General features: G+C 57.4%; 52 protein-coding genes and 1 other RNA gene. 17 read left to right on the top strand and 36 right to left on the bottom strand.

Translation table 11 applies throughout. The features are described 5' to 3' along the window. A partial coding sequence (locus AKL27_RS16455; protein WP_198155988.1) for a dihydroxy-acid dehydratase domain-containing protein occupies positions 1-1018 on the bottom strand: 1018 nt, incomplete at its 3' end. A 197-nt stretch (positions 1019-1215) separates the two neighbouring features. On the opposite strand from AKL27_RS16455, the gene AKL27_RS16450 reads away from it, so the two are divergent. Then, complete coding sequence (locus AKL27_RS16450) at positions 1216-2160, top strand: LysR substrate-binding domain-containing protein (RefSeq protein WP_083439098.1); 945 nt, start codon at positions 1216-1218, stop codon at positions 2158-2160. 33 nt (positions 2161-2193) lie between these two features. After that, the gene (lgt, locus tag AKL27_RS16445) at positions 2194-3003 is read left to right on the top strand and encodes a prolipoprotein diacylglyceryl transferase (RefSeq protein WP_050463929.1); all 810 of its coding nucleotides are present in this window, start codon (positions 2194-2196) and stop codon (positions 3001-3003) included. Between the two features lie 22 nt (positions 3004-3025). Here the strand turns inward: lgt and eda are convergent, their stop codons facing one another. Together eda and edd are read right to left on the bottom strand one after the other, a co-directional pair. Next, positions 3026-3655 (bottom strand): bifunctional 4-hydroxy-2-oxoglutarate aldolase/2-dehydro-3-deoxy-phosphogluconate aldolase, encoded by a 630-nt coding sequence (eda, locus tag AKL27_RS16440; protein WP_050463928.1) that lies wholly within the window; start codon positions 3653-3655, stop codon positions 3026-3028. Further along, the gene (gene edd / locus AKL27_RS16435) at positions 3652-5502 is read right to left on the bottom strand and encodes a phosphogluconate dehydratase (RefSeq protein WP_050463927.1); all 1851 of its coding nucleotides are present in this window, start codon (positions 5500-5502) and stop codon (positions 3652-3654) included. Before edd ends, eda begins: the two co-directional genes overlap by 4 nt. Before the next feature lie 273 nt (positions 5503-5775). On the opposite strand from edd, the gene pgi reads away from it, so the two are divergent. The 4 genes from pgi (at position 5776) to tal (ending at position 10895) form a co-directional block, all read left to right on the top strand. Continuing rightward, entirely contained in the window at positions 5776-7422 is a 1647-nt protein-coding gene (gene pgi / locus AKL27_RS16430) for a glucose-6-phosphate isomerase (protein ID WP_050463944.1), read from the top strand. 60 nt (positions 7423-7482) lie between these two features. Continuing rightward, positions 7483-8955: a glucose-6-phosphate dehydrogenase gene (gene zwf, locus AKL27_RS16425; RefSeq protein WP_050463926.1), complete on the top strand. Its 1473-nt coding sequence runs from the start codon at positions 7483-7485 to the stop codon at positions 8953-8955. Between the two features lie 60 nt (positions 8956-9015). Then, entirely contained in the window at positions 9016-9870 is an 855-nt protein-coding gene (locus tag AKL27_RS16420; protein ID WP_050463943.1) for an SIS domain-containing protein, read from the top strand. An 89-nt stretch (positions 9871-9959) separates the two neighbouring features. Continuing rightward, on the top strand, positions 9960-10895 hold the full coding sequence (gene tal, locus AKL27_RS16415) for a transaldolase (RefSeq protein WP_050463925.1): 936 nt from the start codon (positions 9960-9962) through the stop codon (positions 10893-10895). 93 nt (positions 10896-10988) lie between these two features. On the opposite strand, the gene AKL27_RS16410 is transcribed toward tal, so the two are convergent. The 25 genes from AKL27_RS16410 to gyrA form a co-directional block, all read right to left on the bottom strand. Then, positions 10989-11840 (bottom strand): ABC transporter permease, encoded by an 852-nt coding sequence (locus AKL27_RS16410; protein WP_050463924.1) that lies wholly within the window; start codon positions 11838-11840, stop codon positions 10989-10991. Between the two features lie 5 nt (positions 11841-11845). After that, positions 11846-12655 (bottom strand): ABC transporter ATP-binding protein, encoded by an 810-nt coding sequence (locus AKL27_RS16405; RefSeq protein WP_050463923.1) that lies wholly within the window; start codon positions 12653-12655, stop codon positions 11846-11848. A 117-nt stretch (positions 12656-12772) separates the two neighbouring features. Then, positions 12773-13810, bottom strand: coding sequence for an ABC transporter substrate-binding protein (locus AKL27_RS16400; protein ID WP_050463922.1), 1038 nt, complete (start codon positions 13808-13810; stop codon positions 12773-12775). An 87-nt stretch (positions 13811-13897) separates the two neighbouring features. Continuing rightward, positions 13898-15145, bottom strand: a complete 1248-nt coding sequence (locus tag AKL27_RS16395; RefSeq protein ID WP_050463921.1) for a CaiB/BaiF CoA transferase family protein — start codon at positions 15143-15145, stop codon at positions 13898-13900. A 6-nt stretch (positions 15146-15151) separates the two neighbouring features. Next, complete coding sequence (locus AKL27_RS16390; protein WP_050463920.1) at positions 15152-16207, bottom strand: alpha/beta fold hydrolase; 1056 nt, start codon at positions 16205-16207, stop codon at positions 15152-15154. 98 nt (positions 16208-16305) lie between these two features. Next, a complete protein-coding gene (gene recR, locus AKL27_RS16385) occupies positions 16306-16902 on the bottom strand; it encodes a recombination mediator RecR (protein ID WP_050463919.1) in 597 nt (198 codons plus the stop codon). Then, positions 16899-17201 carry a YciI family protein gene (locus AKL27_RS16380; protein ID WP_050463918.1) on the bottom strand — a complete coding sequence of 101 codons (303 nt, stop codon included), beginning with the start codon at positions 17199-17201 and terminating at the stop codon, positions 16899-16901. The genes recR and AKL27_RS16380 overlap by 4 nt, the downstream gene beginning before the upstream one ends. 44 nt (positions 17202-17245) lie before the next feature. Continuing rightward, entirely contained in the window at positions 17246-17572 is a 327-nt protein-coding gene (locus tag AKL27_RS16375; RefSeq protein ID WP_050463917.1) for a YbaB/EbfC family nucleoid-associated protein, read from the bottom strand. A 76-nt stretch (positions 17573-17648) separates the two neighbouring features. Next, entirely contained in the window at positions 17649-19631 is a 1983-nt protein-coding gene (gene dnaX, locus AKL27_RS16370; RefSeq protein WP_050463916.1) for a DNA polymerase III subunit gamma/tau, read from the bottom strand. Between the two features lie 106 nt (positions 19632-19737). Next, positions 19738-21183, bottom strand: coding sequence for a mannose-1-phosphate guanylyltransferase/mannose-6-phosphate isomerase (locus tag AKL27_RS16365; RefSeq protein WP_198155987.1), 1446 nt, complete (start codon positions 21181-21183; stop codon positions 19738-19740). Between the two features lie 56 nt (positions 21184-21239). Continuing rightward, complete coding sequence (locus tag AKL27_RS16360) at positions 21240-22220, bottom strand: GGDEF domain-containing protein (protein ID WP_050463915.1); 981 nt, start codon at positions 22218-22220, stop codon at positions 21240-21242. A 231-nt stretch (positions 22221-22451) separates the two neighbouring features. Next, positions 22452-22772 carry a ComEA family DNA-binding protein gene (locus tag AKL27_RS16355; protein ID WP_050463914.1) on the bottom strand — a complete coding sequence of 107 codons (321 nt, stop codon included), beginning with the start codon at positions 22770-22772 and terminating at the stop codon, positions 22452-22454. A 153-nt stretch (positions 22773-22925) separates the two neighbouring features. After that, on the bottom strand, positions 22926-23861 hold the full coding sequence (gene rfaE1 / locus AKL27_RS16350; RefSeq protein WP_050463913.1) for a D-glycero-beta-D-manno-heptose-7-phosphate kinase: 936 nt from the start codon (positions 23859-23861) through the stop codon (positions 22926-22928). A gap of 3 nt (positions 23862-23864) precedes the next feature. Further along, positions 23865-25241: a UDP-glucose dehydrogenase family protein gene (locus AKL27_RS16345; protein WP_050463912.1), complete on the bottom strand. Its 1377-nt coding sequence runs from the start codon at positions 25239-25241 to the stop codon at positions 23865-23867. 32 nt (positions 25242-25273) lie between these two features. Continuing rightward, positions 25274-26449, bottom strand: coding sequence for a lipopolysaccharide assembly protein LapB (lapB, locus tag AKL27_RS16340; protein WP_050463911.1), 1176 nt, complete (start codon positions 26447-26449; stop codon positions 25274-25276). A 9-nt stretch (positions 26450-26458) separates the two neighbouring features. Then, positions 26459-26785 carry a LapA family protein gene (locus AKL27_RS16335; RefSeq protein WP_050463910.1) on the bottom strand — a complete coding sequence of 109 codons (327 nt, stop codon included), beginning with the start codon at positions 26783-26785 and terminating at the stop codon, positions 26459-26461. Between the two features lie 203 nt (positions 26786-26988). Beyond that, positions 26989-27294 carry an integration host factor subunit beta gene (locus AKL27_RS16330; protein ID WP_008114399.1) on the bottom strand — a complete coding sequence of 102 codons (306 nt, stop codon included), beginning with the start codon at positions 27292-27294 and terminating at the stop codon, positions 26989-26991. Positions 27295-27307: 13 nt separating this feature from the next. Continuing rightward, on the bottom strand, positions 27308-29023 hold the full coding sequence (gene rpsA, locus AKL27_RS16325; protein ID WP_083439097.1) for a 30S ribosomal protein S1: 1716 nt from the start codon (positions 29021-29023) through the stop codon (positions 27308-27310). A 155-nt stretch (positions 29024-29178) separates the two neighbouring features. Next, positions 29179-29841, bottom strand: coding sequence for a (d)CMP kinase (gene cmk / locus AKL27_RS16320; protein WP_050463909.1), 663 nt, complete (start codon positions 29839-29841; stop codon positions 29179-29181). Positions 29842-29886: 45 nt separating this feature from the next. Beyond that, complete coding sequence (gene aroA / locus AKL27_RS16315) at positions 29887-31218, bottom strand: 3-phosphoshikimate 1-carboxyvinyltransferase (protein ID WP_050463908.1); 1332 nt, start codon at positions 31216-31218, stop codon at positions 29887-29889. An 86-nt stretch (positions 31219-31304) separates the two neighbouring features. After that, positions 31305-32204, bottom strand: coding sequence for a prephenate dehydrogenase (locus tag AKL27_RS16310; RefSeq protein ID WP_050463907.1), 900 nt, complete (start codon positions 32202-32204; stop codon positions 31305-31307). Between the two features lie 57 nt (positions 32205-32261). After that, positions 32262-33368 (bottom strand): histidinol-phosphate transaminase, encoded by a 1107-nt coding sequence (gene hisC / locus AKL27_RS16305; protein WP_050463906.1) that lies wholly within the window; start codon positions 33366-33368, stop codon positions 32262-32264. A gap of 20 nt (positions 33369-33388) precedes the next feature. Further along, a complete protein-coding gene (gene pheA / locus AKL27_RS16300) occupies positions 33389-34462 on the bottom strand; it encodes a prephenate dehydratase (RefSeq protein ID WP_050463905.1) in 1074 nt (357 codons plus the stop codon). Between the two features lie 182 nt (positions 34463-34644). Next, positions 34645-35742, bottom strand: coding sequence for a 3-phosphoserine/phosphohydroxythreonine transaminase (serC, locus tag AKL27_RS16295; protein WP_050463940.1), 1098 nt, complete (start codon positions 35740-35742; stop codon positions 34645-34647). A 50-nt stretch (positions 35743-35792) separates the two neighbouring features. After that, positions 35793-38450: a DNA gyrase subunit A gene (gene gyrA / locus AKL27_RS16290; RefSeq protein ID WP_050463904.1), complete on the bottom strand. Its 2658-nt coding sequence runs from the start codon at positions 38448-38450 to the stop codon at positions 35793-35795. Positions 38451-38769: 319 nt separating this feature from the next. Between gyrA and AKL27_RS16285 the strand changes: the two genes are divergently transcribed. From AKL27_RS16285 to AKL27_RS16255, 8 genes are all read left to right on the top strand, one after another. Then, a complete protein-coding gene (locus AKL27_RS16285; protein WP_050463903.1) occupies positions 38770-39468 on the top strand; it encodes an OmpA family protein in 699 nt (232 codons plus the stop codon). Positions 39469-39750: 282 nt separating this feature from the next. After that, positions 39751-40371, top strand: a complete 621-nt coding sequence (gene ompA, locus AKL27_RS16280) for an outer membrane protein OmpA (RefSeq protein WP_050463902.1) — start codon at positions 39751-39753, stop codon at positions 40369-40371. 95 nt (positions 40372-40466) lie between these two features. Further along, positions 40467-41162, top strand: a complete 696-nt coding sequence (ubiG, locus tag AKL27_RS16275; protein WP_050463901.1) for a bifunctional 2-polyprenyl-6-hydroxyphenol methylase/3-demethylubiquinol 3-O-methyltransferase UbiG — start codon at positions 40467-40469, stop codon at positions 41160-41162. A gap of 35 nt (positions 41163-41197) precedes the next feature. Continuing rightward, positions 41198-41857 carry a phosphoglycolate phosphatase gene (gene gph / locus AKL27_RS16270; RefSeq protein WP_050463900.1) on the top strand — a complete coding sequence of 220 codons (660 nt, stop codon included), beginning with the start codon at positions 41198-41200 and terminating at the stop codon, positions 41855-41857. A 98-nt stretch (positions 41858-41955) separates the two neighbouring features. Next, positions 41956-45657 carry a DUF748 domain-containing protein gene (locus AKL27_RS16265; RefSeq protein WP_050463939.1) on the top strand — a complete coding sequence of 1234 codons (3702 nt, stop codon included), beginning with the start codon at positions 41956-41958 and terminating at the stop codon, positions 45655-45657. A 27-nt stretch (positions 45658-45684) separates the two neighbouring features. Beyond that, positions 45685-46047, top strand: a transfer-messenger RNA (tmRNA) gene (ssrA, locus tag AKL27_RS27230). Positions 46048-46729: 682 nt separating this feature from the next. Next, on the top strand, positions 46730-46912 hold the full coding sequence (locus tag AKL27_RS16260; protein ID WP_050463938.1) for a type II toxin-antitoxin system HicA family toxin: 183 nt from the start codon (positions 46730-46732) through the stop codon (positions 46910-46912). An 8-nt stretch (positions 46913-46920) separates the two neighbouring features. Further along, a complete protein-coding gene (locus AKL27_RS16255; RefSeq protein WP_050463899.1) occupies positions 46921-47307 on the top strand; it encodes a type II toxin-antitoxin system HicB family antitoxin in 387 nt (128 codons plus the stop codon). Between the two features lie 32 nt (positions 47308-47339). On the opposite strand, the gene AKL27_RS16250 is transcribed toward AKL27_RS16255, so the two are convergent. The 3 genes from AKL27_RS16250 to AKL27_RS16240 are packed head-to-tail and all read right to left on the bottom strand — an operon-like array spanning position 47340 to position 49057. After that, entirely contained in the window at positions 47340-47714 is a 375-nt protein-coding gene (locus tag AKL27_RS16250; protein ID WP_232311009.1) for a cupredoxin domain-containing protein, read from the bottom strand. Positions 47715-47716: 2 nt separating this feature from the next. Next, positions 47717-48664: a metallophosphoesterase family protein gene (locus AKL27_RS16245; RefSeq protein WP_083439101.1), complete on the bottom strand. Its 948-nt coding sequence runs from the start codon at positions 48662-48664 to the stop codon at positions 47717-47719. 45 nt (positions 48665-48709) lie between these two features. Further along, positions 48710-49057: a c-type cytochrome gene (locus tag AKL27_RS16240; protein ID WP_198155989.1), complete on the bottom strand. Its 348-nt coding sequence runs from the start codon at positions 49055-49057 to the stop codon at positions 48710-48712. A gap of 192 nt (positions 49058-49249) precedes the next feature. Here AKL27_RS16240 and AKL27_RS16235 point away from each other — a divergent pair, with 192 nt between their 5' ends. Next, positions 49250-49828: a sigma-70 family RNA polymerase sigma factor gene (locus tag AKL27_RS16235; protein ID WP_050463897.1), complete on the top strand. Its 579-nt coding sequence runs from the start codon at positions 49250-49252 to the stop codon at positions 49826-49828. Next, positions 49815-50663 carry an anti-sigma factor family protein gene (locus tag AKL27_RS16230; RefSeq protein ID WP_050463896.1) on the top strand — a complete coding sequence of 283 codons (849 nt, stop codon included), beginning with the start codon at positions 49815-49817 and terminating at the stop codon, positions 50661-50663. The genes AKL27_RS16235 and AKL27_RS16230 overlap by 14 nt, the downstream gene beginning before the upstream one ends. Here the strand turns inward: AKL27_RS16230 and AKL27_RS16225 are convergent. Genes AKL27_RS16225 through AKL27_RS16210 form a run of 4 tightly spaced genes read right to left on the bottom strand, consistent with a single transcriptional unit; the run spans position 50649 to position 54727 of the window. After that, positions 50649-51971 (bottom strand): amidase, encoded by a 1323-nt coding sequence (locus tag AKL27_RS16225; RefSeq protein ID WP_050463895.1) that lies wholly within the window; start codon positions 51969-51971, stop codon positions 50649-50651. The two genes, AKL27_RS16230 and AKL27_RS16225, sit on opposite strands and share 15 nt — an antisense overlap. Continuing rightward, on the bottom strand, positions 51968-52888 hold the full coding sequence (locus AKL27_RS16220; RefSeq protein WP_050463894.1) for an allantoinase PuuE: 921 nt from the start codon (positions 52886-52888) through the stop codon (positions 51968-51970). The genes AKL27_RS16225 and AKL27_RS16220 overlap by 4 nt, the downstream gene beginning before the upstream one ends. Further along, positions 52881-53372: an ureidoglycolate lyase gene (locus tag AKL27_RS16215; protein ID WP_050463893.1), complete on the bottom strand. Its 492-nt coding sequence runs from the start codon at positions 53370-53372 to the stop codon at positions 52881-52883. Before AKL27_RS16215 ends, AKL27_RS16220 begins: the two co-directional genes overlap by 8 nt. Positions 53373-53374: 2 nt before the next feature. Then, positions 53375-54727, bottom strand: a complete 1353-nt coding sequence (locus AKL27_RS16210) for an MFS transporter (protein WP_050463892.1) — start codon at positions 54725-54727, stop codon at positions 53375-53377. Positions 54728-54890: 163 nt separating this feature from the next. Between AKL27_RS16210 and AKL27_RS16205 the strand changes: the two genes are divergently transcribed. After that, positions 54891-55829, top strand: coding sequence for a LysR family transcriptional regulator (locus AKL27_RS16205; RefSeq protein WP_050463891.1), 939 nt, complete (start codon positions 54891-54893; stop codon positions 55827-55829). Between the two features lie 18 nt (positions 55830-55847). Here AKL27_RS16205 and AKL27_RS16200 read toward each other — a convergent pair whose 3' ends face one another. Continuing rightward, complete coding sequence (locus tag AKL27_RS16200) at positions 55848-56402, bottom strand: hypothetical protein (protein WP_050463890.1); 555 nt, start codon at positions 56400-56402, stop codon at positions 55848-55850. Between the last annotated feature and the right edge of the window lie 269 nt (positions 56403-56671).

Raw genomic sequence — 56671 nt, 5'->3', positions numbered from 1 at the left:
CACCGTGCAGCAAACCGGCTTGCAACAATACTTTCAGTACCGCAGGAATGCCGCCGGCCTTGTGCAGATCGGTGGCAACGTATTTACCCGATGGCTTGAGATCACAGAACACCGGTACTTTTTGACGCACGCGTTCGAAGTCATCGATGGTCCATTCCACTTCGGCGGCGTGGGCAATGGCCAGATAATGCAGCACGGCATTGGTGGATCCGCCGGTCGCCATGATCAGCGTAACGGCATTTTCAATCGACTTGCGGTTGATGATGTCGCGTGGCTTGAGGTCGCGCTTGACGGCTTCCACCAGGACCTTCGCCGATTGTGCCGCGGAGCCGGTTTTTTCTTCGTCCGGATTGGCCATGGTCGACGAATAGAACAAGGCCATGCCGAGCGCTTCGAACGACGATGACATGGTATTGGCGGTGTACATGCCGCCGCAGGAACCGGACGACGGGCAGGCATTTTTTTCAATGCCGTCGAAGTCTTCCTGCGACATGCGGCCGGCCGAGAACTCGCCCACGGCTTCGAATGCCGAGACGATGGTCAGGTCCTTGCCCTTCCACTTGCCCGGCTTGATGGTGCCGCCGTAGACGTAGATGCCCGGCACATTGGTGCGCGCCAGTGCGATCATGCCGCCCGGCATATTCTTGTCACAACCACCGATGACCACCACCCCATCCATCCACTGGCCGTTGACGGCGGTCTCGATACAGTCGGCAATCACTTCGCGCGAAATCAGCGAATACTTCATGCCTTCAGTGCCCATCGACATGCCGTCGGAAATGGTCGGCGTACCGAACACTTGCGGATTGGCACCGGCGTCTTTGATCGAGGAAATCGCGATATCTGCCAGTTTCTGCAAACCGGAATTGCACGGGGTGATGGTGGAATGACCGTTGGCGACACCGATCATCGGCTTGTCGAAGTCTTCCTTTTCGTAGCCCAGTGCGTAATACATGGAACGGTTCGGACTACGCGAAATACCTTGCGTAATGTTCTTGGAACGACGATTGAATGACATGTGTGTCTCCTGGTTGATCAATGAGAAGCGGTTCCCGTCCTGACCAGAAGCGACACTGGCTGGAACGCCGTCGGGCGACGGACAAGGATGGCGAGAGTGTGCCGTCCTGTCGTACTGGTTCTGGCTGTGCGCTAGAGTGCCTTGCACAAAGCCACCTGTCAAATATATGATTCACTGCTGAATAATACGGATTGCATATGAGAACCGAATCACGTCTTGAGCTGCGCCAGTTGCGTTACTTTGTTGCCGTGGCCGAAGAAAAGCATTTCGGCCGCGCCGCCTTGCGCCTGCACATGACCCAGCCGCCGCTGTCACAAACCATTCAGGCGCTGGAAGACATGCTGGGCACGGCCCTGTTTACCCGCACCAAGCGCAATGTCAGCCTGACTCCGGCCGGACTAGCGCTGTTGCCGGAAGCACAACGTCTGCTGCAACAGGCGGCGGCTTTGCCGGATCTGGCCCGGCGTGCTGCCAGTGGCGCCTCCGGCGTGCTGTCATTGTCGTTCATTTCGAGCGCTGATTACAGCATCCTGCCACCGCTGCTGCAACGCTTCCGCGCCCACTATCCGCAAGTGCGCATCGAATTGCGCGAAGCCACCACTGATATCCAGCTGGATGACCTGACCCAGGGCAAGATCGACGCCGGCGTCCTGTTGCCGCCATTGCCGGACAAGGCCGGGCAGATTCTCGATTATCTGCCCTTGTTGTCGGAACCGCTGATTGCCGCACTGCCGAGTGGCACCATCCGCGGCAAGAACCCGGTATCGCTGAATGCGCTCAAGGATTTGCCGCTGATCATTTTTCCGCGCCGCCTGTCACCCGGATTTCATGACAGCATTCTCGGCTGCTTCCGCGATGCCGGCCTGACGCCGCATATCGGTCAGGAAGCGATCCAGATGCAAACCATCGTCGGCCTGGTGTCGGCTGGCATGGGTATGGCACTTGTGCCACAATCCGTATCTAACCTGAAGCGCCCCGGCGTCGATTACCGCACGCTGACCGACAAGGTGCCGCTGATCGAAACCGGGCTGGCCTGGCGGCGCGACAGCAGTTCGCCGGTATTGCGCGCATTTCTGGCGCTGGCGGCCAACCCGGAACGTCCGAACAAACCGGCCAAAACCCTGTCGAAAAGCGCTGACTGACATCTTGCGACAACGATCTGAAAGAACGGACTCATGCTGATTCACCCTATGCCCGACCCCATTGCCTTTACTATCGGCCCGCTTGCGGTGCACTGGTATGGCCTGATGTATCTGCTGGCATTTGCCCAGTTCATCGCGCTTGGCCGCCTGCGCATCCGCCAGCCGCATATCGCCGCCGTCGGCTGGAAAAAGGAAGATCTGGACGACATGCTGTTTTATGGTGTGCTCGGGGTGGTCATCGGCGGCCGCCTCGGTGAAGTGCTGTTTTACAATCCGGCGTATTATTTTTCGCATCCGGCCGACATCATCGCCGTCTGGAAAGGCGGCATGTCATTCCATGGCGGCTTCCTCGGCGTGCTGATCGCGATGGCGATCTGGGGCCGCAAGCGCGGCCGCAATCTGATGGATATCATGGATTTCATCGCACCGATGGTGCCGCTCGGCTATGCCGCCGGTCGTCTCGGCAACTTCATCAATGCCGAATTGCCGGGCCGCGTCGCCGATGCGTCGCTGCCGTGGGCCATGATCTGGCCCAACGTCGACAACCTGCCGCGCCATCCGTCACCGATCTACCAGATGCTGGTAGACGGCGTGCTGCTGTTCATCATCTTGTGGATTTTTGCCCGCAAGCCGCGTCCGCGCATGGCGGTTGCCGGCATGTTTTCATTGCTGTACGGCTGTGCCCGCTTCTTCACGGAATACTTCCGCATTCCCGATTACAACGTCACATTTGGCGGCATCACGATTTCGGCCGGACAGATGCTGTCGGTACCGATGATTGTGTTGGGGATTATCTTGCTGGTGATTGCCTACCGTGGCGGCAGCAGCAACAAACCGGCCTGAGCCGGTTTGCGCCAACACACCGTTAATTCAGCTTGAGTGCGCTGGCAGCAGTTGCCAGCGCCGTGATCCTGGCCCAGTCGCCAATCTCGATCGCGTTCTTGGGCGTGAGCCACGAACCGCCAACACAAGCCACATTCTTGCAGGCCAGAAATTGCGCCGCCGTTTCTTGCGAAATGCCGCCGGTCGGACAAAAGGTAATGTCGCCCAGCGGACCGGCGATAGCATTGAGCATGCCGATGCCACCGGCCTGCATGGCCGGGAACAACTTCAACTGACGGAATCCGGCTTCGCGCGCTGCCATCACTTCGGATGGCGTCATCACGCCGGGCAGCAGTGGCAAGCCGCTCGATTTGGCCGCCGCAATCAATGCCGCCGTCAGGCCCGGCGAGACACCGAACACCGCACCGGCGTCACGCGCCGCAACGAATTCTTCCGGGCTCGTCAGCGTACCGACGCCGACAATGGCGCCCGGCACTTGCTCGGCAATAGCACGGATTGCAGGCAGACCATGTTCGGTCCGCAATGTCACTTCCAGCACCCGGATGCCGCCGGCGACCAGGGCCCTGGCCAGCGGCACCGCGTGTTCCAGCTTATCGATGGCGATCACCGGAATCACCGGTGAAGTACGCATGATGTCCAAGATATTTTTCATACTGTCACTTTCTCTTTTTCAATAACCGGCGGCAAACCGAAACTTGTTCCGCCCTCTTCTGCGGCGCTCAGCGAAGCGCGGAATACGTCGAACAATTCGCGTCCCATGCCCACCTGATTGTCATACATATCAATTTTTTCCGTCTGGCGTGCAGCCCAGATTTCCTGCGGCACCAAGGCTTCCAGAATACCGGCCTCGGCATCCAGACGAATCATATCGCCTGTGCGCACAAAACCCAATGGGCCGCCGGCCAATACTTCCGGCGTCACATGGATTGCCGCCGGTACCTTGCCCGATGCACCCGACATGCGGCCGTCGGTCACCAGCGCCACATGACGGCCCTTGTCTTGCAGAATGCCCAAGGCCGGCGTCAGCGCATGCAATTCCGGCATGCCGTTGGCGCGGGGTCCCTGGAAGGTCAGTACGGCAATGAAATCCTTGTCCAGTTCTCCAGCCTTGAAGGCGTGCATGAATGCTTCTTGTGAATGAAACACGATGGCCGGTGCCTGCACCGCACGGTGTTCGTGCTTGACTGCCGAGACCTTGATCACCGAGCGCCCCAGATTGCCCTGCAACAATTTCAAGCCGCCATCGGCTGAAAATGGATTGCCGGCGTGACGCAGTACGTTTTCGTCTCCGCTTTCGGCCGGCGAGTCCTTCCACACCGGACGCGCGCCATCGAGCAATGGTTCGCGGCAATGCGCACGCAAACCCTGGCCGAGAATGGTCATGACATCGTCATGCATGAGACCGGCATCGAGCAACTCGCGGATGACGAAACCGGTACCGCCGGCGGCGTGGAAGTGATTGACGTCCGCCGTGCCGTTCGGATAAATGCGGGTAATCAATGGCACCACGGCGGACAGTTTGGAAAAATCATCCCAGTCCACGATCAGGCCCGCGGCCTTGGCAATGGCCACCAGATGCAAGGTGTGGTTGGTGGAACCGCCGGTTGCCAGCAACGCCACGATGGCATTGACGATCGATTTTTCATCCACCAGCCGGCCGACCGGCGTGTATTGATTGCCGAGCGCGGTAATCTTCAAGGCCTGACGTCCGGCTTCGGCAGTCAGTGCGTCACGCATCGGCGTATTCGGTGTGACGAACGCCGCGCCGGGCAAATGCAGGCCCATCGCTTCCATCAGCATCTGGTTACTGTTGGCAGTACCGTAAAACGTGCAAGTGCCGGCATCGTGATACGACTTGGCTTCCGCTTCCAGCAATTCGGTACGACCGATCTTGCCTTCGGCATACAACTGGCGCACCTTGACCTTGTCGCTGTTGCTCATGCCGCTGGTCATTGGCCCGGCCGGAACAAACACTGCCGGCAAATGTCCGAAATGCAAGGCGCCGATCAGCAGTCCCGGCACGATCTTGTCGCACACACCGAGATACAACACGGCATCGAACATATTGTGCGACAACGCAATCGCCGTACTCATGGCAATGGTATCGCGCGAAAACAGCGATAATTCCATGCCGGTCTGACCTTGGGTAATGCCGTCGCACATGGCTGGCACGCCGCCGGCAAATTGCGCTACCCCGCCTTCGGCACGGATGGCTTCTTTGAGAATCTGGGGAAAGCGCTCAAAAGGTTGATGCGCCGACAACATGTCGTTATACGACGAGACAATTGCGATCGAAGCGGCACGATCTTGTTTGAGCTTGAGTTTGTCGTTGGCGGGAAAGGCGGCGAAGCCGTGCGCCAGATTGGTACAGGAAAGAGCGCCGCGCTGAACCCCCTGATGACGCGCTGCATCGAGACGCGCGAGATAGGCTGAGCGGTAAGGCTGACTACGTTCGGCGATGCGTCGGGTGACACTGGCTAAGGTAGCGTGAAGAGGCATGTGGGATCCCTGATAGCGTTAACAAATGTAATTTTACTACAAACCTTCAATCAAAATCCATATCCCGGAGTCGAATGCGTCGCATACAGTTGACTGGAATTGAAAATTCGATTCATGAAAAACTCAACACCAGCAGCAACAAGGTTAAAAAAGCAGAAAAAACGGTTTTATTCCGCACTGAAATCAGTCATCATATTGTAGTGAAATTACCATCACGTGACTAAATGATGTATAGTAAGTCGACCACAAACCACGCAGCCACGAATGCAAAACATGCCGTCTACCGCACTAACTGCGACCGCCGCCTTTCAGGCCCTGACCACACATCATCGCGAAGCCCTGAGCTGGCACATGCGCGATCTGTTTGCGACGCAGCAAGATCGTTTCGAGCGCTTGTCAGTGAGTGCCGCCGGATTGTTGCTGGACTACTCCAAGAACCGCATCAACGATACTACGCTGGAACTGTTGTTGGCGCTGGCCCGCGAACGCGGCGTGGAGCCGCAACGCGATGCCATGTTTGCCGGCGACAAGATCAACTTCACCGAACATCGTGCCGTGCTGCACACGGCATTGCGCGCACCGCGCGACCTCAGGCTCGAAGTTGATGGACAGCATATCGCCGCAGATGTTCACGCCGTACTCGACCGCATTGCATCGTTCGTCGAACGGGTGCGTGACGGCAACTGGGTCGGCCGCACCGGCAAACCGATTACCGACATCGTCAATATCGGCATCGGCGGCTCCCATCTGGGTCCGCAGATGGCCAGCACGGCGCTGCGCAGTTTTTCGCATCCGCGCCTGAACATGCATTTCGTATCCAATGTCGACGGTCACGATCTGGACGCGGCACTGGCCAAAGTTGATCCCGAGACAACCCTGTTCATCGTTGCCTCCAAGACATTCACCACGCAAGAAACCATGATGAATGCGCAATCGGCGCGCAACTGGTTTTTGCAGCACGCAACCGAAGCCGACCTGCCGCGCCATTTTGTCGCGGTTTCCACCAACAGTGAAGGCGTGCGCGCTTTCGGCATCGATACCGACAACATGTTCCCGTTCTGGGACTGGGTCGGCGGCCGTTACTCGGTATGGTCATCGATTGGCTTGTCCGTGGCACTGGCAATCGGCGCCAAAAATTTCGGTGAATTGCTGGCCGGCGCCCATGCCATGGATGAACATTTCCTGCATGCGCCGCTGGCCACCAACATGCCGGTGATTCTGGCATTGATCGGTATCTGGAACCGCAACTTCTTCAACAGCGAATCGCTGTCGATTGCCCCCTACCACCACGACCTGCGCTTCTTTCCGGCTTATCTGCAACAACTGGAAATGGAAAGCAACGGCAAGCGCATCACCCGCGACGGCAGCCCGATCAAGGTCGCCACCTGTCCGTTCATCTGGGGCGATGTCGGCACCAACGGGCAGCATGCATTTTTCCAGTTGCTGCATCAGGGCGCCGATATCACGCCAATCGACTTTATTGCGGTACTCAAACCGGGTCACAACCTGCCCGGCCATCATGCGGTGCTGCTGGCCAACTGCTTTGCGCAGTCAGAAGCGTTCATGCGCGGCAAGCAGGCCGAAGAAGTCCGTGCCGACCTCAGCAAGGAAGGCATGAGCCAACAGGAACTTGAAGCGCTGTTGCCGCACAAAACCTTCAACGGCAATCGCCCCAGCAATACCATCGTGATGGAAGCGCTGACCCCGGCCAGTCTCGGCGCACTGATCGCCTTGTACGAACACAAGACCTTCGTGCAAGGTGTCATCTGGGGCATCAACAGTTTCGATCAATGGGGCGTGGAATTGGGCAAGGTACTGGCCAAGACCATCCAGAGCGAATTGTCCGGCACCAGCGTACCGGAACGGCATGACGCCTCGACCAACGCATTGATCGCGCTGGCCAAACAAGCATTAGGCTGAACCCCATCTGAAGCAACCGCACTGACGGTTCCTGCGTTTTCTTTTTGAAGCGATTTATCCATGGCTATTTCCGATTTTGATCTGGTTTTCTTTGGCGGCACCGGTGATCTTGCCATGCGCAAATTACTGCCGGCGCTGTATGCGCGCGAACGCGCCAAGGATTTGCCGGCCACTGCGCGCATCATCTGCATCGGCCGCGACAACAAGACCGATGCCGATTTCATTCAGGTCGTGGAGCAGCAATCGCGCCCGCATATCAGCAGCGCCACACTCGACGCCGATATCTGGCAACGCTTTTGCAGCCGCATTCATTACGTGCAACTGGACGCCAACAAACCAGCCGACTACAGCCGGCTGGTAACGGCCTTGCGCAACGATCCGCAAATTACCCGCGTGTTCTATCTGGCGACACCGCCCACCCTGTTTTCCAGCATTTGCGATGCCCTGGCGCAATCCGGCCTGGCTACGCCAAATGCCCGCGTGGTACTGGAAAAACCGCTGGGCCATGATCTGGCCAGCGCCAAGGACATCAATGCGCAGGTCGGCCGTTATTTTTCCGAATCGCAGATTTTCCGTATCGACCATTATCTCGGCAAGGAAGCCGTACAGAACTTGCTGGCGCTGCGTTTTGCCAATGTGCTGTTCGAACCGCTGTGGCGGCGCGAATGGATTTCCGACGTGCAGATCACGATTGCCGAAGAACTCGGCGTCGGCGGCCGCACCGGTTACTACGACACCTCCGGTGCGCTGCGCGACATGCTGCAAAACCATTTGCTGCAATTGCTGTGCATCGTCGCCATGGAACCGCCGGTGTCCAATTCGGCCGATGCCGTGCGCGACGAAAAACTGAAAGTATTGCGTTCGCTCAAACGCTTCACGCCGAGCACGCTGGCGATGAACGTGGTGCGCGGCCAGTATCGCGCCGGTCACGTCAATGGCGTGCCGGTACCAGGTTATCGCAAGGAAGAAGACGCCAATCCGGATTCACGCACCGAGACCTTCGTTGCCGTCAAAGCAGAAATCGATACCTGGCGCTGGGCCGGCGTACCGTTCTATCTGCGTACCGGCAAACGCATGGCCGATCAACTGGCGGAAATCGTGGTACGCTTCAAGAGCGTGCCGCATTCGATCTTCGTGCAACCGAACAGCAACTCGCAACCGAATTGTCTGGTGATTCGTCTGCAACCGGATGAAGGTCTGCACATGAATCTGATGGCCAAGACACCGGGCGATGGCATGCGCCTGAAACCGGTCGAGCTGGAAATGGATTTCCGCGAAAAATTCAAGACGCCGCGCATGGAAGCCTACGAGCGTCTGTTGCTCGATGTGCTGCGCGGTCAACTGACCTTGTTCATGCGCAGCGATGAACTGGAAGCCGCATGGGAATGGGTCGAACCGATCCTGGAATATTGGGAACAGCAGGAAACCGATCCGATTCCCTACAGCGCCGGTACCTGGGGGCCGGCTGCGGCCAGCGCCCTGATCGGTCGCGATGGATTGCAGTGGCGCGAAGAAGCGCTGCCGGAATTATGATGACCCTGACCATGTCGCTGCGACATCACCGTCGTCTGAAGGCGCGCTGATTCCATGACCATGTTGCTCGACTCCATCCGCACGCATCTGAATTCGTTGTCGAAGTCGGAAAAGAAAGTGGCGACCACCATTCTTGCCAATCCACAACTGGCACTGTCGGAAAACCTGACGGCGCTGGCGCGCAATGCCGAGGTGTCGGAACCCACCGTGATCCGCTTTTGTCGTGCCGTCGGTTACGAAGGCTGGCACGATTTCAAATTGAAGCTGGCGCAAAGTCTGGCGCTGGCATTGCCGGGCGCCAACGAATCGCTGGCGCAAGACGATCTGGCTGCCGATCTGGTCAACAAGATTTGCAGCCGCTCCATCAATACCCTGCTCGACCTGCGCAATCACCTGAATCCGGATGCGATCCAGATGGCGCTCGATGTACTGGCGCGCGCCTCCAAGATCGAGTTCTACGGCCAGGGCACGTCCGGTATTGTCGCCATCGACGCCCAACACAAATTCTTCCGTTCCGGCGTGCCCACGGTAGCCTACTCTGACCCGCATATTCACAGCATTGCCGCCTCGCTGCTCAAGCCGGGCGATGCCGTGGTTGCGATTTCCCAGCGCGGCGGCAATGCCGCGCTGCTGCGCAGCGTGCAACTGGCACACAAGAGCGGCGCCGACATCATCGTGCTGGGCCCGAGCGGCACCCCGCTGGCGGAACTGGCGACGGTACTGGTCCCGATTGACCTCAGTTTCAACATCGACCCTTACACCCCGATCTCGGCCCGGCTGGCGCATCTGGTCGTGATCGATATTCTGGCAGTGGGCCTGGCATTGCGGCGCGGACCGGAATTCCGCAAGAAGATGCAGAACGCGCAAAAATCACTGCAAAAATTCGATATGCAATTCGATTCCTTCTTCCGTTGATCTGGCACAAGCCGGGAATGGTTTGCCGCCGCGGGAATTGATTACAATAGCTGCAGTCGTCTACTTTGTTCAATCTTTCCGACAGGCATATGAATCAACTCGACCAACTGAAGCAGTACACCACCATCGTCGCCGATACCGGCGACTTTCAGGCGATGCAGGCATTCGCACCGCAAGATGCGACCACCAATCCGTCGCTGATTCTGAAAGCCGTGCAAAAGGATGAGTACAAACCCTTGCTGGAGCGCACGATACGTGACAATCCGGGGCTGAGCACGGCCGCTCTGACGGATCGCCTGCTGGTCGCATTCGGTTTGGAAATCCTGAACATCATTCCCGGTCGCGTTTCTACCGAAACCGATGCCCGTCTGTCGTTCGATACCGCCGGCACCATCGCCAAGGGCCGCGCACTGATCAAACTGTATGAAGCCGCCGGCATCGCCCGCGAGCGCATCCTGATCAAGATCGCGTCAACCTGGGAAGGCATTCGCGCCGCCGAAGTGCTGCAACAGGAAGGCATCCGCTGCAACATGACACTGCTGTTCTCGCTGCCGCAGGCAATTGCCTGTGCCGAAGCCGGGGTCCAGCTGATTTCGCCATTCGTCGGCCGCATCTATGACTGGCACAAGAAAGCCAGCGGTCAGGAATATGCGGGCGCCGACGATCCCGGTGTGCAATCGGTACAGGGCATCTACAACTACTATCGCAAATTCGGTTACGCCACCGAAGTGATGGGCGCCAGCTTCCGCAATACCTCGCAAATCGTCGAACTGGCCGGCTGCGACCTGCTGACCATCAGTCCCGATCTGCTGCAAAAACTGGCGGCCAGCGATGCCGTGGTCGAGCGCAAGCTGAGCCCGCAACAGGCACAAGCCTGCACGCTGGAAAAAATCAGCCTGAATGAACAGTCGTTCCGGCTGTCGCTCAATGACGATGCGATGGCAACTGAAAAGCTGGCGGAAGGCATTCGCCTGTTCTGCATCGATTCGCTCAAACTGGAAAAGATCGTCGACGCGCTGCACTGAAGCACCGCCAATCCATTCCGCATCACAAAAAAATAACCCCGGCCTGTTGCATGGCCGGGGTTATTTTTTATCCTGCGTGTATGCCGCAAATGATCAGAGCTTTTCCGTCTCGCCCGATTTCGGTTGCCACTTCATCAGGCGTTTTTCTATCATGCCGACAATCACATCGAGCACCAGCGCGAATGCCGTCAGTACGACGATACCGGCAAACACGGTATTGATATCAAACGAGCCCTCGGCTTGCAGAATCAGGTAACCGACCCCGCGCGCCGATCCCAGATACTCACCGACCACGGCGCCGACAAAGGCCAGACCGATCGAGGTATGCAAGCTGGAAAATACCCATGAGGTTGCCGATGGCAGATACACCGTGCGCAGCAATTGTCGCGCATTGGCGCCCAGCATGCGGGCATTCGCCAATACCACCGGGCTGACTTCCTTGACGCCCTGATAGACGTTGAAGAACACCACGAAGAACACCAGGGTCACCGCCAGTGCCACCTTGGACCAGATGCCAAGACCAAACCACATGGCAAAGATCGGCGCCAGAATCACGCGCGGCATCGAATTGGCAGCCTTGACGTAAGGATCAAGAATGGCCGATGCCATCGGCGACAGCGCCAGCCACAGACCGGCACCCAAACCGAGGCCGGTGCCGATGACAAACGCCAGCACGGTTTCCGTCAGGGTAATCAGCAGATGTGAATAGATTTCTGCGGGAAAGGTCAACGTAAACCAGGTGCTGTCACCAAGGCCCACTTCCAGCGACCCGCTGCCAACGGTAAACCATTGCCAGACGCGCACCATCACCTTGAGCGGCTCACCAAAGAAGAACGCGGTTTGCTGATTGCGGGTGGCAATATGCCAGACGCCCAGCACCACCACCAATACCAGCAATTGCCAGAAACGAAGAGTTTTATGACTCGGTTTAATGAATTTCCACATGACGATCAGGCCGCTGTCTTTTGTTGTTGATAACCCTTGAGCACTTCATCGCGCAAGACACTCCAGATTTGCTGGTGCAGTTCGATGAAACGCGGATGGGTACGAATTTCGGCGACATCGCGCGGACGCGGCAAGTCGATCACGAATTCACCGATGGGATGCGTAGCCGGACCGGCCGACAACACCACCACGCGATCCGACATGGCAATGGCCTCATCCAGATCATGCGTAATGAACAGGACCGCCTTTTTCTTGGCGTTCCACAATTCGAGTACTTCGTTCTCCATCAATTGGCGGGTCTGAATGTCGAGCGCCGAAAACGGTTCATCCATCAGGATGATGTCGGGATCGAGGATCAGGGTCTGCGCCAGCGCCACGCGCTTGCGCATGCCGCCCGACAACTGATGCGGATAACGGTCGCCGAAGCCTTGCAGGCCAACCCGCGCCAGCCATTGCTCGCCTTGTTCACGCGCATCGGATTCGCTCACGCCACGGTATTGCAAACCGGCGATCACGTTTTGCAAGGCGCTGCGCCACGGCATCAGCGCTTCGGCTTGAAACATGTAGCCGGCGCGGCTGTTGATGCCGGTCAGCTCTTCGCCGAAGACCTTGATACTGCCTGAAGATGGTTGCAGCAGCCCGGCGCCGACGTTGAGCAAGGTGGACTTGCCGCAGCCGGTCGGACCGACCACTGAAACGAATTCGCCGGGGGCGATGGCCAGCGTAGTGTCGGCCACCGCGGTATAGCGCTGCGAACGGTCATCTTTGGAGATGAAGGTGCACGTGATGTTGTCGAGAAAAAGAGCTGGCGTCATATCAAAGGCATTCCGGTAAAACGGAATCCGTTATAGAGGGATAAATGGTGAAACTGATGAAAAGCATGCAGAGCACCGGCCGTGCCGCATCGCAGCAGCACGGCCGGCGTTTGTGACTTACTTGTACTTGGCGTTGGCTTTTTTGGCGAATTCGTTGGTATAGGTCTTGGACAAATCGATGTTCTTGGTTGCCAGATCCGGTTCAAACGCGGACAGCGTGCGCAACGCAGTGGCCGGGCCGGCATCCGGGATGATGCCATCCGGCGAAATCGCTTCGCGCACCTTCATGAAAGCCGAGATATACAAGGCACGGTCGCCCAGCAGATAGCTTTCAGGTACTGCCTTGATGATGTCGGACGGGCCAGCCTTTTGAATCCACTTGAGTGCACGCACCATGGCGTTGGTCAGTGCCTGGGTGGTATTCGGATATTTCTTGATGAAGGCTTCCGGCGCATACAGCGTCGCTGCCGGCATCGGTCCGCCGAACACGGCATTGGTGTCTTTCAGCGTACGGGTATCGGCAATCGTCTTGATTTCATTCTTTTGTTCCAGCATCGAAATCACCGGATCCAGATTGGCAATCGCATCGATCTGTCCCGAGCGCAGTGCCGACAAGGCACCGGAGGCAGCACCGACACCGATGAAGGAGACGTCGGTCGGCTTCAGGCCGCCCTTGGCCAACACAAAGCTGGCCATGATGCTGGTCGAGGAACCCGGTGCGGTAACACCGATTTTCTTGCCCTTGAGGTCGGCTACGGTCTTGTAGTTCGGCATCGTCTTGTTGGATGCGGCCAGCACGATTTGCGGCGCCCGGCCTTGCAACACGAAGGCGACGATAGGCTGGTTCTTGGCCTGCATGTTGATGGTGTGCTCGTAAGCACCCGACACCACATCCGCACTGCCGCCTACCATTGCCTGCAACGCCTTGGCGCCGCCGGCGAAGTCGGAGATTTCAACTTGCAGACCTTCGTCCTTGAAATAGCCCAGTTGTTCGGCCACGGTCAATGGCAGGTAATAAAACAGGTTTTTGCCGCCGACCGCGATCGAAACCTTGGTCTTTTCCAGGTTCTGGGCAAACGAGTTATTACTAAAAGTGAAATAGCCCGCAAGAAAAAGGGCCAGCGCGATAGCGAATTGTTTCCAGCTGAATTTCATGTTATCTCCTCCGTTAAGTCTTTTATCAGGTCTGTTGACTGTTATATAGCCTGCAATCGTCACAGTCGACTACACGACACAAGCATGTCAAATGACCCGCTCCTGCCGCAACTGCGCAATCTGTGCGTCATCATACCCCAGCGATTGCAAGATTTCAGCGTTGTGCTGACCCAGCTCCGGCCCCAGCCACTTGGTGCCGCCCGGGGTTTCCGACATTTTGGGTGTCACCGCCGGCATCTTGACCGGCGTGCCATCGGCAAAGGCATGCTGCTCGAACATGTTGCGCGCCAGGAATTGCGGATCGCTCATCATGTCCTGTATCGAGTAGATTTTCCCCACCGGCACATCCGCCGCCTGCAAGATGTGCAGGGCATCGTCAATCGTTTGCGTATCGCACCAGGCTTGAATCGCGGCATCAATTTCTGCGGTGCGCGGCACCCGCCCATCATTGCGTGCCAGTTGTGCGTCATTCGCCATGTCGGCGCGGTCAATCGCCAGCATCAGACGCTTGAAAATCGCGTCGCCATTGCCGGCGATGACAATGTTCTTGCCGTCACGCGTGGTGTAGGTATTCGACGGCACGATGCCGGGCAAGGCGCCGCCGGTACGTTCACGCACGACGCCGGCATGATCGTATTCCGGCACCAGCGACTCCATCATGTTGAACACCGACTCATACAGCGCCACATCCACCATCTGGCCCTGACCGCCAACGCTGGCGTCACCCTGCTTGCCATTCCAGCGGCCGCCGGTGACATCGCGATGACGCAACGCCATCATCGCGCCCATGGCGCCATGCAGGGCAGAGATGGAATCGCCGATAGAGATGCCGATCCGGACCGGTGGCCGGTCCGGATGCCCGGAGACGTAGCGGATACCCCCCATCGACTCGCCAATCGCGCCAAAGCCCGGTAAATCGCGCAGCGGCCCGGTTTGACCGTAACCTGACAAGCGCACCATGATCAGCGCCGGATTGATGCGCTTCAACTCTTCGTAACCGAGATTCCATTTCTCCAGCACGCCGGGACGGTAATTCTCGATGATGATGTCGGCGTCCAGCGCCAGTTCGCGCGCAATTGCCTGCGCCCGCGGATCTTTCATATTGAGCGTCAGGCTTTTCTTGTTGCGCGCCTGTACCGACCACCACAGCGAGGTGCCGTCCTTGAGTACCCGCCATTGCCGGATCGGATCGCCAACCTCTGGCGCTTCGACCTTGATGACATCGGCACCGAATTCGGCCAGCATGCGTGAACAAAACGGTCCGGCGATCAGGGTGCCGAGTTCGAGTACCTTGATACCGGCCAACGGACCGGCTGATGCAGTTTTTTTCTCCATGGCGATTTATTTCATCAATCCGTTTTTGTCCATCCAGGCTTGCACCAGCGCCGCGACCTGATCCGAATTGCGATCCATCATCAACATGTGCGAATTACCTTTGATGCCCTGCTGCGGCAGATCCAGCCGGTCAGCAACACCACCCTGCGCCTGCAAGGCCTGCTGAAATTTATTGGGGGCCTGAATATACTGTTTCCACGACGTATTCTGCTCGACAAAATCACCCCAGACAAACAGGAACGGAATCGCCTTCAGCGCCTTGATATCAACCTTGTCCGGATCCGGTGCGCCGGACGGTTCGACCGCCACGATCGCCTTGATCTTGTCCGGTGCGCGCAGTGCCGCATTGAAGGCAAAATTGCCGCCCTGGCTATGCACCACGATCACACAGGGGCAAGCCTTTTGTACCAGCGCGTCATAAGCGGCCTGGGTCGCCGCATCGTTAGTGGCCCAGCGCGGAATCGATTGTTTGCCGAACTGATCGAATGCCGCGACCGGAAATTGCGTACCGGCGTAAGCCACCCGTTTGGCAGGATCGGAATGATAGGAACCGTCGGCACCGATACGGAACAGCTCCCAGCCTTCTTGCTTGGTACGGAAGAATGGTTCGGTTTTATAGATTTCAGGATAACGCGACCACGAGGCACGTCCACGCTCCATCGCGTCCGGCACATAGACCGTATGACCTTGCGTCAGAAAGAATTGCTGCCAGCCAGGCGCGCCATCGGGCTTGGTTTCCCATGTGGTGCCGGCCAGCCCGCCGCCATGCCACAGCATCAACGGATAACGGGCTTTGGGATTTTTCAGTTTGACGTACTGCGCGTACATTTGGCCGGATTCAAAATCGCCGTTCGGATCCACCTTGCGCGGTGCGGCGCCGGCGGTGAAGACGATTTCGCGGGCCGGCAATCCCGACAGCGTCACCTGCTGCCCGCCGACATGAAAACTGCCCACCTCGGCCACTTCATAACTCGCGTTTTTTGCGGTACCTGCGCAACCGGCCAGCGTCAGCGCGGACGCCAGCAAGGTGCTCGATGTCAAACAGCGTGCGAAAGTCTGCATACGGTCTCCTGTGATTTCATTGGTGTGCGTGACTGCTCTGCGTCAGTTCAGCTATTGTCGTTATTATCAGTTTCCTGCGTACAACTTTTTACTTTTGTTCAGGTAGCGCGGCGATCCAGCATGGCGCGCGCAATGGTGCCGGCATCGACATATTCCAGCTCACCGCCAACCGGCACGCCGCGCGCCAGACGGCTGACCTTGAGGCCACGGGCCTTCATGGTTTCGCTGATGTAATGCGCGGTGGCTTCGCCTTCATTGGTGAAATTGGTGGCCAGCACCACTTCCGCCACCACGCCGTCGGTGGCGCGCGTGATCAGTTTTTCGAGATGAATGTCCTTGGGGCCGACGCCATCGAGTGGCGACAGTCGTCCCATCAGCACAAAATACAACCCCTTGAACGTCAGCGTCTGTTCGATCATCAATTGTTCGCTCGGCGTTTCCACCACGCACAGCATGGTCGGGTCGCGTTGCGAATCCTGACAAGTATCGCAGATGACTTGTTCGGTGAAGGTATTGCACAGCGCGCAGTGGCGTATGGTTTCCGCCGCCTGCGCCAGCGCCTTGCTCAGTTGCAGTGCGGCGGCGCGGTCATGCTGCAACAGATGGTAAGCCATGCGTTGTGCCGACTTGGGCCCGACGCCCGGCAAATTGCGCAAGGCCTCGGTCAGCAGGGTAAGACTTGAAGGTGTTTTCAATTTCGCTCAGAAGTATGCCGGAACACGGACAGCGCCTGCGCCGTCATGGAAGGAATGAACTCGGTGATTTCGTAGGTGGCGACATCACCGATGTAAAACGGATCGGTTTGCACGATGGCTTCGATTTCGGCCCGGTCGGCAGCATCGGCAATGATGATGCCTCCGCCGCGCGGCACTTTGCGACCTGACATCAGAAACACGCCTTCGGCATATTGCGCATTGAGAAACTGGTGATGCGCGGTCAACAGGGCATCGATATCTTGCGCTGGCTTGGTATAAGTAATCGAAATCACGAACATGACGCCCTCCTCTGCAAACCTGTCACCGCCTCAGGCGCGGTACTTCAAAACGGCATTTTGAAACCCGGTGGCAACGGCATGCCGGCAGTCATGCCGGACATTTTTTCCTGCGATGTCGCTTCGGCCTTGCGGACGGCATCGTTGAACGCAGCCGCCACCAGATCTTCCAGCATGTCCTTGTCATCTGCCAGCAGCGACGGATCAATGATCACTCGCTTGACATCATTCTTACAGGTCATGACAACCTTGACCATGCCGGCGCCGGACTGACCTTCGACTTCGATCAATGCCAGCTGTTCCTGCATTTTTTTCATGTTGTCCTGCATTGCCTGGGCTTGTTTCATCAAGCCTGCCAGTTGACCCTTCATCATGATCCTGCTCCTTGTTCAATAAATGGATTCTGTCTTGTTGCCTGCATCGCCAATCCGATGTTCACCGCCAGCGGTGTTACAGCGGCCGGATCGAACCGGGCACGATGGTGGCACCGAATTCGCGCATCATGGTCTGTACGAACGGGTCGCGGTGCACCGTCTGTTCGGCTTCATTCTGACGCTGGGTCCGGTCCGCCTCGGCCTTGGCATTGGCGGTATTGGCGACCACGCCAATTTCGGTTTCTACCCGGATGGTCTTGCCAAAACGTTCACTCAACGTTGCACTCAGCTTATCGACACTGCCGGACGAGCGCAAGGTCTCCAGCGGAATACGCAAATGAAAGTTCACGGTATTGCCGCTGACTTCACAACGCAGCAATTCGCTTTGCTGCGCCATTTGATGTACCACGCCGCGCAACGGCAATTCTGCCGCCAGACTTGGCCAGTGGCCATCCCAGCCGAGGTCGGCGGCAACCTGTGCGGTACGCGCCGCCACTTCCGGCGTCACGGCAATGGCTGCTGGCATTTCTTGCACCACGGGAACATTACTGTCCTGTGGTGCTTCATCACGGCTTATCGATTCAGTTTTTTTTTGAGCGGCTTCCGGCGGGAAGGCGTCGTCCGCATCCCAAGGCGGGGCATTATCGCTGGTCGCGACCGCCGGCGGCACCGCAGCTACCGGTGCCGCCACCGGAGCGGCAACCGGCGGTGTCGCCCGCGCACCGCCCGATGATTTGCCTGACGCCGCGCGCGCTGCTTCCAGTGCTGCAGCACGTGCCGATTGCACCGGACTGGCAGCAGGAGATGGCGCTGACGCCACTGGTGCCGGACGTGATACCGGCGCGCTGTTGCTGGCCACTTGCGGCGCGGCGCTGAGCGGTGCCGGACGTGTGGCTGCCGCTGCCGGCCGCGGCGATGGCACGACCGGTGCAGATCCGGCCAGCGTCACCGCGCCCGACGTCACCGGACGAAACGCCAACATGCGCAACAGTGTCATGCTGAAGCCGGCAAACTCATCGGGTGCCAGCCCCAGTTCATTACGACCATGCACCACGATCTGATAAAACAGTTGTGCTTCTTCGGCGCTGAACTGAGCCGCCAGCCGCACAATATCTTCGCGTTGCGGCAAATCTTCGGCCAGCGCCGCCGGCACCGTCTGGGCCAGCGCGATCTGATGCAGCAAGGTCGCCAGATCCTGCAAGGCGGCATTATAGGAAAGACTGCGCGTCGCCATTTCATCGGCAATCGCCAGCAGCGCCACGCCATCTTGTTGCGCCAGCGCATCGAGCAGGCGGATCAGATACGACTGATCCAGCGCACCCAGCATGCCCTGCACTGCTTCCAGCGTGACCTTGCCGGCAGCATAGGCAATTGCCTGGTCGGTGAGCGACAACGCATCGCGCATGGAACCGTGCGCACCTTGTGCCAGCAAACGCAGTGCCGGTGTTTCGAATTCGATGTGTTCCTGGCCGAGGATATTATCCAGATGGCTGATGATATGACCCGGCGGCATCTGCTTGAGATTGAACTGCAGGCAGCGCGACAGCACGGTCACCGGAATTTTTTGCGGATCGGTAGTCGCCAGGATGAACTTGACATGCTCAGGCGGTTCTTCCAGCGTCTTCAGCATGGAGTTGAACGCGTGGTTGGTCAGCATGTGCACTTCATCGATCATGTAGACCTTGAAGCGCGCATTGGATGGCGCGTACACCGCCTGCTCCAGCAACTGCGCCATTTCATCGACACCGCGATTGGAGGCGGCATCCATTTCGATATAGTCAACAAAGCGCCCGGCATCGATGGCCACGCATGCCTCGCAAACGCCGCAAGGCTGGGCAGTGATGCCGCCATTGCCATCGGCACCCTGACAATTGAGCGACTTGGCCAGAATCCGCGACAAGGTCGTCTTGCCCACGCCGCGCGTGCCCGTGAACAGATAGGCATGGTGCAGACGCTGTTGTTCAAGCGCATGCGTGAGCGCCCGGACGACATGCTCTTGCCCGACCAGCGTATCAAAACTGCGGGGACGATATTTACGGGCGAGGACTTGGTAAGACATAAGCGGGACACCGACTGTTTGGTTCAGGTTGGCATTTTATGCTATTTCCAGTCCGGCCTATCGGACTATCGCGAATCGGCCTCAGCACAAACCTGCCAACCTCAGGTCACTTGCGACCGTAGGTATCGTCGAAGCGCACGATATCGTCTTCGCCGAGATAGCTGCCGGACTGCACTTCAATCATTTCCAGCCGGAACTTGCCGGGGTTTTCCAGGCGGTGCGTGACACCGAGCGGAATGTAAGTCGACTGATTCTCGGCCAGCAGGAATACTTCTTCGCCACGGGTAATGCGCGCCGTGCCTTTGACGATGATCCAGTGCTCGGCCCGGTGATGATGCATTTGCAGGCTGAGCGATGCGCCCGGTTCGACCACGATGCGCTTGACCTGAAACCGTTCGCCGGCATCAATCGAGTCATACCAGCCCCATGGCCGGTGAATCTTGCGATGCACCACGGCTTCGCTGCGCTCTTGCGCTTTCAGTTGCGCCACCACCTGCTTGATATGCTGCATCTGGTCCTTGTGCGCCACCATCAGCGCATCGGGGGTATCGACGATCACCAGATTGTCGACGCCGACGCAGGCGACCAGCCGGCCGTGGGCAAACACCAGATTGTCCGAAGACTGTTCCAGCATGACATCACCGCGCGTGACATTGCCATTGGCGTCCTTGTCCGACACTTGCCACAGTGCATCCCAGGCACCGACGTCAGACCAGCCGGCATCGAGCGCGACGATGCGTCCGGCAATCCCGAGAGCGGGTTCGCCCGCCAGCTTTTCCATCACGGCGTAATCGATGGAATCAGCCGGACAGGCAGTGAATGCCGCCTTGTCGACCCGATAAAAATCATGATCCTGACTGCCGTTCTCGAATGCCTGACGGCAAGCCTGCGCCATGGCCGGCTGGAAATGGGCAATCGCCTTGAGCCAGACGCTGGCGCGCAGCATGAACAGTCCGCTGTTCCACAGATAGTCGCCGGAGTCGATATACGTTTGTGCCGTGGCCGCATCCGGTTTTTCGACAAAGCGCGCCAGGGCATGGGCATCACCCACCGCCGCGCCGCGCTGGATGTAACCGTATCCGGTTTCCGGACGGTCAGCGACGATGCCAAAGGTCACCATGGCGCCCCCGGCGGCATGCGGCAGCGCCTTCAGGATCGCCGCCTGAAACGCCGCGCCATCGCGAATCACATGATCGGCCGGCATCACCAGCAATACCGGATCTTCACCGCCGGCGTGTGCCAGCAGTGCCGCCAGCGTCAGTGCCGGCGCCGTGTTGCGGCCGACCGGCTCGAGCACAATCTGACCGCTGGGCTTGCCGGCTGCCCGCAGTTGTTCGGCAGTAATAAAACGGTACTCTTCGTTGCAGACCACCATCGGTGCCGCAGCGAGGCGGCAATCGGCGCCCAGATCCTGCACCCGCAACGCGGTGGCCTGGAGCATGGTGTCCTGCCCGACCAGCGGCAGCAGTTGTTTGGGATATTTTTCGCGGGACAATGGCCACAGGCGTGTGCCTGAACCTCCGGACAGGATGACTGGCTGCAAAAGGATCATCGGGGAAATCGTTTCTGTAAATGAATTGATCTTGTTATATGCGGCGGGCTATGTGTTTATGTATTGTGACGTGCAGTCTCATGACGTTGTTGTTTCTGCTGATACATCAAGTCATCGGCGGCACGCATCAAGGCGGCAATCGTATCATGCCGCTGCGGGTCATATTCCACCCACCCGGCGCTGTAACGCAAATCGTAGCCGCGCCGGCCGGTTTCGTTATGCAAACGCACGGCCTGCTCCAGATGCGACAGCGCCACTTGCGCTTCCACCGCCCTGACATTGGTCAGGAATACCGAAAACTCGTCGCCGCCGAGCCGGCCGATGACGTCCGACTCGCGAAAGCTGTGTGCCAGCAAATCAGCAAAACTGCGCAATGCCTGATCGCCCTCGGCGTGCCCGAAGCGGTCATTGATCTGCTTGAACCAGTCGAGGTCGAAATAAAACAGGACCGCCGGTTGCCGCGTGCGCTTGCACATATTCATGGCGTACTGCGCCAGCGCTTCGAAGCCGCGCCGGTTTGACAAGCCGGTCAGCTCATCCATCGTCGCCAGTTGCATCGCCGCCATTTCCTGTTCGACCATGGTCGCCAGATCGCGCAGCAACGCACGGTCTTCTTCGCTGAACTTGCGCGGCACCATATCAATCACGCACAAGGTCCCGAATTTGGCGCCGGCCGCGCCGCCAATCGGGTATCCGGCGTAAAAACGGATGCCCGGTGCGCCGGTGACCAGTGGATTTTCGCGGAAACGCGCATCTTCCAGCGCATCCTCAACGACCATCACCTCATTGCCGAGAATCGCGTGGGCGCAGAACGATACATCGCGCGAGGTTTCACAGACATCCAGCCCGGGATGCGACTTGAACCACTGACGATTACTGTCGATCAGGCTGACCACGGCAACCGGTACCGCGAACAGGCGACGCGCCAGCCGCGTCAGACGGTCAAATCTTTCTTCGGGTGCGCTGTCAAGAATATTGAGCGCGTGCAGCGAGGAGATGCGCTGCTGCTCCTGAACAGGAATATCGGCAATTTTCATGGTATCTGCCTGTGTTGTAAGTGAGACGCGGACGATGTGGCGGTCCGGCATGCATATGCCGGCGCCCCTACGCGCACTGCCAGATACCGGAAATTGCCCGGAATTCTCCGCAACTCTGTCGACTATCAGCGAATGTAATGCGGTTTGTTTTCTCAGGCAAGCACCAAAACAGCAAACCCCGCCATAACACGGGGCTTGCACAGGGAGCGCCTGATTGCCGCAGATAGGTATCTACTTTTTGGCTTTGCCGGCGTCAGCCTCCCTGGCCACTGCGGCGGCGGCCTTGGGCTTGCCGTTGACAATCAGACCACCACCGGACAATTTGAGCGCATTTTTTTGCCCGATACCGCTGACGCGATTTTCGAGATCGGCCCAATCCCGGAAATCACCGTTTTTCTTGCGTTCTTCAAGAATGTTGCGCGACATTGCCGGCCCAATGCCGCGAATGCCGTCAAGCGCGGCCTGATCGGCCTTGTTGACCTCCACCTCGGCAAACGCATTGCCGACGACCATGACAAATGCGACGACCACGAACAAAAGCTTTTTCAACATAACAATCCTTTCGAAGTAGACATGCCATCGGCATGTAATTCAATAGTTACATCGTCAACAGTCACATCATCGCTGCGGTTTGCGTGGCTGCTGTTTTGACGCTACTTGAAAGGAGAAGTTGGTGAAATAATCACCAAATTGAGCTCGAATTTTTTAGATGGACAACTCTTCGCGCGTGACAGTAGCAGTCCCCAGCTTGCCGACCACAATGCCGCCGGCCCGGTTTGCCATGGTGACGGCATCGGTCAGCGATACGCCGGTGCCGAGCATGACTGCCAGCGTGGCGATGACAGTATCGCCGGCACCGGAGACGTCGTACACTTCGCGCGCCATCGCCGGGAAATTGATCACTTGCTGATCCAGATACAAGGTCATGCCTTCTTCCGAACGCGTCAGCAGCAAGGCTTCCAGTTCCAGCGACTGGCGCAGTTGCTGCGCCTTGGCAGTCAGCTCTGCTTCGGTTTTCCATTGGCCGACGATGCGGATCAGCTCCGAGCGGTTGGGCGTCAGAATGCTCGCGCCGCGATACGGCGAAAAATCATCGCCCTTCGGATCAACCAGAATCCGCTTGCCCAGCTTGCGGGCCGCCGCGATCATGTCGGCCACGTTGACCAGACTGCCCTTGGCATAATCGGACAAGACAATCACATCATATTGATCGACCAGCGCATTGAATTGCGTCAACTTGTCGCGCAATACCGTGTCAGTCGGAGCGTCCTCGAAATCGACCCGCACCAGTTGCTGCTGACGTCCGATGACGCGCAGCTTGATGATGGTCGAAATCGCCTGATCGCGATTCAGGTAACTGTTGATGCCCAGTTCGGACAACAGGCTTTCGACCGCGTCGCCGGCTTCGTCTTTACCGACCACGCCCAGCAAACCGGTCTGCGCGCCCAAGGTCGCTGCGTTGCGCGCCACGTTGGCAGCACCGCCCAGCCGTTCTTCGCGTCGCTCGACACGCACGATCGGCACCGGGGCTTCCGGCGAAATCCGGTTCACCTCGCCAAACCAATAGCGATCCAGCATCACATCGCCGACTACCAGAATGCGCGCGCCGCCGGCCGCCAAAGGATTGATCGCAGTGGTCATGCCTCAGCCCCTGGTCAGAATCGAGCGGCCGATGCCGTGATATTCAACACCGGCATCGGCCATGACGCGCGGCTCGAACAAGTTGCGGCCATCGAAAATCACCGGTGTCTTCAGCTTGCGCTTGAGCTGTTCAAAGTCCGGGCTGCGGAACGCCTTCCACTCGGTGACGATCACCAGTGCGTCAGCATCCTGCACCGCATCCATCGGGCTTTCGCTGAAACGAATACGGGCCAGTGCCTCATCCTGACCGGCGAAGTCCAGTTGCAATACGCGCTTGGCTTCCTTCATCGCGACCGGATCGTACACCGCCACCGTGGCGCCGCGCTTGATCAGTTCGGCCAGCAATACCCGCGACGAGGCTTCGCGCATGTCATCGGTATTCGGCTTGAACGCCAGTCCCCAGACGGCGAAATGACGACCCTTCAACTCTTCACCGAAGCGCGCCACCACTTTGTTGCCGAGCACGTGTTTCTGATAATTGTTGACCTGTTCGACGGCGCGCAGGATCAGCAATTCCTGATCGTAATCGCGGGCCGTACGTTCCAGCGCCTGCACATCTTTCGGGAAACAGGAACCGCCATAACCGCAGCCGGCATACAGGAAGCTGTGGCCGATGCGCGGATCGGAACCGATGCCATGACGCACGGCTTCGATATCGGCACCAACCTTGTCGGCCAGATTGGCCAGCTCGTTCATGAAGGAAATGCGGGTCGCCAGCATGGCGTTGGCAGCATACTTGGTGAATTCGGCAGAACGCACATCCATCCAGTAAGTACGCTCGTGATTGCGGTTGAACGGCGCGTACAGCTTCTTCATCAAGTCATAGGCGCGCTGACCTTCGGGCGTATCGTCGTGACCGATGACGATGCGGTCGGGACGCATGAAGTCCTCTACCGCGGCGCCCTCTTTCAGGAATTCCGGATTGGAGACCACTGAGAATCCGGCGCCTTGCTCACCGCGCTGTTGCAGCTCGGCGGCAATTGCCGCGCTGACGCGGGCGGCTGTACCCACCGGCACCGTCGATTTGTCGACCACGACCTTGAAGCCGGTCATGTGCTTGCCGATGTTGCGCGCCGCCGCCAATACATATTGCAGATCGGCCGAGCCATCTTCATCGGGCGGCGTGCCAACCGCAATGAACTGAATTTCGCCATGCGCCACGCTGGCTGCGACATCGGTCGAAAATGTCAGACGTCCGGCGGCGCGGTTGCGTGCCACTACATCTTCCAGGCCCGGCTCGTGAATCGGAATACCACCGCTGTTCAGGATATCGATCTTGCTCTGATCAACGTCCAGGCAAAACACGTTGTTACCCAACTCGGCCAGACAAGCGCCGGTGACCAGACCGACATAGCCGGTGCCAATAATAGTGATATTCATATAATTCCTGCAAAGTTACGCGCTTGCGCGCGTCAGTTCATGACGTTCAGTTCTTCGGTACGACGCGGCGGATAGGTTTCCCAGTGATTGCAGCCAGGACAATGCCAGTAGAACTGACGTGCCTTGAAACCGCAATGACTGCATTGATAACGCGCCAGCTTTTGCGTGTAGCTGTGCACCAGTGTCTTGACTACCGACAACTCGGGGCGCACCGCTATCGGCGCATTTAGCAGGCGTGCCTCCAAAAACTTGTCCAGTCCCAGCAAGGTCGGCGTGCGCCGCAGTTCATCGCTGACCAGTTGATTGGCAGCCTCGACGCCGTCCAGCTCAAGTACTGCCTTGAAAACCACTTCCAGCAAATCGATTGAAGGTGCTTCGGCCAGATAGGAGCGCAGCAGATTCAAGCCCTCCTGCATGCGCCCGACCGCCTGATAGCCATCAAGCAGGCGCTGCGCCACCAATGCCACGTGCGGCACGCTCTGATGCTCGACCCGGCGCCACGACAGCAAGGCCGCTTCAGTCTCGCCCTTGGCCTGATAAACATCGCCCATCAGAATGGTCGCCCGCACACTGTTGCGGTCGGTCGCCAACGCCTTTTCCAGCAGACTCATGGCGGCGTCATGTTGCGTGCGCACCAGTTCATCCTGGGCCAGTTCGCAATAAAACTGCGCGATTTCCTTTTGCCTGCCACCGGCGCCGGACGCCTGCAAGGTTTCCGCCGCCGTAATCGCCCGCGCCCACTCTTTTTCCCGCTGATAGATTTCCAGCAACGCGCGGCCGGCCTGCGCGCTGTATTGGGTATCGATCAACAGATGGAAGGTCTCTTCAGCGCGATCAAGCAAACCCGCCTTCAGATAATCCTGTCCCAATTCATATTGCGCATGCGCCTGATGTTCTTGTGGCAAATCCGGACGGGCCAGCAAGTTCTGGTGAACCCGGATGGCGCGCTCGGTTTCACCGCGACGCCGGAACAGGTTGCCGAGCGCAAAATGCAATTCCACCGTTTCCGGATCAAGCTTGACGATCTCGATGAAGGCATCGATGGCCTTGTCCGGTTGCTCGTTGAGCAAGAAATTGAGGCCCTTGAAATAGCCGCGCGGCAAAGTGCGCGACTCCGATACCAGTTGATTGATATCGACCCGCGCGGCGATCCAGCCCAGTCCGAAAAACACCGGAATGCCAAGCAACCACCAAAATTCAAATTCCATAAGTTGCCGTCAGAGTAAATGCTGTGGAGTGACGACGCTGTCGGGTTGCGGCGGCTGAGTCTGTGCCAGTTGCTCGTTTTCCCGCTCCTTGAGCAATGCATTCGTCGCTTTCTTTTGGCGCGATGCTTCGCGCCGGTGCCGGAACACGATCGGCGTCATCGCCAGCACCCCGAGAATGGCGCCGCCGACAAAGGTCACCAGCAGGATCAGGACCAGCGGATCGGTACGTTCATAGCCGAGGAAAAAATGCAGGGTCACTTCTTGCGTATTTTTCAACGCAAAAAAGAAGAAGAAAATAAACAGGATGGCCGCTATCAATCTCGAAACAATTTTCATGGCGCAAATCCTTTTGTTGTAAATAACGATAACCAATGCAAAGCAAACGATACGACATTTGCCCGGCCATCCTACCGCCCGGCTCTTGTCGCCGTAACAATATGCAGATACGAAATTGTACGTGAAAAAAAACGGCATCCAAAGATGCCGTTCAATTTGTTAAGACCTATTTACGCAAAACAGCGTGCAACAGGTCAAACAACTCAATCTTCCCTGATGGGTTGACCAACCATCGCGTCCACCCGCTCACGCAATTCCTTGCCAGGCTTGAAGTGCGGCACCCGTTTTTCGGGCACCATCACCTTGTCGCCGGACTTCGGATTGCGACCGATGCGAGGTGGTCGACGATTCAGCGCGAAGCTGCCGAAACCACGAATCTCGATACGCTGGCCGGTCGAAAGTGCATCGACCATGGCATCGAGTATGGTTTTGACCGCGTAATCCGCATCCTTGGCGACAAGTTGCGGATAACGCTCAGCCAAGCGAGCTATCAGCTCAGACTTAGTCATTATGCTCGACTGATTAATTCTTGTTGTCGAGCTTTGCCTTCAACAATGCACCCAGGCTGGTGGTACCAGAAGCTGCATTGGAGTCGGACGACATCTTTTGCATGGCTTCCTGTGTCTCGGCATTGTCCTTCGCCTTGATCGACAACTGGATGCTGCGTGCCTTGCGGTCGATGTTGATGACCAATGCTTCAACGGCGTCGCCGACCTTCAGGTGAGTACCGGCATCTTCCACGCGGTCGCGGGAGATTTCGGATGCACGCAGATAGCCTTCAACTTCTTCCGACAACTGGATCACTGCGCCCTTAGGCTCAACCGACTTGACCACACCGTTAACCAGTGCACCCTTGTCGTTCATTGCAGCGAAGTTGTTGAACGGATCGCCTTCGAGTTGCTTGACGCCCAGGGAAACGCGCTCGCGCTCGACATCGATTGCCAGCACGACTGCTTCCAGTTCGTCGCCCTTCTTGAAGCGGCGGACGGCTTCTTCGCCGGTTTCTGTCCAGGACAGGTCGGACAAATGCACCAGACCGTCGATGTTGCCAGCCAGACCGATGAACACGCCGAAGTCGGTGATCGACTTGATCGCGCCCTTGACCTTGTCACCCTTCTTGTGGGTGATCGCGAAATCATCCCATGGGTTCGGCTTGCATTGTTTCATGCCGAGGCTGATACGACGACGTTCTTCGTCGATTTCCAGAACCATGACTTCAACTTCGTCGCCCAGCTGGACAACCTTGTTTGGCGCCACGTTCTTGTTGGTCCAATCCATTTCGGAAACGTGAACCAGACCTTCGATACCTTGCTCGACTTCAACGAACGCACCGTAGTCGGTGAGGTTAGTGACCTTGCCGAACAGGCGTGTGCCTTGCGGGTAACGACGGGACAGACCAGTCCACGGATCGTCGCCCAATTGCTTGACGCCCAGCGAAACGCGGTTCTTTTCCTGATCGTACTTGAGGACCTTGGCAGTGATTTCCTGACCAACCGTGAGCACTTCCGAAGGGTGACGCACACGACGCCATGCCAGATCGGTGATGTGCAACAGGCCGTCGATACCGCCCAGATCCACGAACGCGCCGTAGTCGGTGATGTTCTTGACGACGCCGGTAACCACGGTGCCTTCTTTCAGTGTTTCCATCAGCTTTTGACGCTCTTCGCCCATCGATGCTTCGATGACTGCGCGACGCGACAACACGACGTTGTTGCGCTTGCGATCCAGCTTGATGACCTTGAATTCCAGAGTCTTGCCTTCGAAAGGCGTTGTATCCTTGACCGGACGCGTATCGACCAGGGAACCTGGCAGGAATGCGCGAATGCCGTTGGTCAGGACTGTCAGACCGCCCTTGACCTTGCCATTGACAGTACCAACAACAATCTCGCCGGACTCCATCGCTTTTTCGAGCGAGAGCCACGATGCCAGACGCTTGGCCTTGTCACGCGACAGGATAGTGTCGCCGAAACCGTTTTCCAGCGATTCGATCGCGACGGAGATGAAATCACCGACGTTGACTTCGAGTTCGCCGTTGTCATTTTTGAATTCTTCGATTGGAATGAAGGCTTCGGACTTCAGGCCGGCGTTGACGATAACGAAGTTATGGTCGAGGCGGACGACTTCAGCCGAAATGACTTCACCAGAACGCATGTCTTGACGTGACAGCGATTCTTCAAACAGTGCAGCAAATGCATCTGCACCAGCAGCTCCAGGAGCCAGGATAGTTGTGGTTGACATAAGATTCAGAGAGTTTTGACCAGTATTTGGTCGCTGCCGGCTACAACGGAAACTGCATTCATTGAGCGCAAACGGCGATAAATAATTGGGGTTAGGTTTATCAACACCCGCCTGACTTTGCATCCGGCGGGCACCAATGGCACAGCATTAAAACGTTACAACGCGGCGTACCAGCTGAGCACCTGAGCGACCGCCTCATCGGCAGTCATCTCTGAAGTATCCAGCAGATGCGCCCCTTCGGCAGGCCTGAGCGGCGCAGATGAGCGATTGGTATCCCGCGCATCCCGTTCAGTCAGGTCTTTTGAAAGGTCGTCCATGTTAGCAGGAAATCCCTTGTCAATCAATTGCTTATAGCGTCGTTGCGCACGTGCTTCCACACTTGCGGTCAAAAACACCTTTAAAGGTGCGTGCGGGAAAATGACGGTGCCCATATCGCGGCCATCCGCCACCAGGCCTGGTGCCTTGCGGAAACTCAGCTGCAAGCCGTACAAAGCTTGCCGCACTGTTGGCAAAGCAGCAATGCGCGATGCCGTGTTGCCCACCAGTTCGGCCCGGATAGCCGTCGTGACATCTTCGTTGGCGAGGAAAATATGGGCGCCGTCAAAATGACAATGCAAGTGCTCTGCCGTCTTGGCGAGCGCATGTTCGTCGTTCAGCGCGACATCGCGACGCAATGCCGACAACGCCGTCAGACGGTACAACGCGCCCGAATCCAGATAATGAAAGCCCAGATGCCGTGCCACCTTTTGCGCTACCGTCCCCTTGCCCGAAGCGGTAGGTCCATCGATGGTAATGACGGGTATTTTTGCCGTACTCATGGGAAACCCCGTTCTAAATTAAATTGACTGAAAAACCACGCCTGCTCAGATCAGTGTCTGTTCGGCAATTTTTGCAAACACGCGGAAATAATCCGGGAACGTCTTGGCCACGCACTTGGGATCATTGATCCGCACGCGCGTGCCCTGACGCAAGGCACCGTCCAGTGATGCCAGCGAGAAACACATTGCCATGCGGTGATCGTCGTAGGTATCGATGGTGGCCGGCGTGATGCTCACCGGCGGCGTCACGCGCAGATAATCCGCCCCCTCTTCCACGGTTGCGCCCAGCTTGCGCAATTCAATTGCCATTGCCGCCAGCCGGTCGGTTTCCTTGACGCGCCAGCTGCCGATGTTGCGCAAGGTACTGACGCCATCGGCATACAGCGCAGCAACCGCGATCGTCATGGCGGCATCGGGAATGTGATTGAAATCGGCATCAATTGCCTTGAGCGGACCACTCGACGAAGCTTCGATCCAGTTGTCGCCCATGGTGATGGTGACGCCCATCAGACGCAAGGCTTCGACGAAACGCACATCGCCCTGGATGCTATCCTTGCCGACACCCTCGACCCGGATCGGACCGCCGGCAATTGCGCCTGCCGCGAGGAAATAAGATGCCGAGGAAGCGTCGCCTTCGACGTGAATCACGCCCGGACTTTGATAATGCTGACCGGCCTTGATCGTAAACGACTGCCAGCCATTGCGTTCGACAGTGACGCCGAAACGTTGCATCAGATTCAGGGTGATTTCAATATACGGCTTGGAAATCAGCTCCCCCTCAACCTCGATCACCATGGCTTCGCTTTTCGCCATCAGCGGCGCTGCCATCAGCAAGGCGGTCAGGAACTGGCTCGATACATTGCCGCGTACTTTCATCCGATGTGCGCTCAACATGCCGCGCCGGATATGCAATGGCGGGTAGCCCGGATTGCCGGTGTATTCAATCCGCATGCCGACTTCATTGAGGGCATCGACCAGATCGCCGATGGGCCGCTCATGCATGCGTGGCACGCCGTGCAGTGTGTAATCACCACCGAGTACGGCCAGCGCCGCCGTCAGCGGCCGGATTGCAGTACCGGCATTGCCCATGAACAAATCGGCCTGATGCACCGGCAACACGCCATCGACGCCATGCACGACATAATCCTGGGTATCCGCCACCTGCTCCCACTTCACACCCAGTTGCTGCAAGGCCATGAGCATCACCAGCGTGTCATCGGAAGCCAGCAGATCCTTGATCTCGGTTGATCCCCGCGACAACGCCGCCAGCAACAGGATGCGATTGGAAATACTCTTGGAGCCGGGCAGTTTGACCGTGCCTTGTACATGGGCCACGGGCGCCAGATCGATATGGCGCGGATAGGAAACTTGCTTCATCGGATGGATAGCTTCACTCAACAGGTTAACAATATCGCGCTCAGCGAACAGCTCCACTCAGCGCTACGGCCCGGCCTGGCCCAGTATCAATCGCCGCCTTCCTTGCGCTGGCGCTCGGCCAGCTCGATGGCTTCGGACCAGTTCTGACGGGCACGCTGGGCATTGGAATAGATCTGGTTCAAACCGTCGCCATCACCCTCGACCACCATCTTGCGCATGCGAATCAGCTGTATCAGATAGCCATCCAGCTCGTGCAGCAGAGCCGCGCGGTTGGCCAGCGAAATATCGCGCCACATCTCGGGTGACGAACCGGCGATCCGCGTAAAGTCGCGGAAACCGCTGGCGGCATACTGAAACAGAATTTCTGCATGCGGCTTGCTGGCCATATCATCCACCAGCGCATACGCCAGCAGGTGCGGCAAGTGGCTGACCGACGCAAAAACCGCATCATGCTCCTGCGGTGTCAGCCGATGGATCACGGCACCGCAAGCGGCCCACGCAGCCGCAATACGCTCGACATCTTGCGGGCGGTTTTCCGGCAAAGCGGTCAACACCACCTTTTTCTGTTGATACAAATCAACAATCGCAGCATCGGGACCATTTGCTTCGCGTCCGGCAATCGGATGACCGGGAATGAACTGCGCAATCTTGTCGCCCAACACCGCGCGCGCCGCTGCTACCACATCACCTTTGGTGCTGCCGGCATCGGTCACCAATGTCGATGACTGCAAATACGGCGCGATTGCCGCCAGAATTTTTCCGGTTTGCGCCACCGGCGCCGCGATCAACACCAGATCGGCGTCGCGCAAGGCTTCTTCCACCGAACTGGCCGCCAGATCGATAATGCCCAGTTCACGGGCGCGCTGCAAGGGTGCTGCCGTGCGGCCGACACCGACCACCTGCTCCACGACACCCGCCTTTTTCAAAGCCAGTGCAAAGGAACCACCGATCAGGCCAACACCAAAAATGACAATTTTATTGAACACGGCAAACGCCCGCTATAAAGAAACAGAACTGCGAAAAAAAATAAACCGCGCCGGACCTCAGCCCAGAACCGTCTTGAGTGCGTCGAGGAATGCCACATTTTCTTCCGGCAAACCGATACTGATGCGCAACCATTGCGGCAATTTATAGTTGGCGACCGGACGCACGATGATGCCGCGCTTGAGCAAAGCCAGATTGACGCGCGCACCGGCACCGTCATCGGCACCGACCTTGACCAGCACAAAATTGCCGAACGACGGCACATACTCCAGACCGAGCGCGTCAAAGGCTTGCGTCAGTTGGGCGTAGCCACGCGCATTCAGATCCGCGCTCTTTTGCAAAAACGCTTTGTCGTTGAGTGCGGCAATCGCCGCCGCCTGCGCCAGCGAATTGACGTTGAACGGCTGCCGGATACGATTGAGCAAATCGGTCACGCCCGGTTGCGCAATCGCAAAGCCGACGCGCAATCCGGCCAGGCCATAGGCCTTGGACATGGTGCGCGACACCAGCAAATTCGGGAAGGCACGTACCCATTCCACCGATTCATATTGCAATTCGGCATTCAGGTATTCGTTATAGGCTTCATCCAGCACCACCACCACATGCGACGGCACTGCCCGCAAAAATGCTTCCAGCTCGGCAGCCGGCACGAACGTACCGGTCGGGTTGTTCGGATTGGCGATAAAAATCAGGCGGGTATCGTCGGCAATTGCGGCCAGCATGGCAGGCAAATCGTGACCAAAATCCTTGGCCGGCACTTCAATCGCACGGGCACCGACGGCTTGCGTGGCCAGCGGATACACCAGAAATCCGTATTGGGCATACATCACCGATTGGCCCGGCTGCACGAACGCGTGCGCCGCCAGTTCCAGAATATCGTTACTGCCGTTGCCCAGCGTAATCCAGTCTTGCGGCACGCCATAGCGCGCACTGATCGCCGCCTTCAGATCGAAACCATTGGCGTCGGGATAACGTCCGAGGTCGGCCACGGCCTGCTGCAGGGCGCGTTGCGCAGACTCCGGCATGCCCAACGGATTTTCATTCGAGGCCAGCTTGACGATACTGCTTTCTTCCAGACCGAACTCGCGGGCGACTTCAGCAATCGGCTTGCCAGCCTGATACGGCGCGAGAGCGCGCACATAATCCGGACCAAATTGTATGGACATGATGAACTTTCGGATAAGGATTAGACAGTAAAGGGGTAAGAACCCAGCAGCTTGAAAAATGCCGCGTTTTCTTTGAGCTCGGTCAGTGCCTTGGCCACTTTTTCGTCTTGCTCATGACCTTCGAGATCGACGTAGAAATAGTATTCCCAGGCACCCATGCGGGCCGGCCGCGATTCAAAGCGGGTCATCGACACGCCATGTTTGGCCAATGGCGCCAGCAGGTTGTATACCGCACCGGCCTTGTTCGGCACCGACAACACGATCGAGGTCTGATCCCGTCCCGACGGTGCCGTCTGCAGGCGACCGATGACCGCAAAACGGGTGCGGTTGTGCGGATCATCCTGAATATGCGCATTGACCGTTTGCAGATTGTATTTTTGCCCGGCAATCTCACCGGCGATGGCAGCCACCGACGGATCGTCGCTGGCCATGCGTGCCGCCCCGGCATTCGAGGCCACTGCCTGGCGTTCGATCTGCGGATAATTCTGGTTGAGCCAGGCGTTGCATTGCGCCAGTGCCTGCGAATGCGCGCAAATGCGGGTAATGCCATCCATGGTGCCGGTCTTGGTCATCAGGCTGTGATGTACCGGAATCGAGATTTCGCCGCTGATGCGCAAGGTCGTCTGCAACAGCAAATCGAGTGTACGGTTGATCACGCCTTCGGAAGAATTCTCAACCGGCACCACGCCGAAATCGGCCGTGCCGGCTTCGGCATCGCGAAACACTTCATCGATGGAAACACATGGCAGTCCTGCGACTGCGTGTCCGAACTGTTGGTATACCGCCTGCTCGCTGAAAGTGCCTTCCGGTCCCAGATAGGCAACCGCCACGCGCTTTTCGAGTGCCCGGCAAGCGGACATGACTTCGCGGAAAATGGTCTGGATATCGACGCCCAGCAACGGCCCCGGATTGCGTTCGGCCGCCTTGCGCAATACCTGTGCCTCGCGTTCCGGACGAAACACCGGCGCATTGGTTTCGGCCTTGACGTGGCCAACCTCTTGCGCCACCCGCGCGCGCTGATTGAGCAGATCGAGAATCTGGGAATCGATTGCATCGATTTTCTGACGCAGCGGCAAGAGTTTATCGTCACTCATGATGGTCTTTCTTGTTGCATCGTCTGACTGGCATCCGCATCAGCCGCGTCGACGTATTGCCTGGTAAATTCAAAATTGCAGACTGGCTGCCCGTCTCTGTCGCGATGGCCGGATCGGAATGCAGATCCGAATCCGACCGTCGCGCTCTTGTCTTTATGATCCTGCTGGTGACGGCAGCCGGTTCAGCCGTTTTGCCGTTCAAATTCCTGCAGGTAATGCACCAATGCCTGCACACCCTCGAGTGGCATGGCGTTATAGATCGACGCCCGCATGCCGCCTACCGATTTATGCCCTTTGAGCTGCAACAAGCCATGCTCTTTGGCGCCGGCCAGGAAAGCGTCGTTGAGCGCTTCATCATGCAGATAAAACGGCACATTCATGCGCGAACGACATTCGCTGGCGATGCGCGTGCGATAAAAACCGGTGCTGTCGAGATAGTCATACAGCAGCGCTGCCTTGGCGATATTGCGACGCTCCATTTCCGGCACGCCGCCCTGCCGCTTGAGCCACTGGAACACCAGGCCGGCAATATAGATCGCATAGGTCGGCGGCGTGTTGTACATCGAATCGTTGTCGGCCACGGTCTTCCAGTCGAAGGCCGAGGGACAGATCGGCAAGGCATGGCCCAGCAAATCGTCGCGCACGATCACGATGGTGAGACCAGCGGGTCCGATATTTTTTTGCGCGCCACCATAGATGACGCCATATTTGGAGACATCCACTGCGCGAGACAGAATGTGCGAAGACATGTCCGCCACCAGCGGAGCGTTATCGGTATCCGCCGCCACCTCGGGCGTGAACTGATATTCGACGCCATCGATGGTTTCATTGGTGCAGACGTGAACATAGGCTGCATTGCGCGACAAGCGCCAGTCGGCACGATCAGGAATGCGGGCGAATTTCCCGGCTTCCGAGGAAGCGGCCACGTTGACTTCGCAGTAACGACGCGCTTCCTTGATCGACTTGGTCGACCAGGAACCGGTATTGATATAGTCGGCCACGCCAACCTGACCACGCAACGCGGCCAGATTCATCGGAATGATGGCATTTTCTGCAATCGCGCCGCCCTGCATGAACAGAATCTTGTAATTGTCCGGCACCGAGAACAGCTCACGCATGTCGCGCAAGGCCGTTTCGATGATCGACATGTACTCTTTGCCACGATGACTCATTTCCATCACGGACATGCCGCTGCCATGCCAGTCCAGCATTTCATCGGCAGCTTGCTGCAATACTTCTTTCGGCAACACGGCCGGACCAGCGGAAAAGTTGTAGACCATGATCTGGATATCAAACAAAGCGACACGGCCGGCGAACCGGCCATGTCATATCATTCCGCAGCGTCGCCGCTTGCGCCCGTATCTGCCGGAGTTTCTCCGGCAGCTTCCTCTTCAACCTTGTCTTCCTCGGCATCCGATTCCACCACCCGCTGCAAACCACTCAGCTTGGTGCCGTCTTCGACTGCAATCAGGGTCACGCCCTGCGTTGCACGACCCATTTCGCGAATTTCCGCGACCCGGGTACGAATCAGCACGCCACCGGTCGTAATCAGCATGATTTCATCGGTCGTTTCCACCAGCGTTGCCGCCACTACCTTGCCGTTGCGTTCGCTGGTCTGAATCGCGATCATGCCCTTGGTACCGCGGCCATGACGGGTGTACTCGGTGATCGGTGTACGCTTGCCGTAACCGTTTTCGGTTGCCGTCAATACCGACTGCTGTTCGTTTTCAGCGACCAGCAGCGCAATGACTTGCTGACCTTCATCCAGATTCATGCCGCGCACGCCACGTGCAGTACGGCCCATCGGACGCACATCGTTCTCGTCGAAACGCACTGCCTTGCCGGCATCGGAGAACAACATCACGTCGTGCTGACCATCGGTCAGTGCGGCGCCGATCAGGAAATCGCCTTCATCCAGATCAACCGCAATGATGCCGGCCTTGCGTGGATTGCTGAAGTCGGACAGCGGCGTCTTCTTGACGGTGCCGAGGCTGGTCGACATGAAGATGTAACGGTCATCCGGGAAGGTACGGTTTTCACCGGACACCGGCAGAATCACCGTGATCTTTTCGCCATCCTGCAACGGGAACATGTTGACGATAGGCTTGCCGCGCGAATTGCGCGAACCTTGCGGCACTTCCCAGACCTTCAGCCAGTACAGACGGCCGCGGTTGGAGAAGCACAGAATATAGTCATGGGTATTGGCGATGAACAGCTGATCGATCCAGTCGTCATCCTTGGTCGCCATCGCTTGCTTGCCGCGACCGCCGCGTTTCTGCGCACGATATTCGGATACCGGCTGCGATTTCATGTAACCGGTATGGGACAAGGTCACGACCAGATCCTGCGGCGTGATCAGATCTTCAGTACCGAGATCGGTCGCATTCAATTCGATTTGCGAACGACGCTCATCCTTGACGCCGATGCCGAAGTCATTCTTGGCCGCATTCAGTTCGTCGGTGATGATCGCAGTCACGCGCGCCGGCTTGGACAGAATATCCAGCAGATCGGCGATCTGCTCCATCACGTCCTTGTACTCATTGACGATCTTGTCTTGCTCGAGACCGGTCAGACGTTGCAGACGCATCTGCAGAATTTCCTGCGCCTGATCGTCGGACAACTTGTACAGGCCGTCCGATTGAATGCCGTAATGCATCGGCAGATTTTCCGGACGGAATGCTTCGATGCCGCCGGTGTTTTCAGCGCCGGTACGGGCCAGCATTTCGCGGACCACGGACGAATCCCAGGCACGCGCCATCAGTTCCGATTTGGCGACCGGCGGTGTCGGGGCGGCACGGATGATCGCGATGAAATCATCGATATTGGCCAGCGCCACGGCCAGACCTTCGAGCACGTGACCACGTTCGCGCGCCTTGCGCAATTCGAAAATGGTGCGCCGTGTAACCACTTCGCGGCGGTGCGACAGGAAACATTCCAGCATCTGCTTCAGGTTCAGCAACTTCGGCTGACCATCAACCAGTGCCACCATGTTCATGCCGAAGGTGTCCTGCAACTGGGTCTGCTTGTACAGATTGTTCAGCACCACTTCCGGCACTTCACCGCGCTTGAGCTCGATCACCACGCGCATGCCCGACTTGTCGGATTCGTCGCGCAGGTCGGAAATGCCATCAAGCTTCTTGTCGCGCACCAGTTCAGCGATACGCTCCAGCAGCGCCTTCTTGTTAACCTGGTATGGCAGCTCATCAACGATGATGGCGGTGCGACCTTCCTTGCCGTATTCCTCGAAGTGCGTCTTGGCGCGCATCACCACGCGGCCGCGGCCGGTGCGATAGCCGTCACGCACACCCGACACGCCGTAGATCGTGGCGCCGGTAGGGAAATCGGGAGCAGGAATGATTTCGATCAGTTCGTCCACCGTGCACGCCGCATTGGTCAGCACGTGCAGCGCACCGTTGATGACTTCCGTGATGTTGTGCGGCGGGATGTTGGTCGCCATGCCCACTGCAATCCCGGACGAGCCGTTGATCAGCAGATTGGGAACGCGGGTCGGCAATACCGACGGCTCTTTTTCCTTGCCATCGTAATTGGGGACGAAATTGACGGTTTCTTTCTCGATATCGGCCAACAATTCGTTGGCGATCTTGTCGAGGCGGCACTCGGTGTAACGCATCGCTGCGGCGCCGTCGCCGTCGATCGAACCGAAGTTGCCCTGACCGTCGACCAGTGTGTAGCGCAGCGAAAAATCCTGTGCCATACGCACCAGCGTGTCGTAGATCGAAGCGTCGCCGTGGGGGTGATACTTACCCATGACTTCACCGACCACGCGAGCGCATTTCACGAACGGGCGATTCCAGACATTATTCATCTCGTGCATCGCGAACAGTACGCGGCGATGCACAGGCTTGAGGCCGTCACGAACATCAGGCAGAGCACGTCCGACGATCACGCTCATGGCGTAATCGAGGTAGCTCTTGCGCATCTCTTCTTCGAGGGAAATGGGGATGGTTTCTTTAGCGAATTGATCCATTGGCAAGTCGGAAGATGTTTATCTCGGTTGGTAAATCATAGGTCCCGCGAAGTACTGCCGGGGCGGCGACATCAAACGAAGCATTTTAGCACGTCAGCCCTTGCGACCGAGGCTTTTGCACGCTGCGCCTTCAGGTCCCTGACGGGACAAGAATTACAGCCCCGCCCGCCAAATATGATTAAATGCGAGTTCTCCGCCGAAAAATTACTACCCTCAACCTCGACGACACTAATTTTCCGACTTTTCCCACAGCAATTTTGAAGCGAGCCACGCCCTGCCAGCCTGTCACTCGCATCAGCGACCACCTCAGCCATTACCAATGCGACTATCGAATAAAAACACTTATATCCAATTCGCTTCCAGCCTGGCGCTGGGACTGTTCAGCACGATTGCCGGCGCGCAAAGCACCACCGACGTCGCGGCCGCTACGCCGACCTCCGCCTATGGTCAGGATACGCAAGGCAATGTTGCCCGTACGCAGTACGGCTTGTGCTGGCGCACCGGTTATTGGACCCCGACCGACTCCGTCACCGGTTGCGACGGCGAACTGGCGCCGCCCATCGCCAAAACCACGGCGCCGCCAATCGTCGCCAATCCGAGCGCCATCAGCATCGCACCAGTGGTCGCGCAAAACGCTTGCAGCTTCAGCCTGACGCTGGGTGAAAAGGAAACATTTCCCTCCGGCAAATTCACACTCAATCCGGCCGCAAAAAACAAGATCTCAAGTCAAATAATTGACAAACTGGCATCGTGCTCGCAAGTCCCCGCCATCACGATTACCGGACATGCTGACCGGCTTGGCTCGCAGGAACAAAACAAAGCACTGTCACTGAAACGCGCCGAAGCCGTCGCCGCATTTCTCAAAAGCAAGAATGTTGCAGTGCCGATAACGATTGTCGCCGCCGGCAGCAATGCGCCGCTGACCGAGTGCCCGGGAAGTGTTGCAACCAAGAAATTAATTGCCTGCTTAGCCCCCAATCGCCGCGTGGTTATTTCTGTGCAAGGGTATGAAAAATAAGGAAGTTTGTGCCAAAAGATGATTTTTCGACACGCGCTTTTGCGTGCGCCGCAAGCAAAAAGCCTTGTCGTTAAAAAACAACGGAGTGCTAAAAACGTCGATTGGACTATTTAGCAACCTTCGCTGATTGCACCAGCCTGTGGCAGAATGGCGACTAAGTTCATTGCGTCCCCTCTTTTTGCGGGGATGTGACGACCTGAACACATGATATTATTCGTTTTTTTGATGTCGTAACTTTTGTAGCGCAGTTTATCTGCGGATATCTCACCCGAGAGGAGAAACATGAACAAATTAGCAAAACTCGTCTTCGCTGCTGCGTCCGCAGCCATCGCTCTGTCTGCCACAGCGCAAGAAGTGAAGGACATCAAAGTCCGTCCTAACAGCCTGTACCTGCAAGACAGCCGCGATATCGTTACACGCAGCGGCACAGGTCTGTGCTGGCAAACTGCGTATGTTAACGGTCCATGCGAAGAAGCTCCAGCTGTTGCTGCTGCTCCAGCTGCCACTCCTGCTGCTCCTGCCGCTCCGGTTGCTGCTGCTCCGACATCGGAAAAAGTTACCTACGCTGCTGACGCCTTCTTTGACTTTGACAAAGCAGTGCTGAAGCCAGCTGGTAAAGCGAAACTGGACGAGTTGGTTGGTAACCTGAAGGGTCTGAACCTGGAAGTTATCATCGCTGTTGGTCACACTGACTCCGTTGGTTCTGTTGCTTACAACCAAAAACTGTCCGTGCGTCGTGCTGAATCGGTCAAGGCATACCTGGTTTCCAAGGGTGTCGAAGCTAACCGTGTTTACACTGAAGGCAAGGGCAAGTCGCAACCAGTCGCAGACAACAAAACTGCAGCTGGCCGCGCCAAGAACCGTCGCGTTGAAATCGAAGTTGTTGGCACTCGCAACAAGTAATCGAATCGACCCGATTAAAAACCCCGCTCCGGCGGGGTTTTTTTATGCCATTTTGCATACCCCGGAGCGCAACTCTTTCGGCTATCATTCATGCTATGAATGCCGACCCTTTAGAACTCCAGAAATTTAGCGATCTCGCCCATCGTTGGTGGGATCCCGGTTCCGAATTTCGCCCGTTGCACGAAATCAACCCGTTGCGCCTTGAGTGGATCAACGCCCGCGCGCCGCTGAGCGGCAAGAAAGTCGTCGACGTCGGTTGCGGCGGCGGCATCCTGGCCGAATCGATGGCCCGCAAAGGCGCCAGCGTTACCGGCATCGATCTGTCGGACAAGGCACTCAAGGTTGCCGATCTGCACAGCCTCGAAACCGGCATCAGCGTGCGCTATGAAAAAATTGCCGCCGAAGAACTTGCAGCACGGGAAGCCGGACAGTACGACGTCGTCACCTGCATGGAAATGCTGGAACACGTACCCGACCCCTCTTCCATTGTTCAGGCCTGCGCAACGCTGGCCAAACCTGGCGGCCAGATTTTCTTTTCAACACTGAATCGCAATCCCAAAGCCTATCTGCTGGCAATTCTCGGCGCTGAATATCTGCTGCGCATGTTGCCGCGCGGCACACACGATTACGCCAAGTTCATCACGCCGGCCGAGCTGGCGCGCTTTACGCGTGAAGCAGGATTGGAAATCAACGGTCTCAAAGGCTTGTCGTATAACCCGCTGACCCGCATTTATTCTCTCAATGCGGATACCAGCGTCAATTATCTGGTTGCCTGCAGCAAACCCGTTTGATCGGCCCCTCACGCGCTCAAAAGAATAAACATCTCATGTCCCTGACACCACCACGCGCAATTCTGTTCGATCTCGATGGTACGCTGGCTGACACCGCCCCCGATCTGGCGGCGGCCGTCAATCAGATGCGAGCCGCACGCGGTCTCGAACCAACTCCCTACGAACAATTGCGCCCGGTCGCATCGGCCGGCGCACGCGGACTGATCGGCGTCGCTTTTGGCGTCAAACCCGATGAAGCAGGCTACGAAGAACTCAAGACCACCTTCCTCAATAACTACGCCGCTGCACTGGTAGTGAAAAGCAGTTTGTTCGAGGGGGTGCCGTCGATGCTGGAACGGTTGCAACAAAACGGCGTGAGCTGGGGCATTGTCACCAACAAGGCATCCCGCTTCACTGACCCGCTGGTGCCGCAAATCGGACTCGGTCATGCCGGCTGCATCGTCTCCGGCGACACCACCCCCCATTCGAAGCCCCATCCGGAACCATTGCTGGAAGCGGCACGGCGCTTGCAGGTCGCGCCACAAGAATGCTGGTACGTCGGCGACGATGTGCGCGACATTCAGGCCGGACGCGCAGCAGGCATGCAAACCGTTGCCGCCGCCTGGGGTTATTGCGGCCATGTGGCACCGGCTTCGTGGGAAGCCGATGCCTTGTTGCACGATCCGATGCACTTGCTCGATCTGATCCGGCAATAAGCCGGCAGCAAGCAGTCAGCCATACGCAGGACATTACAACATCAATGAAGGCGCTTGCACAACACAGGTAAACGACCTTCTTCAGCAAGGAAATGATCATGGTCAGTCAAACCCGTCCTGCGTGGCAACTGCGTACTCTGCGCTGGAGTGCCTACACCATCGCCGGCTTGCTGTTACTGGCACTGGTCAGTTGGCTGGCGTTGCCGCACTTCGTCAAGAAGATCGCCATTGAGCAGACGCAGGAAAAAATCGGCCGCAAGATCGCCATCGGCGACGTCAATTTCAATCCCTTCATTCTGGCGCTCAAGGTTTCCGACTTCGTCCTCTACGAACCGGATCAGACCACGCCGGCCTTCAGCGCCAAAAGCCTGACCGTCAATGCTTCCTCGACTTCGCTGTTCCGGCTTGCCGCGGTGCTCGATGAAGTCAAACTGGAATCGCCCAATCTGCATGTAGTGCGACTGAGCGCCGATGGCATCGGCCGCTATAACTTCTCCGACATCATCGACCGCATTCTGGCGCTGCCCAAGACCGAAGGCTCGACCTCGTTTTCGCTGTCCAACGTGCAGTTGCAAAACGGTGCCATCGTGTTCGATGACAAAGTCACCGGCAAACAAATCGATATCAAGGCGCTCAACATTGGCGTACCGGTGGTCTCCAATTTTCCGCGCAGCATCGATACCTTCGTGCAACCGAATCTGTCTGCCACCATCAATGGTGCGCCATTTGCACTCAAGGGCCGCAGCAAACCATTTGCCGACTCGCTGGAAACCACACTCGGCATTGATATCGACAAACTTGATCTGGTCAGCTACCTGCCGTTCGTGCCGGTGGCGCTGCCAGTCAAACTGCAAAGCGCCAGGCTGTCGACCAAACTGGACCTGAGCTTCAGCCGCAGCGCCGATAAACCGCAAATCGGACTGGCCGGCGATATCAATCTCGACGATCTGTCGGTACAAGACAAACAATCCGCACCACTGCTGAAAACCCGCCATCTCAACGTCAAGCTCGGCAAACTGGATGTCTTGAAAGCCAGCGGCCTGATTGATCAGGTCTCGATCGACAGCCCGGAAATCTGGGCCGCAATGAACAGCAAGGACGAACTGAATTGGGCCGCACTTGCCGGCAGCAACAGCACAACCAAAACTGCGCCGGCAAAACCGGCAGTTGCGGCACCGGCAGCATCTACCGCGCCGGCCGCTCCGGCGGCAGCCGCCGCACCGACCCAGGCAGCAGCGACGCCGGCAACGGCAACCGCACCTGTTGCTGCACCGGGCATCGTGCTGACCAAGCTGACCGTTCGCGACGGTATCGTGCACTGGAGTGATGATGCCAATGCCGCGCCGCGTCAGAATGTTTCGCTCGGCAAACTGACTGTCGATGCCGAACAGATTTCCACTGCCGCCAATGCCAAACCGGCGACCGTCTCCTTGTCGGTGATCGAAAATGACAAAGGCACGATCAGCTTCGCCGGTCAGGTCGATCCGCTGAAAGCCAACGTCGACGGCAAGATCACGCTGAGTGGCATTGAACTGGCGTCATATCAAAACTATGTCAACCGCTCGTTGCGCGCGGCACTGAGCGGCAAAGTCTCCGGCGAAACCGAAGCCAAAATGAGCGGTGGCCAACTGGCGCTCGGCAAACTGAATGTACAAGTCGAGCAATTGAAACTGGCCCCCAAATCCGGACCGGCCCTGACCGTCAAGAACATCGCTCTCGACAATGCCTCGCTTGATCTGAGCGCACGCAAAGCCAGCGCTGATGCACTCCGCGTCAGCGGCATCAATGGCGATCTGCGCCGCAATACCAAAGGCGAGCTGAATCTGCAAGACATGTTGCCGCCAACCGCGGCCACCAAAACCGAAGAAAAGTCTGCGCCCAAGAGCACCACAAAATCCGCTGCTGCTACTGAATGGCAAGCACGACTGCAAACCTTCTCGATCGCCGACAGCGTGGTCGCGTATGAAGACAGCAGCGTGACACCGGTGCAAAAAATTCGCGCGGAAGGCATCAACCTCAAACTGGAAAATCTGTCGAGCCTGCTGGATCAGCAAAGCAAACTGTCGCTGCAAACCAAACTCAACAAGAACGGCAAGCTGACGGTCACGGGTCAGACCGCGCCGCATCTGAAGAATGTCGATCTGATGCTGGACGGGCAAAATATTCCGATTGCGCCATTCCAGGCTTACTTCACCGAGTTCCTCAATGTCACGCTGACCAGCGGCACGCTCAGCGCCAAGGGCAAGATTGCCATGGTGCCGCCGGTAAACAAGCAAACATTGGCACTCAATTACAACGGCTCGGCCAGCCTCAACAATTTCCGCATTCTGGACAAACTCTCGGCAACCGATTTCCTGCGCTGGAAAACTTTGAATCTGAGCGGCATCAATGCCAAGATCGGCGGCAAGCCGCTGATCACGTTAGACAAGGTCGCACTGTCCGACTTTTACGCGCGCGCCATCCTGTCCGACAAGGGCAAGCTCAATCTGCAAGACATCGTCGTTTCGAAGACGCCGCCGACCGTCCCCGACAACGCCCCACCACCGGTCACCGTTGCCAAGACCACGACGTCATCGGAACCGGTGACGCCGGCAGCGCCTGATCCGAATGCACCGGTGATCCGCATCGGACAGATCGCACTGCAAGGCGGCAACATCAATTTCACCGATAACTTCGTCAAGCCCAACTACAGCGCCAACATGACCGGCATGGGCGGCACCATCGGTGCGATTGCTTCGGACAAACCGGAACCGGCACCAATCGATTTGCGCGGCAAGATCGACAACGACGCACCGCTGCTGATTTCCGGCACGCTCAATCCGCTGTTCAAGCCGATGTTCCTGGATATCAAAGCCAGCGCCAGCGGCGTCGAACTGCCACGCCTGACACCCTACTCCACCAAATACGCCGGCTACCCGATCACCAAGGGCAAGCTGTCGATGGATGTGTCTTACAAAATCGAAGATGAAAAGCTGGTCGCACAAAATGACGTGCGCATCGACCAACTCACTTTCGGTGATCGCATCGACGGCCCGGACGCCACCAAGTTACCGGTGATGCTGGCAGTGGCGCTGCTCAAGGATCGCAACGGCCAGATCAATCTGAATCTGCCAATCTCAGGTTCGCTGTCCGATCCGCAGTTTTCGATTGGCGGCATCATCATGCGCATCTTCGTCAACCTGATCGTCAAGGCAGTTACGTCACCGTTCGCGCTGATCAGTTCGGCATTCGGTGGTGGCGAAGAACTGAGCTACGTTGAGTTCGCACCAGGCAGCGCGGCATTGACACCGGCCATCACCGGCAAGCTGGACTCCATCACCAAGGCCCTCGATGATCGTCCAGCCTTGAAACTGGATATCATCGGCCGCGTTGACCCCAACGTCGATACCGAAGGCCTGCGCCTGACCAGCCTGAACCGAAAAATCCGCACGCTCAAGCGCAAAGACATGATCGGCAACGACGATGACGGCACCGGCCCGATGAAAATGAGTGACGCTGAGCGTAACAAGTATCTGGAGAAGGTTTACAAAGACACCAAGTTCGACAAGCCACGCAATGCCATCGGCTTCGCCAAATCGCTGCCGCCCGAGGAAATGGAAAAGTTGCTGATTGCCAATACCGAGGTCAAACCGGAAGACTTACGCACCCTGGCACTGGCCCGCGCCGATGCGGTACGCGGCTATCTGGAACAGCAAGGCAAGATCTCGCTGGAGCGAATTTTCCTGATCGCGCCGAAGCTCAATGCCGACGATATCAAGGACAAAAGCCCGACCAGCCGCGTCGACTTCTCGCTCAAATGAGATATCGGCTATAATGCACTTCTGCATGGGGCCGACTTGGTTTCGACGTGGGTTGCAAAGCAGCGCAGGGCATACCGAGGCCTGACTACCTCGTAAATACAATCAGACAAGATATAACTGCAAACGATAACTCGTACGCACAAGCGGCTTAATACCCGCTTGCTCTACACTACTTCTTCCTTGGGGTAGGCTGGTCAAACAGCAGTAGAGTCATTTACAAGGAATCGTCTTGACCCGGGTCACTTGGTTCAAGGCTAAATCTAAGGTGACTCGCCTTAACGAAGCGTGCGCGTCCGCGTCGTTCGGGTTAAATCAAATGGCAGCGCTAAGTATGTAGAACTGTCTGTAGAGTGCTTGCGGACGCGGGTTCGATTCCCGCCGGCTCCACCACCAATACAAAAGGTCACGCGCAAGCGTGGCCTTTTTTATTGGTTACTGACCTGCAGAATCGATCCCGCGGGACGCGGGGCAAGGCCGGGGTTGCGTGAAGCATGCTTCACGCCGGCCGTGCCAGTGGGGCTTGCAAGCCCCACTGCGGGAGATTCCCGCCGGCTCCACCACCAATACAAAAGGTCACGCGCAAGCGTGGCCTTTTTTATTGGTTATTGACCTGCTGAATCGATCCCGCGGGACGCGGGGCAAGGCCGGGGTTGCGTGAAGCATGCTTCGCGCCGGCCGCGCCAGTCGGGCTTGCAAGCCCGGCTGTGGGGGATTCCCGCCGGCTCCACCGCCAATACAAAAGGTCACGCGCAAGCGTGGCCTTTTGTATTGGCGCATCGTCCTCCTCCACTTGCTCTCGCTATCCGGCGCAAATCGGCAGCACATTCAGGCAAAAAAACTGACTCAAACAAATCCATTGCAGAAATACAACCATTGTCATTACGATCAGCATCCGACCGGCATCCATTAAAAATGTTTCATTTTGGAAATATATTATTAAAATGACTAGTTGATTGATATCAGATCCGGACCTGCCAGCCATGACGACACAGACAAATCAGCGCACCTTAAAAATACACAAAACAACACAATTCAATTGTAATTGCGCGGCGCTGTGTGTAGAGTTACACAAGTGAACAGCGCCCAGATCATCAGGCAACTGAGGGCTGCGGGATGGGAGCATGTCACCACGCGTGGCAGCCACTGCAAATACAGGGATCCGATGACCGGGAAATCAGTCATCGTCCCGCATCCCAAAAAAGATCTGCCCCAAGGCACCGTGAACGCCATCCTGAAACAAGCTGAATTGAAATAAGGTATCCGATGTTATATCCGCTCTATGTATGGAAAGAAGACAGCAGTGCTTATGGCGCGAGCTTTCCTGATTTTCCCGGGGTGTATACGGCGGCCGACAAACTCGAACAATTGCCCGCAATGGCGCAGGAAGCAGTCGAGGCAATGTACGAGGGGGAGGCCAGAATTCCCGATGCATCATCAATCGAGTTGTGGAAAGATCATGCGGACTATGCCAACGGGTTCTGGATGCTGGTATCGATTGACCGCGCCAGGATCAATACCCGGCCAGTGCGGCTGAATATTTCATTGCCCGAAAGTCTGCTGCATGACATTGATGCGTTCGCCAAGTCGCATCACATGACACGTTCCGGTTTTCTGGCCAAGGCTGCATTGAAGGCAATGGAGCAACAGTAAGACACGCCGTCAGGCAGTCGACAGTGGCAACATCAGGGCGTCACGATAAGCACGCCGTTCATTTCTTCATGGCCGCTGCCGCAAAAGTTGTCGCACAAAAATGTAAAACGTCCGGCTTCGGTCGGATGCAATTCCACCCTCGTCATCTTCCCCGGCGGGATATCCGAACGGACATGGAACGCCGGAATATTGAAGCCGTGCACGAAATCCAATGCCGTCAGCTCCAGGATGATGTGCTCACCTTTGCTGACGGTAATTTCATTGGGCGTATAGCTGAATTTTCTGGCCTGTATGCCGATGACGCGCGGCTTGGTTTCGCCTTCCGGAGCGCCCGACTTCGCTGCGCCCAGATACAGCAACGCAACGCAGCCGGCCAGCGAGCGCTGCAGTACAGATCGCCTGGTCATCATCATGATCCCGCCCGAGTGACTGGAAACTCCTGAAGAGCGTAGCGTTTTGCATCGACGTCAGCCTCGACTTCCCTGAAACCAAGTCCCTTGTTTGGCATCGCGCTGTCCCAGGGCAATGGCGTGCGCTTTTCCTGCGAGCCCGGTGCCGGCAGCGGGAAAATCAGCGACCTGGCTGCGTGATGGGCAATGTGGCCGGTCTGATGATGATGCTCCTGATGGATGTGTCCGTAAAACACTGTCACATTGGCATACGGCATGAGCATGGCAATTGCCTTGTCGCCGTCGCGTGTGGCCCAGTCCCATTGCGGCGCCAGGTCAAACAGCGGGCGATGCGTCAACACCACGATGGGCGCATCTTGTGCTTGTGTTGCCAGATCGCTGGCCAGCCACTCCAGTTGCGCGTCGCCGATACGCGCACCAGGATCGGAAACATTATCGACGGCAATGAAGTGCACGCCTTTATGATCAAAGGAATAATGCGTTTTGCCAAAATACTCCTGAAACGCGGCACCGTTATCGAGCGCGGCATCGTGTTCGCCGGGCATGAAATACACCGGCGTCACATCCAGCCGGGCAACAATGGAGCGAAACTCCGCCATGCGCTGGCGGCGCTCCTTGGGATCGTCGGTGGTATGGGTCAGGTCCCCGGTAAAGACGATGAAATCCGGCTTGACCGTCAGCGCATTGACCGAAGCCACCGCTTTTTTGAGGGTATTCGCCGCATCCGGATTCGGCGGCCCGCTGAACCCCCAGTGTGCATCCGACAATTGAACAAAATAGAAATCGTCGTAAGCTGCACCCGTTGCTTGCGCTCCCGCCATGTTTGCGGCGGCTGCGCCCCCATACAAACCGGAAATGAATACCGCGCCGCCGCCCACTGTTGCCAATTGCAAAAATTTTCTCCGGTCGATCATGTCGCTCTCCTGTGACAGGTTGACGTTACGCATTGCGGTCTTGCACAACACTTGCCGTTCAGCAAAACTTGCATCCATTCATTTGGCGCCCGTGGCAATGCTCAGATAACTGATCAGATCGGCGCGGTCTTGCGCAGACGCCACGGAAAATCCCATTTTTTGTCCCGGAATCAGTTTTTCCGGATCGGCCAGCCATCGATCCAATGTGGTTGCCGTCCACACCATGGATGCCGCCCTGAGCGCCGGCGAATAGTCGTAATTCGCGGCACTGCCAGCCTTTCTGCCAAGCAGGCCTTTGTGTGCCGGACCAACACCGTTGTAATCAATGGAATGGCAGGCCATGCACATGTTTTGATACAGCATCTGCCCCCGTGCCGCATTGCCCCCGGCAACGGTCGCCAACGAAAGGCCGCACAAGATCGCCATAACGGCCATACTGGAGTAAGGTTTCATTGCACTCCCTTTGCTCTGTCGCTACACGGTCGCAACCGTTTTTCGTTTCCTGCAATTTGTATAACCCCGTCCGGCGCAACAATATTCCGGATATACATTTTTAATTTCAAGCGGGAATAAAAGGCGCGCAATCCGCGTCTTCTGTCTCAGACACGGATAATCGCAATGGATGGCCATTTGAACGATACCGACAGAGCACTCCGCTTCGAACAGGATGTGGTGCCGCATTTGCATGCGGCATATAACCTGGCGCGTTGGCTGACCCGCAACGATGCCGACGCCGACGATATCGTGCAGATGTCGTTCGTACGCGCATTCCGGTTTTTCGACAGTTTTCGCGGTGGCAATGTACGGGCGTGGCTGCTGACCATTGTCAGGCGCACCTACTACAGTTCGCTGCGTGATCACCGCCATGAAGACGATGACATCAGTTTCGACGATGCTTTCCACAGCAGCACCGATGCCACCGGCGACGGTGCGCCCTTCAATGCCGGCAGTCATCCGGAGAGCATTGCCGTCAGCCATGACACCCAACGCCTGGTCAATCAGGCGCTGGAACAGTTGCCGCGCGCGTTTCGCGAAATTGTGGTGCTGAAGGATCTGGAGGATTTTTCGTACAAGGAAATCGCCGAAATTGCAGACATACCGATCGGCACCGTGATGTCGCGTCTTGCGCGCGGCCGGAAATTGCTGGCGGCCTTTCTGCGACAACACAATCTGGGAGGATCAGATGGATTGCAATGAATCCCGAGAGCAAATATCGGCCTATATCGACCACGAACTGACGCCGGCTGCAGCAGCCGACATCGCTGCTCATCTGGCATCGTGCGACGCCTGCCGGCAACAACGAGACAATCTGCTGCAGCTGCGCGCGACGGTCCGCGCCAACGCAACCAATTTCACCGCGCCGGCCAGTCTGCGCGCCAACATTCTCGATGACATCCGGACCAGCCGCCGGCCACCGGGAAAATCCAGCCAAGCAGGCATTACCGGCGGCCGGACGATTGCCGGCTGGCTGCCGGCATTCAGCACCCGCCAATGGGCCAGAATCAATCTGGGCATCGCCGGTATCTGCTCGCTGGCATTTGTCGCGATGCTATCGCTGTATTTGCAGACGCCCTCCGCTACTGACCTGCTGCAACAGGAAATCATCGCCGCCCACTATCGTTCATTGCAGGTCGATCATCTGGCCGACGTCGCCTCTTCGGATCAGCATACGGTCAAGCCATGGTTCAGCGGCAAGCTCGATTACTCACCGCCGGTGACCGATCTCGCGCCGCAAGGCTTCGCTCTGATCGGTGGCCGGCTCGATTATCTGGATCGCCGGCCGGTAGCCGGACTGGCCTACCGCCACGGCAAACATTTGCTCAATCTTTTTGTCTGGCCGGACGAACCCGGATTTCGGGTTCGCCAGGAACTGAGTTCGGTGCATGGTTTCCTGCTACTCAGTTGGACACATGCCGGCATAGCGTATACGGCAATCTCGGACATGAATTCACATGACTTGCTTGAATTCAAAAATCTGCTGTTGGCACAATCGGACAAAGAGGAAAAAGAACCGGCGTCAGCATCCCGCTAGATGATCGACAGCAGAATCAGTCGCGGCACACAGCACACGCTCGATCACCCTGCCGGTTTCCAGCAACCGGTAATCCGCTGCCATCGGTGCAATCAACTGCACACCCAGTGGCAAATTGGAATTCTCGCTGCATCCGCAAGGCAAACTCAGACATGGCACCCCGAGCGTACTCCAGGCCCGGTTGAAAACTGAACTGCCGGTGCCGTCTGTCGCCAATGGTGCCGCACCGGGTGCGCTATAGGTCATCAGCAGATCGAATCCGTGCATCGCTTGCGCCAGCATTTCTCGGCCCCGGCCGACCTTGACCAGCGCATTTTTATACTCGCTTACCGTGATGCTGTGTCCGCGCTCGATCAGGTCACGCGTCTGTGGTGTCAGCTTCATGCGTGACCGTTCATATTCGGTGCGCAATGACGATGCGGCTTCGAATGCCATGATCAGGCGATTGATTTCCGCGAGTGCCGCCATCTCTTCCAGAGGCAAGCTTATCGGCCCGATGTTGAAACCGTTTTCCGACAACAGACTGCGTGCCATCAGCAAGCTTGCACGCGCTTCGGCACTGGCTTCGGCATCATGCGGGCCGGGAAACCACGCCATGCGCAAGGACGGCGGCGGTGATGCAGAGATTGACGGCACGGGAAGATCGGATAGCACCGGCAGTATCAGCGCAATGTCATCGACGCTGCGGGCGTGGATACCTGCCGTATCGCTCGCCGGTGCCAGCGCTTTCATGCCGGTGCTGTCAATGCTGCCGTAACTGGGCTTGAAACCGGCCACGCCGCAATACGCCGCCGGGCGGATGGTGGAACCGCCGGTCTGTGAACTGATGGCAACCGGCACCATGCCCGCCGCCACGGCGGCTGCCGAACCACTCGATGAACCGCCGGGCGTATGCGCCAGATGATGCGGATTGCGGGTGGGTCCCGGTGCCGCATAGGCGAACTCGGTGGTAACGGTTTTACCAGCAATCAGCGCACCGGCTGCACGCAAGCGTCGTACCAGTTCGGCATCATGCGACGGCAAATGGTGACGATACAATTCCGCGCCATACGCCGTCGGCATGTCGGCGGTATCAATGATGTCCTTGATGCCGATCAGTACGCCTGCCAATGGCAGCGTGTGATCGACATCGGCCGCCGCGCGCATGACTTGTTGCGGATTGCACCACGCCCACGCCTGTACCGACGGTTCCAGTTGCGCCACGCGCTCCATGCAGGCAGTCGCGATCTCGGTCACGTTGCATTCTCCTGCCTGCACGCTGGCATGCAGCTCGATGGCGCTGCAACGCCACCATGGCGTTGCCGTCATTTGGCAAAGGTCGGCGGATGCTGGCTGCGCCAGTGTTCGGCAATATCGGCACGCCGGCATACCCAGACGTCTGGCTTGGCCGCGACATAGTCCAGAAAGCGGGCAAAGCCGACCGCGCGTCCCGGATGGCCTGCCAGTCGCAGATGCAAACCGACGGACATCATCTTCGGTGCCACTGCACCTTCCTCATACAACATGTCGAACGAATCGCGCAGGTATTCAAAGAAGTCATTGGCAGTCGCCATGGCACCGCGGCTGAACTTGCCGTCATTGTTGGCCAGGCTGTACGGAATCACCAGATGCGCGCGTCCCTGCACTTGCGTCCAGTAAGGCAGTTCATCGTTATAGGCATCCGCGTCATACACAAAGCCGCCATGTTCCACCAGCAAGCGGCGCGTGTTGACCGTGGGCGCATAGCGGCAATACCAGCCGATCGGCGGCTTGCCAATGCTGCGTGTGATCGAATCGTAGGCGGCCCGAATTTCTGCGGCCTCTTGTTCGGCCGTCAGGCGCTGCGCACGAATCCAGCGCCGGCCATGGCTGCAGACATCGAAGTCGGCGTCGCGAATGGCTTGCGCCACTGCCGGATTGCGTTCCAGCGCCAGTGCCGTGGCAAATACCGTGGCCGGCATCCGGCGCTGTTCCAGCAAGCGCATGATGCGCCAGATACCGACACGGCTGCCGTATTCGAACATCGATTCGGCCGCCAGGTCACGACCGTCAAAGCCGCCGGAGCCGCCTTCAGTCAGGCCCGATTCGGTTTCGGCGTCGCCATCGTCGAACGACATTTCGGAACCTTCTTCATAGTTCAGTACGATATTGAGCGCCAGCCTGGCATTGCCTGGCCAATGCGGATGCGGCGGTGTTTTTCCGTAGCCGACAAAATCCCGCTGCAAATGTGCATCGCGTTCATCCATGCTGATGACCTCCTGACAATATGACTTCTACCGGCCGTGAGATGTGTTCGATCACGGTATCGTCCCCGCGCCCGGTATTGCCCATGATCACCACCACTTCATTAGGGCCGTCGAGCGAGCTGAAAGTATAGTGCCACACCTTGGGCAGATAGCTCACGCCCTGCCCGCCTGCCGTCACGAAGGCGCGCAAGGTCGACAGGTCCGGCTTGCCATCGGCGCCACCCAGCGCCACCACGACCAGGCAGCGACCGGATTGCATCGGCACAAAGGTCTGCGCCGAATAGGGATGATTTTCCATGACATCGATCAATACCGCCGTCTCGCTGCAACGGGGCAACCGGTTCACCCATAATTGCGGCGCGATATCGGGATAAGTCGCAAACTGTACCGCGAAATCATTGCGCCGCTGATCGGTTTTATTTTCCAGCAATTCGCCATAAGCGGCGAAACTCTCAACACTGATCGGTTCTGCTGCAATCTGCATTTTCAAGCCTTTTCCAATGCGCCGATAGAGGTGCGACTTACCGATGTTGTTGAAGCCTGAAACAGCGCGGTACGCCGGAACAACAGCATGCAGACAATCCCCAGCACCATGAATCCAAAGAAGATATAACCGGTGGCGGCGAAGCTGCCGGTGGTCTGGCGACTCCAGCCCAGCAAACTCGGTGCCACCACGCCCGACAGATTGGCCAGCGAGTTGATGAAGGCAACCGCAGCGGCGGCAGTCGCGCCAGTCAGCAACGAGGTCGGTAAACTCCACAGCACGACGTTCGATGCATACACGCCCATGGCGGCGATGATCAAACCCAGCATGGCGGCCATATGCACGTCCAGCGTATTCGACAGCACCACAAAACCCACGGCAGCCAGCGCGAACGATCCGATCAGATGCCAGATCCGCTCCCGCTTGGCATCCGAGTGACGGCCCCACAACACCATCGCAATCGCGCCAAACAGATACGGCACGGCACTCAGATAGCCGACCACGGTATCGCTGTAACCGAAACTCTTGATGATCTGCGGCAGAAAGAACGCAATGCCGGTGGTGCCGAACACGATACAGAACAAGGTCCCGCCCAGCAGCAGCACAGCCGGATTGGTGAATGCCGTCGACAGTTTGTAGTCGCCGCTGGCGTCGAGTGCCTTGCGTTCGGTTTCCATGATGACTTCGAGGCGCTGCTTTTCATCGCTGCTCAACCAGTTCACTTCGCTCGGACGATCTGCCAGCAAGCGCAGGCAGACAAAACCGAGGATCAGCGCCGGAAACGCTTCGATGATGAACATCCATTGCCATCCGCGCAAACCGCCGATGCCATTCATGCCGTCCAGAATCAAGCCGGAAATCGGACTGCCGATCAGTCCCGACAAGGGAATTGCCACCATGAACACGCCCGTGACGCGGGCCCGGTAACTGATCGGAAACCAGCGGCTGAGGTACACCATGATGCCCGGGAAGAAACCCGCTTCCGAAACGCCCAGCAAGAAACGCAAAATGTAAAAACTCTTTTCGCCGGTGACGAACGCCATGCACAAGGAAACGATGCCCCAGGTGATCATGATGCGCGCAATCCATACCCGGGCGCCGACACGTGCCAGTATCAGATTGCTCGGTACCTCGAACAAGAAATAGCCGATGAAAAACATGCTGGCGCCAAAGCCATAGGCGATGCTGGACAAACCGATATCGGCATTCATTTGCAGCGAGGCGAATGAAATATTGACGCGGTCAAGATAGGCCACGAAGTACAACAACATCAGAAATGGAATGATCTTCCACATCAGCTTCTTCATCAGCGCTGCATCAAAAGCGCTGCCCTCATTTACGGATATCGGATTCATGGCGTTCCTGTTTTGATGGAAGGAGAAAAGACACGCGTGCCCGCAAACGCAGCGGCAGTGCGCGAATCGGAACGCAAAGCAAGCGTTCTGGCGCCAATTTTAGAGACCCCGATATAATAGTCAACTATTAAAAATATCGTCATATCTATCAGGTTTGGTTATTATGAATTTACGCCTTTTGAATATCTTCCGTGCCGTGATGAGCACCCAGACCACAGTTGGTGCAGCACGCAGTCTGGACATTTCACAACCGGCCGTCAGTAACGCCATTCGTCAACTGGAACAGGATCTCGGTTTTGAATTATTCAACCGGGTCGGCAATCGCCTGGCGGCCACCGAAGAAGCCAAGGTATTGCTGGCGGAATCGGACGCCATGTTTTTGTTTTCCAGAAAACTCGATGACATCGCCGAAGACCTCAAGGAAAATCGCGTGGGCCGCATCCGTGTGACAGCCACGCCTCAGCTCGGACACACCGTGTTGCCGGCGGCGATCCAGCGCTTCCTGTTGCAGCGACCAAAAGTGAAAGTGCTGTGCGACGTCATCGATTCGCACAAGGTGATTGAAAGCGTGGAAGCATCCGCCACCGACTTTGGCCTGGCGATTGCACTGGAGCCTGAACTGAGCGATGTGCTGAAGATGGTATTGATGACCGACATCGAAATGGTATGCATATTACCGGCCGCACATCCGCTGGCCGACCGCACCACCATTGGTCCGCAAGATTTACGCTCGCATCCGCTGATCGCACTCGAAAGCTCCGCACGGCTGAGCCCCATGGTCAGGGCCGCGTTCAGTCATGCCGGCGTTCCCTATCGGGCGGCGGTCGAAGTACGTTATTCGGAAACCGCTTGTCTGCTGGCCCGCTCCGGCGTCGGCGCAGCGGTGGTGGATTGGTTTTCGGCCAGCACATTTCTGCATGACCCGGGAGTCAAGATCATCCCGTTCCGGCCGCAGATCATGGTCAATGTGTGGGCCGTATTTTCCCGCGCGCGTGCGCCTTCCCGTCTGGCCTATGCGCTGCTGGAAGAGATCAAGCAAAGCATCAACGAATTGATGGAAGCACAACATGCGCCCGGGACGGCACGGACACGCAAGCGCTGAGACGCACCAAGCCGGCAGTCAGATATCGTTATCTGGTGCCGGTCGCTGTTGCTGAGGTGCTTGTCCGGCTTTCCAGCGTTCGTAAATGATGCCGTTGGCCTGGGAAAGTATGCCGTCAACCTTGCCCATGACGTCGCGCAAATTGGCCAGATCGATAATTGCCGCATGCACGAACAAAGGCCGGCCTTTGACATCAACCGGATGGCGGAATACCGTAGCCGAGGTGTCATGCTGAATGAATTCGCGGACCAGACGCGCGGTTTGCACCAAGCCTGGCTGGGCATCACCCGGCAATATCTTGACCAGGAATTCATTGAGTTCCTGCCACAGCTCCACCACGCGATGATGCGGCAGCACGGCACGCCGGTCATCAAGCAACAGACGGGTCATCTGCAAACTGTCTTTGATGCTCAGTTCCAGATACTGGCGGTACAGATAAACAATGGGATATAGCGCGCTCTCCTGATTCGCCGCGCCTTGCAAGGTTTGGGCAATCAACAGATCGGCCGCTTCGCGAAACGAATCGGCGTAGCGATTGCGTTTGCCGTCATGCAAACCGGTGCTGCCGGTCACGTCTGTTTCTCTCCAGAAAAATAAAACATCGCTCGCGCTCGGAGAATCCGGCAAGGGAGTGCGGGAAGCGAAGAGACTGTCTTCGAATGAGGGTCTCGTCATGGTCTGCATCTTCCGGTTACGAAATACCAAGATGAATTTAACACAAGACTGATGCCGTCTGCTGAGCCCGGCTTTTCCGGTGTACTTGTCATTCGCGATCACCTCGCCGGGCACGCCGTATCACTCAGGCAATTATCGTTATCAAAACCATCACGAAAGCTTCTCAA

It is taken from the genome of Herbaspirillum autotrophicum, assembly GCF_001189915.1.
In the GTDB taxonomy this organism is placed as follows: Bacteria; Pseudomonadota; Gammaproteobacteria; order Burkholderiales; family Burkholderiaceae_D; genus Herbaspirillum; species Herbaspirillum autotrophicum.
Note: the sequence above shows the minus strand (reverse complement) of the source record. Positions and strands in the feature narration are given on the sequence as shown.

What these genes read in the sequence shown, in the direction of transcription:
- AKL27_RS16450 (WP_083439098.1), top strand. Translation starts at nt 1,216, where the DNA reads ATGAGAACCGAATCACGTCTTGAGCTGCGCCAGTTGCGTTACTTTGTT.
- lgt (WP_050463929.1), top strand. Translation starts at nt 2,194, where the DNA reads ATGCTGATTCACCCTATGCCCGACCCCATTGCCTTTACTATCGGCCCG.
- eda (WP_050463928.1), bottom strand. Translation starts at nt 3,655, where the DNA reads ATGAAAAATATCTTGGACATCATGCGTACTTCACCGGTGATTCCGGTG.
- edd (WP_050463927.1), bottom strand. Translation starts at nt 5,502, where the DNA reads ATGCCTCTTCACGCTACCTTAGCCAGTGTCACCCGACGCATCGCCGAA.
- pgi (WP_050463944.1), top strand. Translation starts at nt 5,776, where the DNA reads ATGCCGTCTACCGCACTAACTGCGACCGCCGCCTTTCAGGCCCTGACC.
- zwf (WP_050463926.1), top strand. Translation starts at nt 7,483, where the DNA reads ATGGCTATTTCCGATTTTGATCTGGTTTTCTTTGGCGGCACCGGTGAT.
- AKL27_RS16420 (WP_050463943.1), top strand. Translation starts at nt 9,016, where the DNA reads ATGTTGCTCGACTCCATCCGCACGCATCTGAATTCGTTGTCGAAGTCG.
- tal (WP_050463925.1), top strand. Translation starts at nt 9,960, where the DNA reads ATGAATCAACTCGACCAACTGAAGCAGTACACCACCATCGTCGCCGAT.
- AKL27_RS16410 (WP_050463924.1), bottom strand. Translation starts at nt 11,840, where the DNA reads ATGTGGAAATTCATTAAACCGAGTCATAAAACTCTTCGTTTCTGGCAA.
- AKL27_RS16405 (WP_050463923.1), bottom strand. Translation starts at nt 12,655, where the DNA reads ATGACGCCAGCTCTTTTTCTCGACAACATCACGTGCACCTTCATCTCC.
- AKL27_RS16400 (WP_050463922.1), bottom strand. Translation starts at nt 13,810, where the DNA reads ATGAAATTCAGCTGGAAACAATTCGCTATCGCGCTGGCCCTTTTTCTT.
- AKL27_RS16395 (WP_050463921.1), bottom strand. Translation starts at nt 15,145, where the DNA reads ATGGAGAAAAAAACTGCATCAGCCGGTCCGTTGGCCGGTATCAAGGTA.
- AKL27_RS16390 (WP_050463920.1), bottom strand. Translation starts at nt 16,207, where the DNA reads ATGCAGACTTTCGCACGCTGTTTGACATCGAGCACCTTGCTGGCGTCC.
- AKL27_RS16380 (WP_050463918.1), bottom strand. Translation starts at nt 17,201, where the DNA reads ATGTTCGTGATTTCGATTACTTATACCAAGCCAGCGCAAGATATCGAT.
- AKL27_RS16375 (WP_050463917.1), bottom strand. Translation starts at nt 17,572, where the DNA reads ATGATGAAGGGTCAACTGGCAGGCTTGATGAAACAAGCCCAGGCAATG.
- dnaX (WP_050463916.1), bottom strand. Translation starts at nt 19,631, where the DNA reads ATGTCTTACCAAGTCCTCGCCCGTAAATATCGTCCCCGCAGTTTTGAT.
- AKL27_RS16365 (WP_198155987.1), bottom strand. Translation starts at nt 21,183, where the DNA reads ATGATCCTTTTGCAGCCAGTCATCCTGTCCGGAGGTTCAGGCACACGC.
- AKL27_RS16360 (WP_050463915.1), bottom strand. Translation starts at nt 22,220, where the DNA reads ATGAAAATTGCCGATATTCCTGTTCAGGAGCAGCAGCGCATCTCCTCG.
- AKL27_RS16355 (WP_050463914.1), bottom strand. Translation starts at nt 22,772, where the DNA reads ATGTTGAAAAAGCTTTTGTTCGTGGTCGTCGCATTTGTCATGGTCGTC.
- rfaE1 (WP_050463913.1), bottom strand. Translation starts at nt 23,861, where the DNA reads ATGACCACTGCGATCAATCCTTTGGCGGCCGGCGGCGCGCGCATTCTG.
- AKL27_RS16345 (WP_050463912.1), bottom strand. Translation starts at nt 25,241, where the DNA reads ATGAATATCACTATTATTGGCACCGGCTATGTCGGTCTGGTCACCGGC.
- lapB (WP_050463911.1), bottom strand. Translation starts at nt 26,449, where the DNA reads ATGGAATTTGAATTTTGGTGGTTGCTTGGCATTCCGGTGTTTTTCGGA.
- AKL27_RS16335 (WP_050463910.1), bottom strand. Translation starts at nt 26,785, where the DNA reads ATGAAAATTGTTTCGAGATTGATAGCGGCCATCCTGTTTATTTTCTTC.
- AKL27_RS16330 (WP_008114399.1), bottom strand. Translation starts at nt 27,294, where the DNA reads ATGACTAAGTCTGAGCTGATAGCTCGCTTGGCTGAGCGTTATCCGCAA.
- rpsA (WP_083439097.1), bottom strand. Translation starts at nt 29,023, where the DNA reads ATGTCAACCACAACTATCCTGGCTCCTGGAGCTGCTGGTGCAGATGCA.
- cmk (WP_050463909.1), bottom strand. Translation starts at nt 29,841, where the DNA reads ATGAGTACGGCAAAAATACCCGTCATTACCATCGATGGACCTACCGCT.
- aroA (WP_050463908.1), bottom strand. Translation starts at nt 31,218, where the DNA reads ATGAAGCAAGTTTCCTATCCGCGCCATATCGATCTGGCGCCCGTGGCC.
- hisC (WP_050463906.1), bottom strand. Translation starts at nt 33,368, where the DNA reads ATGTCCATACAATTTGGTCCGGATTATGTGCGCGCTCTCGCGCCGTAT.
- pheA (WP_050463905.1), bottom strand. Translation starts at nt 34,462, where the DNA reads ATGAGTGACGATAAACTCTTGCCGCTGCGTCAGAAAATCGATGCAATC.
- serC (WP_050463940.1), bottom strand. Translation starts at nt 35,742, where the DNA reads ATGGTCTACAACTTTTCCGCTGGTCCGGCCGTGTTGCCGAAAGAAGTA.
- gyrA (WP_050463904.1), bottom strand. Translation starts at nt 38,450, where the DNA reads ATGGATCAATTCGCTAAAGAAACCATCCCCATTTCCCTCGAAGAAGAG.
- AKL27_RS16285 (WP_050463903.1), top strand. Translation starts at nt 38,770, where the DNA reads ATGCGACTATCGAATAAAAACACTTATATCCAATTCGCTTCCAGCCTG.
- ompA (WP_050463902.1), top strand. Translation starts at nt 39,751, where the DNA reads ATGAACAAATTAGCAAAACTCGTCTTCGCTGCTGCGTCCGCAGCCATC.
- ubiG (WP_050463901.1), top strand. Translation starts at nt 40,467, where the DNA reads ATGAATGCCGACCCTTTAGAACTCCAGAAATTTAGCGATCTCGCCCAT.
- gph (WP_050463900.1), top strand. Translation starts at nt 41,198, where the DNA reads ATGTCCCTGACACCACCACGCGCAATTCTGTTCGATCTCGATGGTACG.
- AKL27_RS16265 (WP_050463939.1), top strand. Translation starts at nt 41,956, where the DNA reads ATGGTCAGTCAAACCCGTCCTGCGTGGCAACTGCGTACTCTGCGCTGG.
- AKL27_RS16255 (WP_050463899.1), top strand. Translation starts at nt 46,921, where the DNA reads ATGTTATATCCGCTCTATGTATGGAAAGAAGACAGCAGTGCTTATGGC.
- AKL27_RS16250 (WP_232311009.1), bottom strand. Translation starts at nt 47,714, where the DNA reads ATGACCAGGCGATCTGTACTGCAGCGCTCGCTGGCCGGCTGCGTTGCG.
- AKL27_RS16245 (WP_083439101.1), bottom strand. Translation starts at nt 48,664, where the DNA reads ATGCGTAACGTCAACCTGTCACAGGAGAGCGACATGATCGACCGGAGA.
- AKL27_RS16240 (WP_198155989.1), bottom strand. Translation starts at nt 49,057, where the DNA reads ATGGCGATCTTGTGCGGCCTTTCGTTGGCGACCGTTGCCGGGGGCAAT.
- AKL27_RS16235 (WP_050463897.1), top strand. Translation starts at nt 49,250, where the DNA reads ATGGATGGCCATTTGAACGATACCGACAGAGCACTCCGCTTCGAACAG.
- AKL27_RS16230 (WP_050463896.1), top strand. Translation starts at nt 49,815, where the DNA reads ATGGATTGCAATGAATCCCGAGAGCAAATATCGGCCTATATCGACCAC.
- AKL27_RS16225 (WP_050463895.1), bottom strand. Translation starts at nt 51,971, where the DNA reads ATGACGGCAACGCCATGGTGGCGTTGCAGCGCCATCGAGCTGCATGCC.
- AKL27_RS16220 (WP_050463894.1), bottom strand. Translation starts at nt 52,888, where the DNA reads ATGGATGAACGCGATGCACATTTGCAGCGGGATTTTGTCGGCTACGGA.
- AKL27_RS16215 (WP_050463893.1), bottom strand. Translation starts at nt 53,372, where the DNA reads ATGCAGATTGCAGCAGAACCGATCAGTGTTGAGAGTTTCGCCGCTTAT.
- AKL27_RS16210 (WP_050463892.1), bottom strand. Translation starts at nt 54,727, where the DNA reads ATGAATCCGATATCCGTAAATGAGGGCAGCGCTTTTGATGCAGCGCTG.
- AKL27_RS16205 (WP_050463891.1), top strand. Translation starts at nt 54,891, where the DNA reads ATGAATTTACGCCTTTTGAATATCTTCCGTGCCGTGATGAGCACCCAG.